Source organism: Nocardia mexicana NBRC 108244 (assembly GCF_001613165.1).
In the GTDB taxonomy this organism is placed as follows: Bacteria; Actinomycetota; Actinomycetes; order Mycobacteriales; family Mycobacteriaceae; genus Nocardia; species Nocardia mexicana.
In genome coordinates this window covers 1-57185 of sequence record NZ_BDBV01000001.1, presented here as the reverse complement: position 1 = coordinate 57185, position 57185 = coordinate 1, and the positions used below count along the sequence as shown (strand labels likewise).

Annotated in this window: 53 protein-coding genes (1 of these 53 running past the window's edge); 24 read left to right on the top strand and 29 right to left on the bottom strand. The window is 69.2% G+C overall.

The window, feature by feature from the left end; translation table 11 throughout:
• The 6 genes from NM1_RS00260 to hpnC all read right to left on the bottom strand — a co-directional run.
• A protein-coding gene (locus tag NM1_RS00260; RefSeq protein WP_147288933.1) for a phosphorylase family protein crosses the window boundary here: on the bottom strand, nt 1-438 show its beginning. The gene continues 723 nt to the left of window position 1, outside the view; the window shows 438 of its 1161 coding nt (coding positions 1-438); the start codon lies at nt 436-438; its stop codon lies off the left edge, out of view.
• A gap of 3 nt (nt 439-441) precedes the next feature.
• Entirely contained in the window at nt 442-2472 is a 2031-nt protein-coding gene (shc, locus tag NM1_RS00255; protein WP_084519010.1) for a squalene--hopene cyclase, read from the bottom strand.
• A gap of 2 nt (nt 2473-2474) precedes the next feature.
• Entirely contained in the window at nt 2475-3491 is a 1017-nt protein-coding gene (locus NM1_RS00250; RefSeq protein WP_281278064.1) for a polyprenyl synthetase family protein, read from the bottom strand.
• 202 nt (nt 3492-3693) lie between these two features.
• Nucleotides 3694-5265, bottom strand: coding sequence for a hydroxysqualene dehydroxylase (locus tag NM1_RS00245; protein WP_068012396.1), 1572 nt, complete (start codon nt 5263-5265; stop codon nt 3694-3696).
• A complete protein-coding gene (gene hpnD, locus NM1_RS00240; RefSeq protein ID WP_068012393.1) occupies nt 5262-6251 on the bottom strand; it encodes a presqualene diphosphate synthase HpnD in 990 nt (329 codons plus the stop codon). The genes NM1_RS00245 and hpnD overlap by 4 nt, the downstream gene beginning before the upstream one ends.
• Nucleotides 6248-7096, bottom strand: coding sequence for a squalene synthase HpnC (gene hpnC, locus NM1_RS00235; protein ID WP_068012390.1), 849 nt, complete (start codon nt 7094-7096; stop codon nt 6248-6250). The genes hpnD and hpnC overlap by 4 nt, the downstream gene beginning before the upstream one ends.
• Nucleotides 7097-7200: 104 nt before the next feature.
• On the opposite strand from hpnC, the gene NM1_RS41785 reads away from it, so the two are divergent.
• From NM1_RS41785 to NM1_RS00220, 3 genes are all read left to right on the top strand, one after another.
• A complete protein-coding gene (locus NM1_RS41785) occupies nt 7201-8415 on the top strand; it encodes a PucR family transcriptional regulator (RefSeq protein WP_068012385.1) in 1215 nt (404 codons plus the stop codon).
• A 236-nt stretch (nt 8416-8651) separates the two neighbouring features.
• On the top strand, nt 8652-9761 hold the full coding sequence (gene ald, locus NM1_RS00225) for an alanine dehydrogenase (RefSeq protein ID WP_068012806.1): 1110 nt from the start codon (nt 8652-8654) through the stop codon (nt 9759-9761).
• A gap of 121 nt (nt 9762-9882) precedes the next feature.
• The gene (locus NM1_RS00220; protein WP_068012384.1) at nt 9883-10200 is read left to right on the top strand and encodes a hypothetical protein; all 318 of its coding nucleotides are present in this window, start codon (nt 9883-9885) and stop codon (nt 10198-10200) included.
• A 68-nt stretch (nt 10201-10268) separates the two neighbouring features.
• Here the strand turns inward: NM1_RS00220 and NM1_RS00215 are convergent, their stop codons facing one another.
• From NM1_RS00215 to NM1_RS00205, 3 genes are all read right to left on the bottom strand, one after another.
• The gene (locus NM1_RS00215; RefSeq protein ID WP_246011064.1) at nt 10269-10751 is read right to left on the bottom strand and encodes an Lrp/AsnC family transcriptional regulator; all 483 of its coding nucleotides are present in this window, start codon (nt 10749-10751) and stop codon (nt 10269-10271) included.
• A gap of 240 nt (nt 10752-10991) precedes the next feature.
• On the bottom strand, nt 10992-11387 hold the full coding sequence (locus NM1_RS00210; RefSeq protein ID WP_068012382.1) for a rhodanese-like domain-containing protein: 396 nt from the start codon (nt 11385-11387) through the stop codon (nt 10992-10994).
• A 15-nt stretch (nt 11388-11402) separates the two neighbouring features.
• The gene (locus NM1_RS00205; protein ID WP_068012803.1) at nt 11403-11927 is read right to left on the bottom strand and encodes a cysteine dioxygenase; all 525 of its coding nucleotides are present in this window, start codon (nt 11925-11927) and stop codon (nt 11403-11405) included.
• Between the two features lie 220 nt (nt 11928-12147).
• Between NM1_RS00205 and NM1_RS00200 the strand changes: the two genes are divergently transcribed.
• Entirely contained in the window at nt 12148-13134 is a 987-nt protein-coding gene (locus NM1_RS00200) for an ABC transporter substrate-binding protein (RefSeq protein ID WP_068012379.1), read from the top strand.
• Between the two features lie 17 nt (nt 13135-13151).
• Nucleotides 13152-14753, top strand: a complete 1602-nt coding sequence (locus NM1_RS00195) for an ABC transporter substrate-binding protein (protein ID WP_068012800.1) — start codon at nt 13152-13154, stop codon at nt 14751-14753.
• Between the two features lie 145 nt (nt 14754-14898).
• Here NM1_RS00195 and NM1_RS00190 read toward each other — a convergent pair whose 3' ends face one another.
• From NM1_RS00190 to NM1_RS00155, 8 genes are all read right to left on the bottom strand, one after another.
• On the bottom strand, nt 14899-15729 hold the full coding sequence (locus NM1_RS00190; RefSeq protein WP_169814173.1) for a nitroreductase family protein: 831 nt from the start codon (nt 15727-15729) through the stop codon (nt 14899-14901).
• A gap of 64 nt (nt 15730-15793) precedes the next feature.
• Nucleotides 15794-16984 (bottom strand): questin oxidase family protein, encoded by a 1191-nt coding sequence (locus NM1_RS00185; RefSeq protein ID WP_068012376.1) that lies wholly within the window; start codon nt 16982-16984, stop codon nt 15794-15796.
• Nucleotides 16981-18417 (bottom strand): MFS transporter, encoded by a 1437-nt coding sequence (locus NM1_RS00180; protein WP_068012368.1) that lies wholly within the window; start codon nt 18415-18417, stop codon nt 16981-16983. Before NM1_RS00180 ends, NM1_RS00185 begins: the two co-directional genes overlap by 4 nt.
• Nucleotides 18417-18647, bottom strand: coding sequence for a tautomerase family protein (locus NM1_RS00175; RefSeq protein ID WP_068012366.1), 231 nt, complete (start codon nt 18645-18647; stop codon nt 18417-18419). Before NM1_RS00175 ends, NM1_RS00180 begins: the two co-directional genes overlap by 1 nt.
• 1 nt (nt 18648) lies before the next feature.
• Nucleotides 18649-22569, bottom strand: a complete 3921-nt coding sequence (locus NM1_RS00170) for an amino acid adenylation domain-containing protein (RefSeq protein WP_068012365.1) — start codon at nt 22567-22569, stop codon at nt 18649-18651.
• Between the two features lie 3 nt (nt 22570-22572).
• The gene (gene upp, locus NM1_RS00165; RefSeq protein ID WP_068012363.1) at nt 22573-23277 is read right to left on the bottom strand and encodes a uracil phosphoribosyltransferase; all 705 of its coding nucleotides are present in this window, start codon (nt 23275-23277) and stop codon (nt 22573-22575) included.
• A gap of 10 nt (nt 23278-23287) precedes the next feature.
• Nucleotides 23288-24013 carry an HAD family hydrolase gene (locus tag NM1_RS00160; protein ID WP_084519006.1) on the bottom strand — a complete coding sequence of 242 codons (726 nt, stop codon included), beginning with the start codon at nt 24011-24013 and terminating at the stop codon, nt 23288-23290.
• Nucleotides 24000-25037 (bottom strand): pseudouridine-5'-phosphate glycosidase, encoded by a 1038-nt coding sequence (locus NM1_RS00155; protein ID WP_068012361.1) that lies wholly within the window; start codon nt 25035-25037, stop codon nt 24000-24002. Before NM1_RS00155 ends, NM1_RS00160 begins: the two co-directional genes overlap by 14 nt.
• A 186-nt stretch (nt 25038-25223) precedes the next feature.
• Between NM1_RS00155 and NM1_RS00150 the strand changes: the two genes are divergently transcribed.
• Nucleotides 25224-26423: an acyl-CoA dehydrogenase family protein gene (locus tag NM1_RS00150; RefSeq protein ID WP_068012359.1), complete on the top strand. Its 1200-nt coding sequence runs from the start codon at nt 25224-25226 to the stop codon at nt 26421-26423.
• Here the strand turns inward: NM1_RS00150 and NM1_RS00145 are convergent, their stop codons facing one another.
• Nucleotides 26424-27329 carry an MBL fold metallo-hydrolase gene (locus tag NM1_RS00145; protein WP_084519005.1) on the bottom strand — a complete coding sequence of 302 codons (906 nt, stop codon included), beginning with the start codon at nt 27327-27329 and terminating at the stop codon, nt 26424-26426.
• A gap of 166 nt (nt 27330-27495) precedes the next feature.
• Between NM1_RS00145 and NM1_RS00140 the strand changes: the two genes are divergently transcribed.
• The gene (locus NM1_RS00140; protein ID WP_084519004.1) at nt 27496-27897 is read left to right on the top strand and encodes a MerR family transcriptional regulator; all 402 of its coding nucleotides are present in this window, start codon (nt 27496-27498) and stop codon (nt 27895-27897) included.
• Here NM1_RS00140 and NM1_RS00135 read toward each other — a convergent pair.
• From NM1_RS00135 to NM1_RS00110, 6 genes are all read right to left on the bottom strand, one after another.
• Nucleotides 27869-28516 (bottom strand): carbohydrate binding domain-containing protein, encoded by a 648-nt coding sequence (locus NM1_RS00135; protein WP_114699489.1) that lies wholly within the window; start codon nt 28514-28516, stop codon nt 27869-27871. The two genes, NM1_RS00140 and NM1_RS00135, sit on opposite strands and share 29 nt — an antisense overlap.
• An 81-nt stretch (nt 28517-28597) precedes the next feature.
• Nucleotides 28598-30499, bottom strand: coding sequence for an alkyl/aryl-sulfatase (locus NM1_RS00130; protein WP_068012352.1), 1902 nt, complete (start codon nt 30497-30499; stop codon nt 28598-28600).
• Nucleotides 30500-30554: 55 nt separating this feature from the next.
• Entirely contained in the window at nt 30555-30863 is a 309-nt protein-coding gene (locus tag NM1_RS00125) for a DUF202 domain-containing protein (RefSeq protein WP_068012350.1), read from the bottom strand.
• Nucleotides 30860-31210 (bottom strand): YidH family protein, encoded by a 351-nt coding sequence (locus tag NM1_RS00120; RefSeq protein ID WP_068012347.1) that lies wholly within the window; start codon nt 31208-31210, stop codon nt 30860-30862. Before NM1_RS00120 ends, NM1_RS00125 begins: the two co-directional genes overlap by 4 nt.
• On the bottom strand, nt 31210-31854 hold the full coding sequence (locus NM1_RS00115; protein WP_169814172.1) for a DUF3159 domain-containing protein: 645 nt from the start codon (nt 31852-31854) through the stop codon (nt 31210-31212). Before NM1_RS00115 ends, NM1_RS00120 begins: the two co-directional genes overlap by 1 nt.
• 479 nt (nt 31855-32333) lie before the next feature.
• A complete protein-coding gene (locus NM1_RS00110) occupies nt 32334-32918 on the bottom strand; it encodes a TetR/AcrR family transcriptional regulator (RefSeq protein ID WP_246010985.1) in 585 nt (194 codons plus the stop codon).
• A 127-nt stretch (nt 32919-33045) separates the two neighbouring features.
• Here NM1_RS00110 and NM1_RS00105 point away from each other — a divergent pair, with 127 nt between their 5' ends.
• Entirely contained in the window at nt 33046-34473 is a 1428-nt protein-coding gene (locus tag NM1_RS00105; protein ID WP_246010987.1) for an MFS transporter, read from the top strand.
• Nucleotides 34474-34492: 19 nt separating this feature from the next.
• Here NM1_RS00105 and NM1_RS00100 read toward each other — a convergent pair whose 3' ends face one another.
• The gene (locus tag NM1_RS00100; protein WP_169814171.1) at nt 34493-35440 is read right to left on the bottom strand and encodes an endonuclease/exonuclease/phosphatase family protein; all 948 of its coding nucleotides are present in this window, start codon (nt 35438-35440) and stop codon (nt 34493-34495) included.
• A 2-nt stretch (nt 35441-35442) separates the two neighbouring features.
• The gene (locus NM1_RS00095; protein WP_246010989.1) at nt 35443-37401 is read right to left on the bottom strand and encodes a glycoside hydrolase; all 1959 of its coding nucleotides are present in this window, start codon (nt 37399-37401) and stop codon (nt 35443-35445) included.
• 96 nt (nt 37402-37497) lie between these two features.
• On the opposite strand from NM1_RS00095, the gene NM1_RS00090 reads away from it, so the two are divergent.
• Genes NM1_RS00090 through NM1_RS00080 form a run of 3 tightly spaced genes read left to right on the top strand, consistent with a single transcriptional unit; the run spans nt 37498 to nt 40167 of the window.
• Nucleotides 37498-38169 carry a response regulator transcription factor gene (locus NM1_RS00090; RefSeq protein WP_068012336.1) on the top strand — a complete coding sequence of 224 codons (672 nt, stop codon included), beginning with the start codon at nt 37498-37500 and terminating at the stop codon, nt 38167-38169.
• Nucleotides 38166-39539 (top strand): HAMP domain-containing sensor histidine kinase, encoded by a 1374-nt coding sequence (locus tag NM1_RS00085; protein ID WP_246010991.1) that lies wholly within the window; start codon nt 38166-38168, stop codon nt 39537-39539. The genes NM1_RS00090 and NM1_RS00085 overlap by 4 nt, the downstream gene beginning before the upstream one ends.
• Before the next feature lie 7 nt (nt 39540-39546).
• Nucleotides 39547-40167 (top strand): hypothetical protein, encoded by a 621-nt coding sequence (locus tag NM1_RS00080; RefSeq protein ID WP_068012334.1) that lies wholly within the window; start codon nt 39547-39549, stop codon nt 40165-40167.
• 22 nt (nt 40168-40189) lie between these two features.
• Here the strand turns inward: NM1_RS00080 and NM1_RS00075 are convergent, their stop codons facing one another.
• Nucleotides 40190-40708, bottom strand: a complete 519-nt coding sequence (locus NM1_RS00075) for a dihydrofolate reductase (protein ID WP_211339362.1) — start codon at nt 40706-40708, stop codon at nt 40190-40192.
• A gap of 128 nt (nt 40709-40836) precedes the next feature.
• On the opposite strand from NM1_RS00075, the gene NM1_RS43435 reads away from it, so the two are divergent.
• The 4 genes from NM1_RS43435 to NM1_RS00060 all read left to right on the top strand — a co-directional run bounded on the left by NM1_RS43435 (nt 40837) and on the right by NM1_RS00060 (nt 44743).
• Nucleotides 40837-41388: a phenylacetate--CoA ligase family protein gene (locus NM1_RS43435; RefSeq protein ID WP_211339363.1), complete on the top strand. Its 552-nt coding sequence runs from the start codon at nt 40837-40839 to the stop codon at nt 41386-41388.
• On the top strand, nt 41385-42230 hold the full coding sequence (locus NM1_RS43430; RefSeq protein WP_211339364.1) for a phenylacetate--CoA ligase family protein: 846 nt from the start codon (nt 41385-41387) through the stop codon (nt 42228-42230). The genes NM1_RS43435 and NM1_RS43430 overlap by 4 nt, the downstream gene beginning before the upstream one ends.
• A 276-nt stretch (nt 42231-42506) precedes the next feature.
• Complete coding sequence (locus NM1_RS00065) at nt 42507-44060, top strand: mannitol dehydrogenase family protein (protein ID WP_084519002.1); 1554 nt, start codon at nt 42507-42509, stop codon at nt 44058-44060.
• Nucleotides 44057-44743 (top strand): HAD family hydrolase, encoded by a 687-nt coding sequence (locus NM1_RS00060; RefSeq protein ID WP_084519001.1) that lies wholly within the window; start codon nt 44057-44059, stop codon nt 44741-44743. The genes NM1_RS00065 and NM1_RS00060 overlap by 4 nt, the downstream gene beginning before the upstream one ends.
• 297 nt (nt 44744-45040) lie before the next feature.
• Here the strand turns inward: NM1_RS00060 and NM1_RS00055 are convergent, their stop codons facing one another.
• Nucleotides 45041-46354: a sensor domain-containing diguanylate cyclase gene (locus NM1_RS00055; RefSeq protein WP_068012332.1), complete on the bottom strand. Its 1314-nt coding sequence runs from the start codon at nt 46352-46354 to the stop codon at nt 45041-45043.
• A 33-nt stretch (nt 46355-46387) separates the two neighbouring features.
• On the bottom strand, nt 46388-47197 hold the full coding sequence (locus tag NM1_RS00050) for an SAM-dependent methyltransferase (RefSeq protein WP_068012329.1): 810 nt from the start codon (nt 47195-47197) through the stop codon (nt 46388-46390).
• Nucleotides 47198-47740: 543 nt separating this feature from the next.
• Here NM1_RS00050 and dpgA point away from each other — a divergent pair.
• The 9 genes from dpgA to NM1_RS00005 all read left to right on the top strand — a co-directional run.
• A complete protein-coding gene (dpgA, locus tag NM1_RS00045) occupies nt 47741-48868 on the top strand; it encodes a 3,5-dihydroxyphenylacetyl-CoA synthase DpgA (protein ID WP_068012327.1) in 1128 nt (375 codons plus the stop codon).
• 37 nt (nt 48869-48905) lie between these two features.
• A complete protein-coding gene (dpgB, locus tag NM1_RS00040; protein ID WP_084519000.1) occupies nt 48906-49643 on the top strand; it encodes an enoyl-CoA-hydratase DpgB in 738 nt (245 codons plus the stop codon).
• A 10-nt stretch (nt 49644-49653) separates the two neighbouring features.
• A complete protein-coding gene (dpgC, locus tag NM1_RS00035) occupies nt 49654-50955 on the top strand; it encodes a (3,5-dihydroxyphenyl)acetyl-CoA 1,2-dioxygenase DpgC (RefSeq protein ID WP_068012325.1) in 1302 nt (433 codons plus the stop codon).
• On the top strand, nt 50952-51758 hold the full coding sequence (dpgD, locus tag NM1_RS00030; RefSeq protein WP_068012324.1) for an enoyl-CoA-hydratase DpgD: 807 nt from the start codon (nt 50952-50954) through the stop codon (nt 51756-51758). Before dpgC ends, dpgD begins: the two co-directional genes overlap by 4 nt.
• A gap of 87 nt (nt 51759-51845) precedes the next feature.
• A complete protein-coding gene (locus tag NM1_RS00025; RefSeq protein ID WP_068012323.1) occupies nt 51846-53657 on the top strand; it encodes a thiamine pyrophosphate-binding protein in 1812 nt (603 codons plus the stop codon).
• 46 nt (nt 53658-53703) lie between these two features.
• Nucleotides 53704-54765, top strand: a complete 1062-nt coding sequence (locus NM1_RS00020) for a catalase family peroxidase (RefSeq protein ID WP_068012319.1) — start codon at nt 53704-53706, stop codon at nt 54763-54765.
• Entirely contained in the window at nt 54762-55337 is a 576-nt protein-coding gene (locus tag NM1_RS00015) for a cytochrome b (protein ID WP_068012317.1), read from the top strand. The genes NM1_RS00020 and NM1_RS00015 overlap by 4 nt, the downstream gene beginning before the upstream one ends.
• Nucleotides 55334-56524, top strand: coding sequence for an MFS transporter (locus tag NM1_RS00010; protein WP_068012315.1), 1191 nt, complete (start codon nt 55334-55336; stop codon nt 56522-56524). The genes NM1_RS00015 and NM1_RS00010 overlap by 4 nt, the downstream gene beginning before the upstream one ends.
• 188 nt (nt 56525-56712) lie before the next feature.
• A partial coding sequence (locus tag NM1_RS00005) for a DUF222 domain-containing protein (RefSeq protein WP_157123821.1) occupies nt 56713-57185 on the top strand: 473 nt, incomplete at its 3' end.

The window sequence follows — 57185 nt, the reverse complement described above, 5'->3', positions numbered from 1 at the left end:
GGTGTCCACTATCGCGCGGAGTACCACCGCGCGGCCCTCGGGGACGGCCCCGGCGAGGAAGGCGGACTCGGTGTCGACGGCCAGCGCACCGGTCGCCGCCAGCCGGTCGCGATGCGGACCGTCGACGATGTACTCGGCGGAGTAGATCGGGCCCAGATGGACGCGCAAGCCGAGGTGTCGCAGGGCCGAATGCAACAGCGGGGCAGCGTAACTGGGCAGCGCCGACCCTCGGCTGCGGATCTCCTGCGCGACGACGAGATCCCCGGGCAGCAGGCCGGGGGCCAGTGCTCCCGCTGCTCCGGCGACGGCGATCGCGCCCGCCGGGCTGTCCAAGCGGTGAGTCGGCCCGCGGCCGGTCCGAACCATCGGTGCGGCGATCGCGCCGCGCAGGGCTGCCCACTCGCTGCGTAGTGGGGCGCATACGGTTCCGGGTTGCATCGCTCAGCCCTCGCTGTTCGTTCGAGCCGACGTCGGTTGCTCGGCAGCGCCCGGCCGCGCGGCAGCGGCGACGCCGTCCGAGCCGATGGCCGCGATGTCCTCGCGTACCTCGTCGGCCGCGCCGCTGCGTGTGTCGGCCGCCCGCGCATACCGGCCCAGTGCCCAGATGGGGAACACGATCCGGTACAGGTGGTAGTTGATGTAGAAGTCGCCGGGGAATCCGGTGCCGGTGAAATGGTCCTCGTCCCAGCCGCCGTCGGCGCGCTGTGTGTCGACCAGCCACCGGACCCCGCGGTCCACGACCGCCGAATTCTCGCCCGCCGCAAGCAGAGCCAGCAGCGCCCACGCGGTTTGGGAGGCGGTGGATTCGCCGTGTCCGATCCAGGCGGGGTCGCGGTAGGAGCGCAGGTCCTCGCCCCAGCCGCCGTCCGGGTTCTGATGCCGGTGCAGCCAGCGCACCGCCGTGCGGATCGGCCGGGATCCCGGGTCCAGGCCCGCGGCGACCAGGGCCGGGACGACGGCGCCCGTGCCGTACACGTGATTGGCGCCCCAGCGCCCGTACCACGAGCCGTCGCGCTCCTGATGCGCGAGCAGCCAGCGCACGCCGCGGCGGCACTCCCGGTCGCCCGCGCGGCCCAGCGCCGCGAGCATCTCCACCACGTGCGCCGTGACATCGGCCGACGGCGGGTCGGTGACGGCGCCGAAATCGCAGAACGGCAGGGCGGCCGGCAGGGCCGAGGTGTTGTCGGCGTCGAACGCACCCCAGCCGCCGTCGGCGGACTGCATTCCGGCGGTCCAGTCGGCCCCGCGCTCGATCGCCCGTCGCAGCCGCGCCGGGTCGGGATGTGAAACCCGTTGCAGTGCAAGGATGATCAGCGCCGAATCGTCGGTATCGGGATAGTGGTCGTTGGCGAATTCGAAGGCCCAGCCGCCGGAGGCCAATCCTGGGCGGCGCACCTGCCAGTCGCCGCCGACCGTGATCTGCTCGGCCAGCAGCCAGTCCGCGGCACGCAGCACCGCCGGATCGTCGGCGGGTGCCCCGGCGTCCTGCAGTGCGGCCACCGCCAGCGCGGTGTCCCACACCGGGGACTGACAGGCCTCCAGGCGGCGCAGTGCCCCGCCCGGGGTCTGCTCGTGGACCACGAAGCCTTCGAGACCCTCCAGGCCCGCCCGCATGGCGGGATGGTCCAGGGAGTATCCCAGAAGATGCAGTGCCAGTAGCGAATACACCCACGGCGGCTGAATGCCGCCCCAGCCGCCGTCGGCCTCCTGGCGGGCCAGGATCCACTCCGCCGCCTGCCGCATCGCCAGTTCGCGCACCCAGCCGAGCGGGCGGCGCGCGTAGCCGTGCAGCACCGTGTCCAGCCGCTGGAACGCCCCGGCAATGCTGAGGAGCGGGTTGTGGTGTGCCGAAGCGGATCCGGTGCGCAGCGCGGCGATGTCGAACGGCAGCGGGCGGCACGGCCGCAGCGTGGCGACCACCGTCAGCGGTACCACGGTCTGCCGCGCCCAGCAGCCCCAGTCGTAGACGTTCAGTGGGAACCAGGACGGCAGGAATATGAGCTCCGGCGGCAGGTTGGGCAGATCGTCCCAGGACCACAAACCGAACAGCGCCAACCAGATTCGCGTGAAGACCCGGCTGTTCTCGACACCGCCTCCGGCGCGGACGAATTCGGAGGCAGCCCGCATGTGCGGAGCCTCGGGGGAGTCGCCCGCCAGCCGCAGCGCCACCCACGCCTCCACGGTGGTGGACAGGTCGCCGGGGCCGCCGTGGAAGGTTGCCCAGGTGCCGTCGTCGCGCTGCTGGGACCGGATCCACCGGGCGGCGGGTTCGGTCACCTCCGGGGTGGAGATGCCCAGGAATTCGCGCAACAGCAGGTCCTCGGCGTCCATCGTCACGTTGGTGGCCAGTTCGCCCTTCCACCAGCCGCCGTCGTCCTGCAGGGACCGCAGGTGCGACACCGCCGCCGCCAGGGCGTCGTGCACCGGCGCCGGATGTTCCGTTGCCGCGCTGCTCTTCTCGGCCAGTGTCATAGTCAGGCACTCCGTTCGACGATGAACTTCGCGAGATCGGTCAGTTCACGGTGGCGGTCCGGATCCATGGGGACCGTGGCCAGCGCCTGCTCGGCCAGCGCGATGCGCCGCCGCGCCTCGGTCCGGGTCCATCGGCGTCCGCCGCCGCGATCGATGAGCTCGGCCGCGGCGCGCAGCTCGCTCTCACCCGGCGTATCCGGCCGCGAAAGCCAGTGCGCCAGTGCATGTCCCGCCGAACCGCGCGACTCCAGGGTCCATACGACCGGCAGCGACTTCTTGCGCGAGCGCAGGTCCGAGAAGACCGGCTTGCCGGTCACGGCCGGTTCGCCCCAGATTCCGAGCAGGTCATCGACCAGTTGGAACGCCATGCCGACCTGGTGGCCGTAGCGCCGCATCGCATCGACCGTGGTCGCCGGTGCACCGGCCAGCACCGCGCCGACCGCCGCGCTGGCCGCCAGCAGCGCGGCCGTCTTACCCGTGACCATCCGGAAGCATTCGGCCAGGGTGACGTCGTCGCGGTGTTCGAAGTCGATATCGGCGGCCTGCCCGCGGATCAGCTCGCGGGTCGCCGTCTCGACCAGCTTGGCGGCCGGAATCGCCTGCGGCGTACCCGAATCCAGCAGTACCTCGTGTGCCAGCGAGAGCATCGCGTCGCCCGCCAGCACCGCGGCCGCATCGCCCCAGACCGCCCACACGGTCGGCCGGTGCCGCCGGGTGGAGTCGCGGTCGATCAGATCGTCGTGGACCAGGGAGAAGTTGTGGACGAGTTCCACGGCGACCGCGCCGGGGACCGCGCAGCGGGCATCGCCACCGACGGCCTGCGCGGCGAGCAGCACCAGACGGGAGCGAACGGACTTGCCGCCGTTGGTCTCCACCGCCCGGCCGTGTTCGTCGCACCAGCCGAAGTGGTAGGCGACCATCGGGCGGAGGATGTCGTCGAGGCGGTCCACGGCGTCGTGTAGTGCGGCTCGCACCGCATCGCTGCTGGTGCTGATCGAGGAGAGTGTCGTGGCTGCCACTGGACTACCTCCGATACGCGTGTTCGGATGACTTTGCGAATGCCGAGGACAGCTGCGTTGCCGACCCCGGCATCTGGTGACGGCGGAACAAAGCGGCGGGAGGGATCCGGGACAAGACACTTTCCGCGACCTCTGCGTTGTGCAGGCCGTGTAAACAGGCCCGATCCGTTATCGAGGTGTGGGCGGGCGCGAGGCGTCACTGTCATCGCACCGCCTGGGGAACGGGTGCGGAGAGGTCTGAATTCATCAGCGCGACAGCAGCTTCACCGCTGCGGACCGCGCCCTCCATGGTGGCGGGCCAGCCGGTGGCGGTCCATGCCCCGGCCAGATACAGGCCGGGGAGGGCGGTGTGCGCGGCAGGTCGCAGCCGAGCGCTGCCGGGGGTGGGCCGGAAGGTGGCGTGGCGCTCTCTGGTGACGAAGAAGTCGCGCACCTCGGCGGAGTAGGTGGCGGGCAGAACCCTGTGCAGCGCAGGCAGAAAGAGCCGCCGCAGCTCGGCCGTGGGCATGTCGACGAATTCGTCGGCGGCCGAGACGGATACGGCCAGGTACTGCTCGGCTCCCCTATCGAGACCGCGTGGGCAGCTGTGTGTTTCGCGCCCCGGGGTGCCCCACGGGTCCGGGGCGCCGGTACTGCTCGGTCCACCCGTGCTCCGTGGGCCGTCCGGCCCGCCCGGACCGAGTCCGGAGGCCGCGGTGCGGTCGAACACCCACTGCGCCACGGTGCCGATTCCGGCGCGGAACGGTTCGGTCATGACTCGCCGGTCGTATACGACATGCACGTTGATGATCGGCGAGCTGCCCAGTGCGGCAGCGAAATTCGGCGGCAGGTCGACGGACCGCGGGGGCAGCAGCGCCTCCGCGACGGCGGGCGGCACGGCGAGCACCACCGCGTCCGCCGCGATCGTGTCGCCCTCGGCCGAAACCGTCCATCCGCCCGATGCCCGCCGTATCGCGGTGACCTTCGCCCGCGTCGTGACGGTGGCTCCGGCGGCCGTGAGCGCGGCCCGCGCCGCCGCGCCGTGCAACTGCCCCAGCGGCACTCGCGACCAGCCGATATCCGCCGCGTCGGCGTGGGTGAGCAGGCCGATCTGAAAGACGGTGGCGGCCAGGGCCAGCGACACGTCGTCCGCCCGCGCGTTCAGGGTGGCGATGCCGACCAGCTCCCACAGGCTCTCGATGGCGGCCCGATCCTGCCCGTGAGCCCGCAGCCAGTCGCCGAAACTCGTTGCGTCGGTGCGGGGATCGTCGACATCGACGGCGCGCAGGGCGAGCGCTGCGCGCACGAAACGGATGCGGGCGGCCGTGGACAACCAGGGATACCGCAGCAGCGCCCAGCTCAAGTGCAGAGGCGCGGGCAGCGGTAGGCGCTGCAACCTGCCTGCGACCGTCGGTGTCTGTGCGAGCGGCCCCTTGTCCCCGGCGATGCGGTCTGCGGCGGCCGCCAAGCCGGTGCGGCCGTCCAGGTCGGTCCGCCGCCTGGGCGTACCGTCCTCCAACAGCAGCCCGCGCACCGGAATATCCAGGCGAGACTGCAGATTCACGTCCCGCTCCACACCCAACCGTGCCAGCAGCGCCCGGTACCGCGTGCAGCACCGCAGAAACACATGCTGCCCGTTGTCGACCCGCAGCCCGCCGCGATCGAACGAATAGGTCAACCCGCCCAGCCAGGGCCGCGACTCCACCAGGTGCACCCGGTGTCCGGCATCCGCACAGCCGAGCGCCGCGGTGATGCCCGCGAGCCCCCCGCCGACCACGACCACCCGCGCACTCATCGCGAACCCCGCGTTGCCGAGTGGCGGTGCCCCTCCGGGGCAGCGCCGTCTGCTGTGCCGAGGTGTTCGCCGGGCCGGTTCCGGTCGGATGCCGTGGCGGGCGCCGTCCGTGTTCCGTTGTGCGCCAGGACCGATGCGCGCAGCAACGCGTTCGAGGCGACTCGCGCTTTCTCCCACACCGCCAGCGACAGCCTCTTGTCGTATACGGCCGTCGGGTTCGCGTGGATGCGCGCGTTGAGCTGCCGGTAGATGCCCGCCATCGCGGCGCAGCAGGCGGCGCTGCGGCTGTCCAGCTCGGGCAGCAGCCGCATGCCCAGGCAGTACCAGTTCTCGGCCCGTTCGGCGGCGCTGCGGATGAGCGCCGCCAGCCTGCCGTCCGGATCGTGCAGCGCCCCGGCGGCATCGAACTCCAGCCGCACCCCGAACCGGTCCAGTTCCTCGTGCGGCAGGTAGCGGCGGCCGTTGCCCAGGTCCTCGCGGATATCGCGCAGAATGTTGGTCTGCTGCAGGGCGATTCCGAGCTGGTCGGCGAACAGCGCGCCCCGCGGATCGGTGCCCGCGCCGAAGATCGACAGGCACAACCGGCCCACCGCACCGGCGACACACCGGCAGTACCCGGTCAATTCGCCGAAGTCTGCGTATTCGACCCCGTCCACATCCATCTGCACGCCATCGATCAGCTCGCCGAAGGCCGACATCGGCACCGGGTAGCGGCGCGCGGTATCGGCGACCGCGCGCAATACCGGATCGTCCGCGGTGTCGGCGACCGCGAGCGACTTACGCAATGCCGCCAGCGATTCGGACTTCGCGGCCGGTGGCAGCTCGCCGTCGCCGATGTCGTCGATCCGCCGCGCCAGGGCGTACAGCGCACACAGCGCGGAGCGCTTGTCCGGCGGCAGCAACCGGATGCCGTAATAGAAGTTCTTCGCCTGGGCGCGGGTGATCTGCTCGCAGACCGCGTAGGAGTCGCCGAGCGCGGTGATCATCGCGACACCACCGCCGCCCGGCCGAGCAGCGACACCATCGAACGCACGGTATCGGCGTGCCGGGGCCGCGCCTGCTGCCCCCAGACATCGCCGCCGGCCGCCCGCAGGGCCCGCACCGTCGCATAGCCGCCCGCCACATACCCGGCCACCGCGATCCGCGCCCATCCCGTGAGGCGGCCGATCAGGATCGCGCCCTCGTCGAGCAGTTCCGCCGCCCGGTCCACCTGGCGCAGCACTGCCGCCCGGCACTGTGGTGTCGCACCGGTGGCGAGTTGTGCCTCCTGCACGCCGAATTCGGCCAGATCCCGCTGCGGCAGATAGATGCGCCCGGCGCGGTAGTCCTCGGCGACGTCCTGGCAGTGCTCGAGCACCTGCAGCGCCGTGCACACCCGATCCGACAGCGCGACCGTCGCCGGTGTGGACTGGCCGAACACCCCGAGCACGATGCGCCCGATCGGGTCGGCGGACAGGCGGCAGTAGCCGAGCAGATCCTCGAAGGTCGCGTACCGGGTGACCCGCTGATCCACCAGATTCGCCTCGATCAGTCGCTGGAACGGCTCCTGCTCCAGCGCGCACGCGGTCACCGCCGGGACCAGTGCCGTGAAGACCGGCTCGGACGGCATGCCGCCGGACCAGACCTGTGCCAGGTCGGCGCGCAGCGCCAGCAGCCGCGCCGTGCGATCACCGGGCGTCCGATCGCCCACGTCGTCGATCGATCGGGCCGCGGCGTATACCGCGTGCAGATAGTCGCGCTGCTCGCGGGGGAGCCAGCGCAGCGCGACCGGGAAGTTCTCCTCCCGCTCGCGACCCCGCAGCCGGCGGGGCCCGACTGTGGGTGCGTCCATCCCTCGATGGTGAGCGCTACCCCGGGCGCAAATCTTCATCGGTCCAAGTGATTTCGGCCGGTCGTTTTTGTCACGGAGCGATAATCGAGCCCGGAGGGATCTGGATGAGCAACTCCGACAGAGAATTTCATGTCGAACCGGACGTGATCGAGCGGCTCGCCACCGAGCTCGATGCTAGAATGCCTCGCCTGCTGGACGAGGTGCGGGACATGCTGGCCGCGGAATGGCCGAACTACGCCGGATTCCTGGACCAGCACCATCCCGACGTCGCCGAGGCGGGCGTGCTGTTCGTGCACAGCCTGCTCGACATGGCTGAGCACGGCCCCGCCCCGGCCCACTCCCGCGACGGCGAATACGCCCGTGCCCAACTGGTTTTCGAGCAGATCGGGCAGCGGCACTACCAGGACGGCCTGGAGCTGTCCTACCTGCTCACCGCGTATCAGGTGGGTGCCCGCGTGGCGTGGCACCACGTCGCGGCGACGGCGCTGGAACTGCGGCTCGAACCGCATGTGCTGGCGGCGCTCGCCGAGGCGGTCTTCGTCTTCGTCGACGAGTTCTCCACCGCCTCGGCGCACGGGTACGTGCTGGAGCAGTCCGCGGCCAGCGCCGCCCGCGAACGCCGCCGGGAGGAACTGGCCGAGCTGCTGCTGTCCGGGCGGTCCGACACCGCCGACGTCCGCGCCGCCGCGGCCCGGGCAGGTTGGCCGCTGCCCACCGACGCCGCGGTGGTCCTCGCGGATCCGGCAGACGGTGACTCCGGTGCCGTCCTGGATCGGCTCGGCCTCAACTCGCTGCCGATCCGGCGGCCCGACGCGATCGGGGCGATCGTGCCCGAGGTGGGCAAAGGCGGTCAGCTGCAGCGGCTTTCGGCGGCATTGCACGGATGTGCGGTGGTGATCGGCGGCCCGCTGAGCCTGGACCTGCTGCCCGTCGGGATGCGGATCGCGCAGACGGCCCTGCGGCTGCGGCGCGGCGGCGTGCTCGGCGACAGTCCGGTGCTGGTCGGCGAGCAACTCGACACCATCATCGCCAATCGCGACGAGTGGCTGCTGTCGGTGCTGCGCGAACAGGTGCTGCGGCCGCTGCGCGACCTGCCCGAGGGCACCCGGGACCGCCTGCACGAAACGTTGCGCAGCTGGCTGTGGCAGATGGGGGACCGCCAGGCCGTCGCGCACGAACTGCACATCCATCCGCAGACCGTGCGCTACCGGCTGGCCCGGCTGCGCGAGCTGTTCGGGGACCGGCTCGATTCGCCGCGGGAGCGAGCGCGGCTGTTCCTGGCGTTGATCTGGGACATGCCGCACGAGCGGGACGGGTAGCCGCGGGGCGGGGACGAGGTCCGAAGATGCTTCGGGCAGGCGGGTCGAGTGGAGCTGCCGATCGACTATATGGATGCTTGATCGGTGTAATGAAGAATTATCTTCATGGAAATGGATTAACTATTGAAGTTTCTTCATACTTTCGACATGGGGTGATCCGCCCGATCGGCATGGATCGCTTCGATCACCAAGGACACGGCATAGATCACAGCAACCCAGCAACCACAGGAGTGCAGGTGAAGATCGGAATTCCCCGCGAGGTCAAGAACCACGAGTACCGGGTGGCGGGCACCCCCGCCGGAGTGCGCGAGCTGGTGTCGCGCGGCCACGAGGTGTTCCTCGAGGCGGGTGCGGGCGCCGGATCGGCGTTCGACGACGACGCGTACCTCCTCGCCGGTGCGCGCGTGCTGGATTCGGCCGACGAGGTCTGGGGCGTCGCGGATCTGGTGCTGAAGGTGAAAGAACCCGTGGCCGAGGAGTATTCGCGCATGCGGGCGGACCAGGTGCTGTTCACCTATCTGCACCTGGCCGCGTCGGCGGAGTGCACCGACGCGCTGCTGCGCTCGGGCATCACCTCCATCGCCTACGAGACCGTCACCGGCCGCGACGGCTCGCTGCCGCTGCTGGCGCCGATGAGCGAGGTCGCGGGCCGGTTGGCGCCGCAGGCCGGGGCGTACCACCTGATGCGCAGCGGCGGCGGCCGCGGCGTGCTGATGGGTGGGGTGCCCGGCACCCGCCCGGCGAAGGTGGTCGTGATCGGTGCGGGGGTGGCGGGCCGCAATGCCGCCGCGATCGCGGTCGGGATGCACGCCGACGTCACGGTGCTGGATCTGAACGTCGCCCCGCTGCGCGAGCTCGACGCGCAGTATCAGGGCCGGGTGCGCACGGTCATCTCCAATGCGCACGAGGTGGAGAACTCGGTGCGCGAGGCCGATCTGGTGGTCGGCGCGGTGCTGGTGCCGGGTGCGAAGGCGCCCAAGCTGATCTCCAACGACCTTGTGGCACAAATGAAGCCGGGTTCGGTGCTGGTCGACATCGCGATCGACCAGGGCGGCTGCTTCGCCGACTCGCGCCCCACCACGCACGCCGACCCCACCTACCGGGTGCACGAGTCGGTGTTCTACTGCGTCGCCAACATGCCCGGCGCGGTGCCCTACACCTCGACCGTCGCCCTCACCAATGCCACACTGCCGTACGTGATTTCGCTGGCCGACCGCGGCTGGCGGGAGGCGGTGGCCGCCGATTCCGGACTGGCACAGGGCCTGAGCACCCACGAGGGCATGCTGCTCAGCGAATCCGTTGCGGCCGCCCACGGCTACACGGCCCACGCCTTGACCGCGGCGTAGTTGCTCCCCGCGGCCAACTTATCTACTGTCTACGTACGTAGATAGTAGGTGGGGAGTCGGGCAGCCCGTGAGGTCCCTGGCTCGGCTCCCCGTGCTTCGGCAGGTTGGAAGGACGTGCACCATGACGAAATCCGAAACTCGGTCGCGGAGGCTCGCGGTACGCACGGTCACGGCGGTCGCGGTGGCGGCCGGTGCGGCCGTTGTCTTTGCCGGGCCGGCGTCCGCGGACGTCGCGCCCGCCGCGCCGGTCGTGCAGTCCGGTTCCGTGACGGTGGAACAGGTGCACGGTAAGGGGCACGGGCGAGATCGCGGCAAGGGCAACGATCGTGGCTGGAATCGGGGCCGTGACTGGGATCGCGGCTGGGACCGGGATCGCGGCTGGGATCGAGGCCCCGGCTGGAACGGATTCCGGCTGCCCGGCACCGGCAGCGCCTTCTGATCACAACATGGCGGCGCGGGCGATCGGGTCGTACCCCGGTCGCTCCGCCCGCCCGGCCCGCGGTGCGCTCAGCGGGGGGTGCGAATGCGGGGCCGCACGTGCTCGAAGATGAGGATGGTTTCGGTGCGGGCGACGGCAGGGTGCGCGCTCAGGTTCTCCAGCACGAACATGCGCAGGCCCTCGGTGTCGGCGGTGGCGACGTGGACGAGGAAGTCGTCGGCGCCGGCGATGAAGTACACGTTGAGCACCTCGCCGAGTGCGGCCAGCTGCTCGCCGAACTCGGCGAGGTGTTTGCGCGCGTTGGCCTGCACCCGCACCGACACCATGGCCTGCAGGCTGCGGCCCAGCGCCGCCGGGTCGATATCGGCGTGAAAGCCGCGGATGACCCCGCGCTCCACCAGCGCCCGCACCCGCCCCAGACACGTCGACGGCGCGATCCCCGCGGCGGCGGCCAGCGCGTTGTTCGTCATCCGGCCGTCGCGAGCCAGTTCATCGAGCAGAATCCGGTCGACCTCATCGAGCGGAACGACCGGTTGCGCCGCCGAACGCACCGGCTGAGCTGACTGACCTGGTTTGTCGGATCTTCGCACAGCACCAACCGTATCGAACAAAATTCGACACTCGCCTGGATTGTCCGCAGTTCCAGTACCTGGCAGCCATCATTCCGGCGCAGGCGATCAACGTCGCTCCGGCACGTCCCCTGTCGTTCCGGCGAGACCCCGTCATTCCGGCACGTCCCCTGCCGTTCCGGCGGACCCCGTCATTCCGGCACGCTTTTCGCCGGAACCGCTCTACGGCACCGCCGGTGAACCACCCGGCGCGACCGGCAGCCCCGACGCCTTCCATGCCCGGAAGCCGCCGACGAGATCGGTCGCGTGCGCCAGACCGAGCCCGTGGGCGTCGGCCGCGGCGAGGCTGGAGGCGTAGCCCTCGTTGCACACGATGATCACCTGGGTTTCCGCCGTGAGGCCGGGCAGCCGGTGCTCGCTCGTGGGATCCAGCCGCCAGTCCAGGTGGATGCGTTCCATCACGACCGAGCCGGGGATCTCGCCCTCGTCGAGCCGGTTGGCGTGTGGGCGGATATCCACGATGACCGCGCCGTCGGCCTGCAGCGCCACGGCGTCCTGCGGGTCGATGCGAATCAGTCTGGACCGGGCCTGCGCCAGCCGTTCATCGATGGAGCTCATGGGCTGTGCATCCTCTCATATGCCCGCGAAGTCGGTGAGGGTCCGGTACTCGCGGACCGGGCGCAGCGGTGGCGAGTAGGCGTGCACCGACGCGGCCGGGCGGCCGCTGCGATTGCGCAGGTAGTGCGCGCGCTGCGGGCCGAACGCGACCGTGTCGCCCGCCGCCCAGTGCGCCTGCCGGACCGGGCCGCCCGCGTGCCGGAACTCCTCGTCCAGCTCGCCGATGGTGACGGTGAACGAGCCCGACGCGCCGCCGTGGTCGTGCGGTTCGGTGCCCTGCCCCGGCCCCCACGACAGCAGCCACAGCTCCACGCCCATGGTCAGCGCCAGCCGAGCCCACCAGCGCTGCCCGGTATCGAACCGGACGAGATCCAGCAGCGGCGTCGCCAGCTCGACGGCGACCGTGCCGGTCAGCTCGTGCAATTCGGCGGGGGACCACAGCGTCCGCTCCGGATGCACGGCCTCGTGCAGTAACGGCACATCGACACCGGCGTGAATGTCCTTGGCATGCTTGAAGTTCACCGGGAGTGACGTGGTCATGATCGGATTGTCCGTCACCGCGGCGTCGGTGCCATCGGACAGGATCAGCGTGAGCGAAACTCATTGTTCGGCGACGGCCCGCTCACCGCAAGCATTGTGCTCAGCCCGATCGAGAGGGCAGACACCGCAATCGATTCCGCCTACGGTCACCACAGCCTCCTGGCTCGTGCGCTCGGAGCGTTCCCGCTCGCGCCTCTCGGTTCGGAAGTAAGGAAATCCAATGTTCTTCGCCCGCAACGGCCGTCGCGGACGTGTCCGCGCGCTGGCCGCCGCGCTGCTCACCGTCACGCTGCTCGCGGGCGCGTGTGGCACCGACGACCCCGAGAACGAGGTGCGCACCGCCGACGGCCAGAGTTTCGATCTGTCGCCCGAGCAGCCCGGCCGGGTGCACGCCGACAAGGTGGACGCCATCGCGGCCAAGGTGCCACAGGCCGTCCGGCACCGCGGCACGCTGATCGTCACGGGATCCGCGACCACGGGGCCGCCGCTGCGGTTCACCGCCTCGGACGACCGGACCTATATCGGCTCCGAGGTCGACTTCGCCGCCCTGATCGCCGAGATACTCGGGCTGCGCCTCGAGCTGCGCTCCGCCGACTGGGCGCAGAATTTCGTCGCCGTCGACTCCGGCGCGGTGGACGCGTTCGTCTCCAATGTCACCGTCACCGAGGAACGCAAGGAGAAGTACGACTTCGCCACCTACCGGCTCGACAATGTCGCGCTGGAGGTGCCCAAGGACAGCAACTGGGAGTACAAGGATCGGAAATCGCTGGCGGGCAAGCGAATCGGCGTCGGCAGCGGGACCAATCAGGAACAGCTGCTGGTGCACTGGAACGAGCTCAACGCCGCCGAGGGGCTGCCGAAGATCGACATCGCCTACTACCAGCAGACCACCGACTACTACCTGGCGCTGTCGTCGCACCGCATCGACGGCTTCCTCGGCCCCAACCCGGTCGCGGTGTACCACTCCGCGACCGCGGGGCAGACGAAGATCCTCACCACCTACTCCGGCGCCGGTGATGCGCTGCAGGCCGAGATCGCGGTGCTGACCCGTAAGGACAACGGCCTGATCGGGCCCGTCCACGAGGCGCTGCAGTACGCCGTCGAGCACGGTGCCTACCAGAAGCTGCTCGCTCGCTGGGGGCTGCAGGGCGAGGCGGTGCGGGCCTCGCAGATCAATCCGCCGGGCCTGCCGAAGAAGCAGCCGTGACCTACCTGGAGAACACGATGAAACGACCAGTGGCCCTGCTCGGTGTCGTCGCGGCGGCCGCGACGCTCGCGGCGTGCGGTTCCGGCACGGGCGCCGAGGGTCCGGCCGGTCCGCCGCGGCCGGGCGGCACGCTGCGCTACGGCCTGTCGCTCGCGCCGACCTGCTCCGATCCGGCGCAGGCGGGAACCAACCAAACCCTGTATGTCACAAGGCAGATCGTCGATTCGCTGACCGATCAGCATCCGGGCACCGGCGAGATCACCCCGTGGCTGGCGCAGAGCTGGGAGGTGAGTCCGGACGCGAAGGCGTTCACCTTCCACCTGCGGCCGGGTGTGACGTTCAGCGACGGCACGCCGGTGACCGCCGCGTCGGTGCAGAAGAATTTCGACGCGATCGTCCGCACGCTCACGGGGGCCAAGGCGCCGCTGGCGGCGAGCTACCTGGCCGGATATACCGGCACGACCGCACCGGATCCGCTGACCGCGCGAGTGGAGTTCGACCGCCCGAACGCGCAGTTCCTGCAGGCCTCCTCGACCCCGCAACTGGGCATCCTCGCCGATGCCACGACGGCGAAATCGGCCGACGAGCGCTGCCTGGGCGACAATATCGGGAGCGGCCCGTTCACCTATGCCGAGTATCGGCAGGGTTCCTCCGCCACGCTGGCGAAGCGAACCGGATACTCGTGGGGCTCGGCGGTTTTCGCGCAGCAAGGGGAGGCCTATCTGGATCGCATCGAATTCCGGGTGGTTCCGGAGTCGGGGGTGCGGTCCGGGAGCCTGTCCTCCGATCAGCTGGACGCGATCAGTGACGCGCTGCCGCAGGATGTCCCGCAGATCGAGGCCACGGGCGGGACGGTGCAGGTCACCTCGAACCCGGGGCTGCCGTTCGGGATTCAGCCCAACGTCACCCGCGGCCCGCTGCGGGATCCGGCCGTGCGGACCGCACTGGAAACGGCGGTCGACCGCAAGGAACTGGTGGATACCGTGCTCGGCCCGCAGTTCCGGGCCGCCGACGGCGCGCTGTCGTCGAAAACCCCGGCACACGTGGATCTCTCGGGTCGACTCGGATACGACGCCGATGCGGCGAAGCGACTTCTCGATCAGGCCGGATGGGTGCCGGGGAGCGACGGCATCCGGGCAAAGGACGGTGTCCGGCTGTCGTTCGGGGTGCTGTTCTCGCGGGCGTTCGCCGGGAATCAGGCGATCCTGGAGCTGATTCAGCAGCAGCTGCGCAAGGTCGGTGTCGACGCACGGCTCGAGGTCGCGGCCGATGCGGAGTACACGGCGCGGCAGAACAGCAAGGACTACGACTCCCTGTACTACAACCTCACCCGCGCCGACGGCGACATCCTGCGCACCCAGTTCGGGCTCGCCGATCGAAATCTCAATGTGCGCGGGCCGATTCCCCCGCTGGACCAGGCGCTCTCGGAGCAGCTGCAGGCGGTCGACCCTGCCGCCCGTGCGCAGCTCATCGGCCACGCTCAGCAGCTGGTGATCGACAACGGGCTGTACATCCCGACCATCGAGCTGTCCCAGGCCATCGGCGTGTCGAATACGGTGCAGGACTTGAAGTTCGAGGCCTCAGGCCGCCTACAGTTCCACGACACCTGGCTGCGATAGGGAGTGCCTACCGGTCGGCAGACAACACGTTCCCGCACCCCGTACTGGTTCCCGCACCCCTTGCAAGCCCTTGCAAGGGGTGCGAGAACCGATATGGGGTGCGGGAATTGGAGCATTGCCGACCGGTAGGTGGGTGTCGGGGGGTCTACCGCAGTTCGAAGCCCTGGTTGTTGAAGGTTCTTCGGATGTGCTGGCGGCCGTGCAGGCTCTCCTTGGTGGAGATTCGGCCCGCCAGGCGGTTTTTCACCCAGTCGGCGGGGAGTTCTTGTTCGCGGTAGTAGGTGTTGATGCGGGCCAGGTAGTCGTCGACGTCCGCGGCGGTGGGCGGGGTGTAGGTGTTGCGGTGCACGACCACGCTCTGGCCGTAGCGGGGTTTGATGTCGGCGGGGTCGGCCGGGTCGGGGATGCCGATGGCCAGCCCGTAGACGGGGAAGGTCCACGCGGGCAGCGCCAGCGCCTCGATGACGGCGTCGATATTGTTGCGCAGCGCGCCGACGAAAGTGATTCCGTAGCCCAGGGATTCGGCGGCGACCGCGGCGTTCTGCGCCGACAGGGTGACGTCCACGATGCCGGAGATCGCGCTGTCGAGATACGAGGTGGCCTCGATGGTGTGGCCGTGTTCGGTGGCGATCGCGACATTGCGCGACCAGTCGGCGATCCAGACCAGGAACACCGCGGCGTCCCGGATCAGCTGCTGCCCACCGGCCAACTCGGACAGGCGATCTCGCAGTACCGGATCATCGACGACGACCACGCTGGTGAACTGGAAATTGGCCGAGGTCGAGGCCGACTGCGCCGCGGCGAGGATCAGCCGCAGCTCGGATTCGCTCACCGTACCCGGCAGATAGTTGCGTACGGTGCGATGCCGCAGCAGCACCTCGAGCGTCGGGTTGTCCGCGCCGTCGGCGGCCGGTGCGGCGGCGCCGTACCGTTTGTACAGCAGCTCCTGCAGTACGTTCGAAATCACTTCGGTCACAAGAAATCCTGTTCTCGGCCGGTTCGGCACATCGGCCCTCCCGCCGGAAATACGGTTGATGGGGCTATTCGGTGGGCGGTTCGGCGAAGCTCGCGGGAAGCTCCGGGGTGCGGGTGAACTGAGCCGCGGCGTGGCGATAGGCCGTCCAGTCGGAGGCGTCCCACCAGGTACGCAGGACGAAAACGAGTTTGGGGTTGTGTTCCTCGTCCTCGAGCCAGGCGCGGCGGGCGGCGACGTCGAATTCGTCCAGGGCGTGGGCGGTCCGGCCGGATTTCCGGTCCGCATACAGCGCGTCGAGTTCGCGGAGTTTCGCGGCGGCCGGGAACTTGCGTTCGGCCGCGGTGATGATGCGCGCCCCGGCCCAGTACAGGTCGTAGACGGCGGCCGTGGCCTCGGGCGTGCCGAGGGCGTCGGCAATGACCTCCAGTGCGAACAGCGACGTAATCAAGTGCAGCACAACGAAATCGCCGGGCTGCGCGAGGTACAGCAGCGTCACGGCGCGCCGCACCCGTTCGCGCCGCTCGGCATCCGGCAGAGCGTGAATCCATGCGGGCGTGTCTGTCAGGTCCGCGATATCCGCGGCCGCGACACTCGCCACTCGGGCCTGCAAACCCGAGCGGTTCAGTTCGGGGTGCAACTCGGTGAAGGTGTTGGTGTCGTCGACAACCGTCTCGACCGCGTCCCGGAAACGAGAGTCGCCGGACCACCGATCGCTGAGCCGAAACAGAGATTCCAGGGGATCGGCGGCAGCGACCTCCGGACCCGCCGTGCGCTCATCCCCGACGCTGCGCACGAACGAGAAGGCCAGGTAGGCAAGGGCCTCCGCGGTGAGCCCGGGGTGCTCGGCCCAGACCGCCCAACCGAGGTGGATGGCGGCGTGCGTGAACGCGCCGATCCATCCGCGCAACAGTTCGGGAGCGTACGTGGCGACCGCTCCCGTGATGCCGCGTTCGTCCACCTCGCGGTCGAAAAAAGTCAGATAGGCGTCGAAATGGACACGCTGACCGAGGAATTCGCGCCAGTTGTCCGAATCGATGACCTGTGTGGACGTCCGGCGGGGCTCGAGTGGGAACCCGTACGGGGTCAGGCGGGCGTACTCGCGGTAGTACTCGCGGATTCGCTGCTCGGAGGCCCCGATCGCGGCCAGCGCCACCACCGCGTGCTTGACATGGTTGGTGAGGTGGCCGTTGAACTCGATGTGGTGGGTGCGATCGTCGAGCAGGTCCGATACGTCCTCGAGGACCTTGGTCGTCATGGGGTGCGCCTCCCGTTGTCGTCTGAGAATTGTTTGTCCGCAGTCGGTTTCGGGTTGCCGCCGAGGGACAGGGCGACCAGCGCCTGCGCTACCGCGGTCGCCAGCAGCACTCCGAGCGGAAGCGCCCAGCCGTCGCCGAGCTGTCGGAACACCCCGATCACGTACGGCCCGATCGCCGCGATGACGTAGCCGACGCCCTGCACCGCGCCCGACAGCTCTACCGCCTGGTCGGCGGCGCCCGCGCGCACGGTGATCACGGTGAGGGCCAGCGAGAACACCGCCAGTCCGGTGCCGAGGATCAGCGACCACAGCAGCGGCGCGGCGGACGGGGCAACCAGGAAGGCGAGCACGCCCAGCACGGTGAACAGGCTGAACCCCGCGAGCCAGCGCTCCGGACGCGCCGAACGGGCCACGAGGGGCGGCACCGTCAGGCTGAGCGGCACACCGAGGAAGGTCAGCAGGCCGAGATACCCACCGGCGGCCGAAGCCCCGACCCCGGCATCCCGCAGCACCGACGGCAGCCACCCCATCACCACGAACGCCACCAACGCCTGCAGCCCGAAAAACACTGCGAGGCCGACGGTGCCGGTGTCCCGCAGGATCGTGATCGGGTTGGCGGCCCGCGAGTTCGAGACATTCACGCCTGTGTCCGCGGTGTCCGTGTTCTTCGTGCTGACGGAGCCCGCCGACCGTCCGTCCGGGGACTGCCCGTGCGGAGTCGTCTTCGGGGAAGTGGCATGCTCGCCCGCACGCGTTGCTTGCTCGCCGCGCGCAGATACCGGGCTGCCCGTGCCCGTTGTGGGGGAGCGCCAGAGCGCGAGAATGCCCAGCGGCGCGAGCACCGCCCACACGGCGAGGGCCCATTGCCATCCGCCGAACAGATCCGACAGCGGTACGACGGTGGCGAATCCGAGGGCGGCACCGGCCTGTAGCGCGGTGGTGAACGTCGTCACCAGCACTCGCGTGTTGCCGCTCGCCCGGACGACCGCGGGCAGCAGCACGGCCAGCAGGCCGACGCCGAGGGAGGCGGTGAACGTGGTGACGGCGAAGAGCCACAGACCGCCCCAGGGCCGGATCGCCAGGCTCACCCCGGTCACCGCGAGTGCCCCGAACAGCCCCGCCCGCACCGAGATTCGGCCGCGCACCAGCGGTACCACCAGGCTCACCACGGCGAAGGCGATCACCGGCAACGCGGTAATGACCCCCGCCGCCCGCGCCCCGGCCCCGAGAGCTGTTGTGATCTCGTCCAATTCGGGCCCGACCGTCGCAATGCCGGGCCGCAGATTCACGGCGACCGCGGCTATGACGGCGACCAGCACCGCCAGCCGCGCTGCGCTGAGCGGCGGCGCAGACGAGGTGGAAGCATCGACCGTCCGAGGTCGCGGGTCGACGCTGCTCGTCCCGGCGGCGTCACCGCCGTCCTGCGCCGCCATCAGTAGCCCGGTGCGCGCAGGAGCGACGTGCCTGCGGGCCGGTCTGTGATCAGCGGGCCGTATACCCGCTGCTGCCAGTGCTCCTGCTCGACGGCCTCGAGTCCGATCGAGATCGCGTCCTCGGCAACGCCGAACGCGCGAGTCACGGCTGCCACCAGATCGGATTCCAGGCGGCGCTTGGCGCTGTCACCCAGCTCCGCGGCGAAGTGCGAGATCTCCACGTGCGGCATATCAGACCAGCTCCCGATTCATGCTCTGCTCCAGGACCGCGGCGGCGATATCGAGCGCACCGGCGGTCACTATCTCGTAGTGGTGGTACGGCAGGTTGCTCACCGGCGTGCTGCGCAGCCGCAGCGGCGCAACGGGTACGTCGGCGAATGCGGGCCCGTCGCCGCGGGCGCGCAGATACAGGCTGCGGTCGAGCAGGTCCTGATCGACCCCGGTCGGCTGGTGCCGGAGGCGGTAGGTGTGTTCGACCACGGCCACGATCCGCTCGACCGTATCCCGGGCGAAACCGGGCTCGTGAGCGGATATCAGCTCCACGAATTCGGAACGGCTGCCGAGAGTGTCGAGCTCGGCCCGGTAGTGCGGGTCCGTCCGGCCGCTGAACACCGAACTCAGCACGCGCTTGAAATAGCGGTTCTCGTAACCGATTTCGCCGGTATCCGGCCCCGCGGCCGCGATCACGGGCGACCCGGGCGCGATCAGCACCAGCTGTTCGACGTCGTGACCGCGGGCGATCAGCCGCTGCGCCACCTCCGCCGCCACCCGGGCCCCGAAGGAGTATCCGACCAGGCGCAGCGGTTCGGCGGGCGCGCGAGCCAGCAGTTCGTCCAGGTCGTCGGTGACCAGGTCGTCGAGGTTGTCGTGTGGCCGTTCCCCGGCGTTGAGGCCGCGCGCCTGCATGCCGTACACCGCCTGGCCGTGCTGGGCGAGCTCCCGGGCCAGTGCGCGCAGGCTCATCGGATAGCCCCCGAGTCCCGGCCACAGCACCGTCGTCGCGGTCGCCGTCGCCCCGGCGAGCCGCAGCAGGCGTGCGGGCTTCGGCGGTGCGGACGAGGCGTCTTCGGCTGTCGCCGCGGCCAATTCGACCAGTGTCGGCGTCTGGAAGATCGCCTGTACGGGAAGCGAGGTACCCAGCTCGGCGTTGAGCGTACGAATCAGGCGCAGCGCGGACATCGAGTTGCCGCCCTGCGCGAAGAAGTCGTCGCCGCGATACACCGGTTCGTAACCCAGTGTCCGCGACCATATTCCGGCCACCCTGGACTCCCGTGCGCCGTTCGGCGGATCGGCGGGCCTGGCCGCGCGCCTGTTCAGCTCACCCGCGAGCCGCGACAGCGCGGTCCTGTCCTGTTTACCGTTCTGCGACAGCGGGATTCGATCCAGCACCTGAATGGTGGACGGCACCATATACGGCGGCAGCACGGCCCGCAGGTCGTCCTTCAGCAGTTCCTCCGGACCCTTCATGTGCACCGCGTCCTCGGCCATACCGGTCGAGGACAGCTGCTCATCGCTGACATGCCCCGCCAGCGCGAAGTAGCTGAGCTGCGGTGTGCCGGTGACGATATCGTTCAGTCGTCGCGCCGAGGGCAGGTCCCGCCCGGTCAGCGACGAGTATCCGGCCGACATGAATCCGACCCGGGCGTCGATTCCGAGCTGCTGCAAGTGTGCCAGCGCCCGGCCGAGCGCCGTGAATCCGTCCCACCCGGCGTCCGCGGGAGTGGTGAGCGCGACGGCGAGTGCGGACCGGTCGTAGGAGCGCTGGTTGACGGCGATCACATGCCGCCGCTCGATCTTGCGCTCGGTCACGAATTCCATTCCGGCAGAAGTGAATCGGTACAGCCCCTGCCGGGCTTCCGAGGCATCGCCGTGCACCTGGACGAATGCCTGCACCGGCGGTTCGTCGCCCACAGGCTGCGCACCGGTACCAATGGCGACAGTGGCGGTCACGACCCCTTCCGTCACACCGTCGACCACGCGGACCGCGGCGGCACGTACCTGCCAGCCGTTGTCCCCGGCCACCTCGTCGAGCACTCCGAGCAGGTGGCCCGCCTCGAAATGCAGTACCTCGCGGACGTTGGTGACGTACACCGACTCGATCACCCGGGGCAGCCCGACCAGGTGCAGATGCAGCCCGGGTCGGGTCGCCGACCCGACCCGGTACAGCGCGTGCCGCAGCGGCTGGAAGTAGTACACCCCCGGCGCGAGCCCTGGCAGGCCGTCGGTCTCGAGATAGATCTGTGTGGCGTTGAGCGCGCCCGGTGAGGCGTAGGAATACTTGGGCAGCAGGCGATCCGGGCTGTGGAACGGGCCGAACCAGCGCAGCAGCGCACCCAGTGATCGCGCGGTGATCTCGAGGGGTTCGGCGGCTCCGCGGCCACGGATCGGCAACTGCCGCAGTAGTTGCTCGATCGTGCTCAGGTCCACGGCGGAGTCGGTGAACGTGCGATAGGTCTTGCGGGCGAACACCCGCCGTTCCTGCTCCGCCGTGGGTTGCGCACCGGCCAGTTCGAGATCGGGTGCGGCGGCGAACTCCCGCACCCCCAGCCCGGCCAGTTGCGCGGCGACTTGGGTGCGGGTCGACTTGGACCGGTGGTGGCGCGCGGCCCGGCCCTGATCCATCAGCGGCGCCTCGTCGGGATCCAGTTCGATGAAGCCCGCCAGCTGCGTGACACCGCGCTCGGAAACCCACGGCAGCACTGCGGCCGACCGAACCCAGTGATGCGCCTCGATCCACACCCGGACCTCGGTGGTCTCGATGCGGTGCCCGTTCACCTTCACCTGTTCGTCGTTGCGGCCGACGAATTCGAGCACGCCGTCGGTGCGCCGACGCACGAGATCGCCGGTGCGGTACCGGAGTTCGTGTGCGCCGCCGATGGTCGATGTCACGAACCGCTCCGCGGTGGCATCGTCACGGTTGCGATAGCCGTCGGCCAATTGGATTCCGGCGATGAGCAATTCGCCGAGCTGTCCGGCCGGGACCTCGCGATCGGACTCGTCGACCACGGTCGTGCGGCAGCCGTCGACGGCCCGGCCGATCGGCACTACCGCCGTACCGGTGAGATCGGCCTCGGTGAAGTCGAACCAGGTGGCGTTGATGGTGGCTTCGGTGGGACCGTACAGATTGATCTTGCGCGGTCCCGGGAGTACCTCCCGCAGCCGCGCGGCCACCGTGGTCGGCAGCGCCTCGCCGCCGCTCACCACGGTCCGGAGGGTGGTGGCCGCGCCGATATCGGGTATCGCGGCCAGTTCCGCCCACACGGTCGGAACGCACTGCAGCACCGTGATCGCCTCGCGGACAACGAGATCCCGGATGTCCTCGGGGCTGGTGTGCGTTCCGGCCGGTGCGACGACGACGGTCGCCCCGCAGGCATTGGCCAGCAGCTCCCACTGCGCGGCATCGAAGCTGACCGGGGTCTTCAGGAGAATCCGCGTCCCCGGCCCGAGAGCGAGTTCGCTACCCAGCCAGGACATCTGGTTGGCGATGGCGCGGTGCGGCAGCAGTACGCCTTTGGGAGAACCCGTCGTTCCGGAGGTGTAGATGGTGTAGGCGAGTTCCGATCCAGTGGGCCCGTCGTCACCGAAACGGGCCCGGGCCGAGCCACCGTCGGATGCGGGGGCGGAGGGTGCGGCCGCAGTGGGTGGCAGAGCCGCAATCGACGGATCCGGCTCGCGTTCACCGTGCTGGTGGTGCCGACCACGCCGGATCGCGTCATGCCGCCCCCGCACACCTTGCGCACGGACAGATGCATCACCGAGCTCCGATACCGGTAGGGCCCGCACCTGCGCGGGCAGCACACGGCGCGCCCGCGCCTCGCCGGCGGTATCCGTCAGCACCACCCGCACTCCGCTGTCGGCCGCCATATAGGCGATGCGTTCGGCCGGATAGTCCACTGCCAGCGGCAGATACGCGGCTCCGGCGTGCAGCACCGCCCAGACCGCGACGACCAGGTCGACCGAGGGCTGCAGATAGATGCCGACCACATCGCCCGGCGCCACACCGGCCGCACGCAGCGCCCGCGCCCAGTCGTGAACCTGCCGCGACAGCTCGTCGTAGCTCAGCGCACGCGAATCATCGACGCACGCAATGGCTTCCGGATGTCGGTGCACGTGCGCTTCGAGTAGGTCGAGGAGGTTCGCGGGTGTTCCCATGCGTCAGACCCCCGCCACCGTGCCGTGGAAGCGATCCCCGAAGTCCCCGATTCCCGGGAGCATGAACGCCTGGTCGGTGAGGCTCTCGTCGATGTGTGAGGTGACGATCCGCAGATCGGGCCGCCGCGTCAGCACCGTCGCCAGTGCCTCGGGGCAGGTGAGCACGTTGACCACCACGATCCGGTGCTCGGCCACCCCGGCGGCGATCAGCTCGTTGACCGCGGTCAGCAGCGTGCCGCCGGTGGCGATGGTGGGGTCGAGCAGGAGCACCTCGCCGTCGGCGATGCCGGACGGCAGCTTGCTGTAGAACAGCGTGGGCTGCTTGGTGGTGGGGTCGCGCTGGATCAGGATCTTGCCGAACCGGGTGTCGGGCCGGATCTCGCGCAGCCCGCCCTCCAGCGCATCGCCCGCGCGCGGAATCGAGACCGCGTACAGCGCGGGCGCCGCGGGTTCGAGCCCCTCGTAGGTGTAGCCGGTGGGTGTGGTGACCGCGCGGGGGCGGTGTTCCAGGTGCGACAGTGCGGTTTCCAGCAGCAATCGGATGATGCGCCCGGCCGCGCGCACGAAACGCTCCTGGCCGGTGTCGGCGCTGCGGGCCTCGGTGTGCAGGGCGATCAGTCCCGGCTGCTTGGGCAGTTCGAAGACGTTGACGCCCAGATAGCGGTCCAGCGGCACGGGTTCGGTGGTCGGGCGGGTCCATGCGGTCATGGGCTGGTGCTCACTTTCCAATCCGGGCGAGAACGATGCGTGTGACGTCGTCGAAGGTGTGGGCCACGGAATCCGGTGCGGCCGCGGTGATCTGGTAGGTCGAGTACACCCCGTAGGTGACGCCGACGGTGAAAGTGCCGATGGCGGAACCCAATCCGATATCCGCGGCGGTATCGCCGACGACGGCGCCGCCGGGGCCCGCTGCCTCGAGTCCGAGGGCCGCCAGTGCCGCGTCGGCGCTGTCGCGATGCGGCTTGGGATGATCCACGTCGTCCTCGCCTACCACCGCCTCGAACAGCTCCCGGATGCCCGCGGCGTCCAGGATCAGCTCGGCGCTGTGGTGCTTCTTGCTGGTGACCACGGCGAGTGCGAAACCGTTGCGGGCCAGTCGCTCCAGGCCCCCGCGTACCCCGGAGAACAGCAGATCGGCCGCCTTCGGAACGATCAGGTCGCGGTACCGCGTCACGTAGTCGGCCGAAATTGCCTGCGCGGTAGGCGAATCCGGGTCGGTGCCGGACAGCGACCCCGCCATTCGCTCCAGCGGCGCCCCGATCAGGGCGCGCGCGGCCTCCACTTCGGGCCGCACGCCGGTAACCGCCTCGACCGCCAGCGACATCTGCTCGGCGATCGCCCGCGGCGTATCCAGCAGCGTGCCGTCCAGATCGAACAGCAGCGCCGAACGCTGTGTTGCTGTACTTCCGTGATTGATCGGTGCGGCGGTCTTATCGCTCGACATGCGTGAGTCCTCCCTGCGGGGCGGTGCGGATCGGATCCCGGCGCGCGGTGTCGCTGCTGGGAACGGCTCGGTCCCCGGACCGTGCTCCCTGCTCCAAAGCCGCACGGGCAGTTTCGATTTCGGCTGCGGCCTCGGCCGTGCTAATCAGCACCGCGCGGTTGGCGGCGGCCGCGGCGCCACCGGTGGCGGCGTCGACGGCCCGCAGTACGAACGTGGTGACCGCCGGACCGGTGATGTGCTCGGTGTCCGCGCGGGCCAGCGCCTGCTGGATCGCCGCCTCGATCGCCTCGCCGTCCAGTGCGTCCGCGGCCGGGATCGGGTGGGTGATCAGCAGCGAGCCTGCACCCGGCAGCTGCCGATGCAACCGCGCGATCTCGGCTATCTCGCGCGGGTCGTCGATTCGCGTCTGAGTGCTGAAACCGCTGTCCCGGCAATAGAAAGCGGGGAACTCCCGATGCTTGTACCCGATCACCGGCGTGCCCTGCGTCTCCAGGAACTCCAGCGTCAGTCCGGCGTCGAGAATCTTCTTCACGCCCGCGCACACCACGATGAGGCGGGTGCGCGCGAGCTCGGTGAGGTCGGCGGAGATGTCCATCGTCGTCTCCGCGCCGCGATGTACCCCGCCCAGTCCGGCGGAGGCGACCGTCGCGATGCCCACCCGGTCCGCGATCGCCATGGTGGCCGCGATCGAGGTCGCCCCCAGTCCGCCGCGCGCCAGCGCCACCGCGATGTCACGGGTGGTCACCTTGGCGACATCGGTTGCGGTACCTAATCTTTCGATATCCCGGTCATCGGTCCCGACCACGATCCGGCCGTCCACGAGGGCGATCGTGGCGGGTACCGCGCCGCCGGCGCGCACCGCCCGCTCGACCTCGCCTGCGACCGCGACATTGTCGGGGCGCCGGAAGCCGTGCGCCACCACATTGGATTCGAGCGCGACGACCGGCCGCCCCCGGGCGAGCGCATCACGCACCTCGTCGGAGAGGCGAAACAGCGAGGCGACCGGTGCAACGACATCAGACATTCGAACGACGTCCGTTCGTAGAGGAGAAAATGGCGAAAGACCCCCGTGGTCCGCAGGTCATGGTGCGGGAGAGCGGCTGGGCTGTAAACAATTTCGACCAGCGTGAGCGGATACCTGTTGTGCCGCGGGTACGGCGGTTTCGAATACAGCGGTTCGAGTTCAACGCAGCCGAGGAACGGAGTGCCGATGGTCGCAGTGGAGGATTCGCGTGCGGATATCCGTTCCCGCCTGGAGGCCATCGCCGCGGTCGCGACCGGTCTCGGTGCCGGGGCGGCCGACCGCGAGGCCGAGCACAAGCTCCCCACCGAGCAGCTGTCGCAGCTGCTGGGCGCCGGGACCGGCGCGCTGCGGGTGCCGGTCGAGTACGGCGGTTCCGGCGCGTCGGTGCGCACCCTGGCCGAGGCGCTCATCGGCATCGCGGCCGGTGATTCCAATCTGGCGCAGATATTTCGCGGCCACCTCGGACTCACCGAGATCCTGCGCTTCGCGGCACCGGGCACCGCGCGCGACGCCCTGCTGCGGTCGGCGGCGGACGGGGCGTTCTTCGGCCCGGCCGGCGCCGAACTGACCGGCCCGGACCTGACGACCCTGGCGACTTCGCTCGAGCGCGACGGCGACCACTATCTGCTGACCGGGCGCAAGTACTACACCACCGGCAGCCTCTACGCCGATTGGCTCAACGTGCTGGTATCCGTGGACGGCGAACCCGTCTCGGCGATCGTTCCCCGGCGCAGCGAGGGCGTGACGGTCATCGATGATTGGGACGGCTTCGGGCAGCGGCTGACCGCCAGCGGCACCGCGATCTTCGAATCCGTCCGTGTCGATCCGGATTACCTACTGCACCACCGTAATTCGCTCACCAACGACTACATGGAGGCCTTCTATCAGTTCGTGCACTCGGCCACGCAGGCCGGGATCGCCCGCGCCGTCGCCGACGACCTCGCCGAGCTGGTCCGGGGACGTACGCGCTCCTATCCGCTGGCGCCCACCCCCGAGCCGACCGCGGACCCCCAGGTGCTGCAGATCGTGGGGGAGGTGCGGAGCAAGGCGTATTCGGCGCGGGCGAACGTGCTGCTGCTCGCCGACGCCCTCGACGCGTTCCACGCCGAGCCCACCCCGTCGCGCGTGCAACGGGCGCTCTTGGACTCGGCCGCAACACAAGTGGTGAACACCGAACTCGTCGGAGCGGCGGCGTGGAAGTTCTTCGACGCGGGCAGCGCCAGCGCATTGAAGACGCGCCTGGGCCTGGATCGCCACTGGCGCAACGCCCGCGCTGTCTCTTCGCACAATCCGGCTGCGTACAAAGCGGCGGTACTGGGCGACCACGCAGTGAACGGCGCTGTGCCACAGGCGTTTCTCAATAGGCTCCGAGCATCTCGGGAGTGATCAGGGCCCCGGCTGTTCTGCGGTCTCAGTGTCCGACAGTTGGCCATGGGTCACAGCCAACCGGCTGCTCGCGTCGTGGTCGTGTGTGGGGACGATCCGCACCGTGTGCCGGGCCAGGTGCAGTCGATGCAGGGTCCGGAAGGTCGCCTCGCGATCGGCGTCGGCGAAATTGCCCGGGTAGCTTGCTTTTTGGCGGACAGCGTCGATCTGCCGATGGTGCCAGGCGGCGTCACCGGCCAGCAGGACCCAGCCCTGCCGAGTGTGCAACAGCAACCCGACACTGCCGGGGGTGTGCCCGGCCAGGTCCACCAGCACCACCGTGCCGTCGCCGAACAGGTCGTGGCTGCGGGTGAAGGTGAGCACCGGCGGCCCGTCCAATTCGTATTCGACGGTCGGGCGGTCCCGCAGCGAGTCCCGGACCCCGCCCACGGGCGCGATCGGTCCCGCGGTCACCCACTGGCGCTCGGTGCGATGTAGGTGCACCGGCAGGCCGGGCATGTCCAGCAGGCCGCACACGTGGTCCCAGTGCGCGTGTGTGGGCAGCGCGAAGTCCGGGCTCGGCAGTTCCGGCGCCGCGCGCAGCGCCTCGACCGTCGCGAGGGTGGCCTCGGGCGGGCGCACGGCGGCCCGCAGCACCGCGGGCAACTGCGCGATCGCGCGGCGTTCGACGTCGGCGCACACGCCCGGGTCGACGAGGAACGTCGCCTCCGGATGTTCGACCACGAACGACGTCATCGCATTGGTGACCCGCCGGGGCGCGAAGGTGCCCTCCACGATCGCCGGGGTCGGAACCGGCCGCGGGACCTGCGGCAGCGCGGTCACGGTCACCGTGCGGCGCGGCGTCGGCAGGCCCGCATCCGTGATCGATCGCAGCAGCCGCTCGTCACGCCGCCGCGGCCGGGCCATGCCATAGACGAAACCCGCTGCCGCGGAGCAACATTCGAATACACTCGGTGCCTTCACCGGATCTGACACGTCGTTCTCCGTTCCCGATTCGCCCGGCGGCTCGGCGCGCCGCTAGCATCGGTGGCACCGTAAAACTTCATGTCGACGTGAAGTAAAGGGGAAATTCGTGACGACCACGGAAGGCTCGAGGATCGGCGACGCCGCCGCCACCCTCGGCATCGCCGCGCACGTGCTGCGGCATTGGGAATCGGTGGGCCTGCTCGCGCCGCCCCGTAGCCCCTCGGGCCACCGCACCTACGACGAGCAGACCCTGGACCAGGCGCGACTGATCCGGACCCTGCAGCACACCGGGCTGTCGCTGAGCCAGATCCGTCACCTCGCGCTGAGCAGCCGCGAGGACCGGGTCACGCTGATCGCCCGCAAACGCGCCGAGATCCGTGAGCACATAGACCTGCTGCAAGCCACCGACCACTTCCTCGCCCACGTTCTCACCTGCACCCACCCGATAATCGCCGAGTGCCCGGAGTGCGCGGACTTCGTCACCCGGCAGAGCCGAAGGGACGCGTGAGGGCCGGGTTGACCTCGGACGCTGCGCAGGCCGAGCCGGCACTCGCCGACCCTGTGGCCGCCGATCCCGTGCACGCGGTGCTCGCGCCCGGCGTGGGGACGATGCTGAAGTTGGTGCACCGGCCGCCCGGGCCGCCCGTCGCCTGGCAGGCGATGTAGGCGGTGTCCCCGGCGGCGGTGAAGGTTCCGGTGACGGTCTGCGGCGCCGTCGAGGTCACCGTCTGGTTGACGTAGTTGACGCCGGACCCCGAATCCAGCGCCAGCACGAGCACCGACCCCTGGTCGGCGGCGCTGGCCTGCGCGGAGAAGGCATAGGTGGCGCCCTTGCTGACCCTGACGTCCTGGCCGATGTACCCGCTGTCGTGCACCGCCGCACCCGCCGGATCGACCGTCGCGTTGTAGACGTGCCCGTCCCAGCCACTGAGGCCGTCGGCGAATCCCGCGTTGACGACGAGGTTGTCCGAGGCGCTGAGCTGCAGGCCGGGCGTGGCGTGTGCGATGCCCGCCGTGCCGAGGTACCCCGCGGCCACGAGCGCGGCGGCACACCGAGCGGGCCGGTAGGCGGCGGCCACGACCCGCGTTGAGATGTGAACAGCCTTGGGGGAGAGAGTATCTCGCATGACGGTCGAACCTCCTACTTCCGGGCCGATTACCGGCAAAAGCAGTGCGTTTCGTGCGGGTCGCGGCGCGCCGCACCGTGATCAGGGCGTGACGATGGCGAAGTCCGGGTCCGGCTCGTCGAACAGGTCCACCAGGCGCACGAAGCTCTGCGCGTCGCCGTCGATGGTGATCGCCCCGGACCGCAGCGCGGCCTGCAGGTCCTGGCCCGCCAGCAGCACCGCGATGAGCGTGGACCGGGTCAGGGTGAAGGTGACCTCGGCCGGGGCCAGGCGGTCGCCGTCGAGACGGTCGTAGTGCACCAGCAGTCCGTTGCGCAGTTCGAGCCGGTGCGTCCGGTTCTCGTCGGTGAAAACCCAATCGCTGATGGCCTTTTCGTGCCATGCCTTGGGCCCGTCCAGGCGCAGCGCGAGCGCGTCGAAGACCTGCTCCACGGTGAGGGCGGCGAGCATGGTCGGCGAGGTCGTCTTCGTCGGGGTGCCGACGTTGCCGTTGCGCAGTTCGTAGGCGCCCATCAGGAAGAAGTTGCGCCACGGGGCGTTCTCGGCGCCGTACCCGAGCTGGTCGTAGCAGGAGGCCAGCAGCGTCTTCGCCGCCTCGTTGCCGGGGTCGGCGAAGACGACGTAGTTGACCACCTGCGCCACCCAGCGGTAGTCGCCGTTGTCGTAGGAGATCCGCGCCTTGCGCAGCACCTCGTCGGCGCCGCCCATGAAATCCACGTGGCGCCTGGCGGATTCGACCGGCGGATGCTCCCACAGGTGTGCCGGATTACCGTCGAACCAGCCCATGTACCGCTGGTAGACGGCCTTCACATTGTGGCTGACCGACCCGTAGTAACCGTGTGTGTGCCAAGCGTTCTCGATCGCGGGCGGCAATTGGAACGCCTCCGCGATCTCGCCGCCGACGTAGCCCTGATTGAGCCGCCGCAGCGTTTGGTCGTTCAGGTAGCCGTACAGATCTCGTTGCAGCTGAAGGTATTCCACCGCCCGCTCGGTGCCCCACGTCGGCCAGTGGTGCGAGGCGAAGACGACGTCGGAGTCGCGGGCGAACAGGTTGATCGCCTCGGTCAGGTACTTCGCCCACACGTGCGGGTCGCGCACCAGCGCACCGCGCAGCGTGAGCAGGTTGTGCAGGGTATGCGTCGAGTTCTCGGCCATGCACAGCGCGCGGTGATCGGGGAAGTAGAAGTTCATCTCGGCCGGGGCTTCGGTACCGGGCGTGATCTGGAAGACGATGCGCACCCCGTCGACGGTCTCCTCCTGGCCGGTGTGGGTGATGTCGAGCGTGGGCGCGATCAGGGTGATGGTGCCCACCGAATTCGTCTGTCCCAGACCGGCTCCCACCTGACCGTGCGGTCCGCGCGGCAGCACGGCGCCGTACATGTACGCCGCGCGGCGCGCCATGGCCGTACCGGCGTAGACGTTCTCCGCCACCGCGTGCTCGAGGAAACCCGCCGGTGCCAGTACCGGGCACCGCCCGGCGTCGACATCGTCGGTGGTGGTCACGCCCATCGCGCCGCCGAAGTGGTCCACGTGGGAATGCGTGTAGATCAATCCCGTCACCGGCCGGTCACCGCGGTGCGCGCGGTACAGCGCCAGGCCCGCCGCCGCCGTCTCCTGCGAGATCAGCGGATCGATCACGATCACGCCGGTCCGGCCCTCGATCAGCGTCATATTCGACAGATCCAGCCCGCGGATCTGATAGATCCCCTCGGCGACCTCGTACAGGCCCTGCTTGACCACCAGCCCCGACTGCCGCCACAGGCTGGGATTCACCGTCGCCGGGCAGCTGCCCTGCAGGAACGAGTAGGAATCGCTGTCCCACACCACGTTTCCGTCGGCATCGGTCACCACACCCGGCTCCAGTGCCGCGATGAATCCGCGGTCCGCATCGGCCTGATCGGTGGTGTCGGAGAACGGCAGCTCCGCGGTCACCCGCTGCTGCTGTTCGACGATGTAGCTGCTGGGATCTGTCGTCGTACCCACTTACTACCTCCTACCTGGGGCGGCGTACCGCGTGTCGGAAACTCGGAATTGCTTGTCAGATAATGGGATCGGTGCTCGCGATCGCCGTGGCCACCAGCGTGACCGCGACTACGGCCGCCGTCGTGATCGTGACCACCCGGCCGCCGTGGCCCCAATGCCCGTGTTGCAGTGAACGATTGCGCAGGAAACTCACACCCGCGACCACGAGCAGCGTGACCGCCGCGGCCATCGGCGCCACCGCCCCGGCACGCCAGCCGTTCTCGATGGCCGCGTGGATGAAAAGGGCCGCCGTGCCCATCGCTCCGACGGCGGTGCGGCGCCACGACAGTGCCGTGCGCTCCGCGGCGAGCGTGGGCGCGGTCATCGGTACAGCACCGCCACCGCGGCCAGCACCGATACGGCCGCGATGCCCACGGCGAGCAGCGGCACCATCACGGTGTTGGCGAGGGGCTCGCCCCGCTGCATCCGCCGCTGGACGTCGCGCCAGTGGGTGTAGGCGCCGACCGACAGCACCACCGCGAGCACGATGCAGCTCAACGCCAGGGCCCGCCGCAGTCCGGTGTGATGGAACGGCTGGACCAGCGTGTGCACCGCGACACCGCCCGCGAGCAGGCCCAGCGCGGTCCGGATCCAGGCCAGGAACGTCCGCTCGTTGGCCAGGGTGAAGCGGTAGTCGATGTCGGTGTTCTCGTCGTCGGTATCGGAGGTCATCACGCGACCGTAGGTTGGGCCGGTTGCTGCCGCAGCGATCGGCGCACCCACAGGAAGGTGGCCGCGATCATCACCACCAGCGCCGGTTTGCCGAGAATCAGGGCCACCGAGCCGAGCACCACCACCTTGTCCGCGACATACAGCGGCACCATCACCACCAGGTGCACCGCCCAGAACAGGAACCAGGCCAGCGTGACCCGGCGGTGCAATCGCACGCGGGCGGCGGGATCGGCCGCGTCGGCGGGCTCGAGCCCGATGCGCCGGCAGACCCAGTGCGTCAGCGGGCGGCCGGTGAGCAGGGTGATCCCGAATGCCGCCGCGCAGACCGCGCAGATCAGCAGGTCCGGCAGGTAGAACCCGCGGCCCTCGCCGGTGATCCCGACGAACAGCGAGAAGACCACCACCACCGCCACCGAGATCGCGACGACCTTGACCGAGTCGCCCTTCAGCAGCCGGAACGCGCCGATCGCGACGGCTACCAGCAGTGCGATCAGAACGCCGATCTTGGCGTTGGCGGTCGCGTATCCGATGAGGAATCCGACGGCGGGGGCCGCGCCGTCGATCAGGTGCCCCACTCCGCCCATCGCGCGGAACTTGCCCCACATCTCGGCGGCGCCCGAGCGCGGCTGGTCGATCGGCTCCACTGTCACCATCCTGTGCGAGTTGCTCGGCGGGTTGGAAGGGTTAACGATCAGCAACTCGATACTGCCATGAAAGCTGCTGAGTGCACATGCTTGTCGAGCGGATGCGGGCCGTCGCTCAGAGCAGGCCCCATGCCTGCAGCAGGTACGTCACGTTGGCCGCGATCGAGGTCGTGACGTCGGCGAGGTTGATGGCGGCGGATCCGAGATCGATGATCGGGGTGGTCATGAGGTGTGTACTCCTGTCGATGAGGTCTTATTGCAGTGTCACTGTAATAAGATTGGCTATCGACTGGCAACACCTGTTCGCGGGCGCGTAAGGTCTCGGTTTGATCTCAGCGTGAAATAATCTGTGCCGCAACATAATTCAAGCCATGCTCAGCTGCCGTTGCGGTGTCGTGTTGTCGACATCACTGTTGCGGGGGTGAGGTCGGCCGCCGCGCGGCGGTCTCTCTTGATCGGCGTGGTGGCCGCGCGCCCTCTCAGGCGGGTGCGGCGCGCAGTCCCGCCAGGGTGACCGCGATCAGCCGCGGTGCGGCATCCGGCGCCTTCTCGCACGCGACCCCGATGCCGTGCCCGAGGCGCAGCAGGTCCCGCGGTTCGATATCGGCGCCGACCAGTCCCGCGCCCCGCGCTGTCTCCAGCACCGCCCCCGCCGCATCGGTGATCAGCGTCGAGCAGAGCAGGAAGGTCTCCGAGCCCCGGTCGATCGCGGCCTTCAGGGTGGCCGCGAGGCTGCGCTTGTCCATGACGAACTCGACCTGCATGCGGAACCACTGCTCCAAAGCCTCTGCGGGGGGCAGGGTTTCGATGAACTCGTGGGCGCGTGCGGCCAGGGTCTCGATGCTGGAGCGATAGACGGCCTCGATGAGCGCGTCGCGATTGGGGAAGTGGCGGTAGAGGGTGCCGGGCCCGACTCCGGCGCGGCGGGCGATGTCGTCCAGCGGGGCCTCGGGGCCGTGCTCGGCGAAGGCCTCGCGCGCGCAGTCGATGATGCGCTCGTAGTTGCGGCGTGCGTCGGCGCGCATCGGCCGTCCCGTCGGCGTCGCTGTCGGCGGTGCGTCCACGAATCCTCCACTGGAAAACGGATGGATTCTCCGCTTAGGCTTGCGTAAGCGGAGGTGTTCTCCATATGCTATCCCCATCCGAAACGGAGACTATCTCCGTTTAGTTCCCGCCTTCGATGGAGCCTCCTTGACCACGCCCACCTTGTCCTCGGCTGCCCAGGTCCGTGCCGATACGCCGCGGCTGCGCTCCGGGATCGTGCTCGCGACCCTGCTGACCTGCCAATTGATGATCATTCTCGATGTCACCGTGATGAACGTGGCGCTGCCGCGCATCCGATCCGACCTGCACTTCAGCGCCACCGGTCTGTCCTGGGTGATGAACGCGTACACCCTGGTGTTCGGCGGGCTGCTGCTGCTCGGCGGCCGGGCCGGTGACCTGTTCGGCCGACGGCGGCTGTTCGTCGCCGGGGCCGCGCTGTTCACCCTCGCGTCGCTGGTCGGCGGCCTGGCCCCGACGGCCGGATGGCTGCTGGCCGCCCGGGTGGTGCAGGGGGTCGGCGGGGCCATGGCCGGTCCCAGCACGCTGGCCCTGCTGACCACCACCTTCAGCGAGCCCAAGGCGCGGATTCGGGCCTTGGCACTGTTTTCCGGGATGTCCAGCGCCGGGGTCGCGATCGGCCTCGTCGTCGGCGGGCTGCTCACCGAATGGCTGGGCTGGCGGTCGGTGCTGTTCATCAACGTGCCGTTCGGGCTGTTGGTCGTCGTGCTGGCGCTGCGCTACCTGCCGCAGCCGCAGCGCCGGCCCGCCCGGCTGGATCTGCCGGGAGCGGTGACCGCGACCGCCGGTATCGCCGCGCTGGTCTACGGCTTCATCAACGCCGCCGCGCACGGCTGGGGTGCGGCCGCCACCGGGATCTCGCTGGCCGCCGGGGCGGTTCTGCTCGCCGCCTTCCTCGCCGTCGAGCTGCGGGCCCCGCAGCCGCTGCTGCCGCTGCACCTGTTCACCGACCGCAACCGCGCCGCGGCCTACGCCAATATGTTCCTCGGGCCGATGGCGGGCATGTCGATGTTCTTCTTCCTCACCCAGTATCTGCAGGAGGTGCGCGGAATGAGCGCGCTGACAACGGGTTTCGCCTTCCTGCCGACGGCCGCGCTGATGTTCACGATGATCCGCCTGATTCCCCGGCTGCTGCCGCGCTTCGGTCCCAGGCCGGTGACGGTCACGGGCACGGTGTCGATGGCCGCGGGCCTGGTGCTGCTGACCCAGTTGTCCACCGGCACCGCGTATTTCCCGCTGCTGCTCGCCGCGATGATCCTCATGGGAGTCGGAATCGGCCTGGCCTTCTCGCCGCTGAACGTGATCATCATGTCGAATGTGGCGCCGAGCGACGCCGGTGCGGCGGGCGGAGCGCTGCAGACGGTGCAGCAGGTCGGCGGCACCCTCGGCCTGGCCGTGCTGGTGACGGTGTTCGGCACGGCATCGCGGAACGCCGCGGGATCACCCCACGAGGTCCTGGTCGCGGGGATGACCGCGGCCTTCGCCGCCGCGGTGGTCATCGCGGTGCTGACCGTCCTGGTGGCGCTGACATTCCGGCGGACCCGAGAGCCCGGCTGAGCCCGAGTTTCGGGCGCATCTACTCCGTCCGAGCGAGGTCGACGGCGATGCCGCGGTGGTCGGCGCCGGGGGTCCGCAACACGTGCGCTGTCGTCCTGTCGAAACCCCGGGTCAGAACGTGGTCGGGCCGGGCGACGGGAAAGGCTGCGGGCCAGGTGAACCCGGGCCCGCCACCCGTGCGGACGTCGGTGTAGCCGGGCGCGAAATTTCGCCAGTGCCGGTCGGTCTCGGCGGTGTTGAAGTCGCCCGCCACGACGATCCGCTCGGCGGTGTCGGAGGTCAGCTGCCGGGACAGTGTCCGCAGACCCCGGTCACGGATCGCAGTGTCACCCACTCGGATCGACGGCAGATGTACGACATAGACAACGATGTCGCCCGCGGGCATGGCGACATGGGTGCGCAATCCGCGGTGCCACCCCGCGCCGACATCGGCAACGGTGGTGTCCGACAGGGGATACCGGCTCCAGAGCGCGACCGTTCCCTCGGTGACGCGGTAGGGATGGCTGTCGGAGAGGGCATCGACGACATCCTCCCGATTTCCTGCCGAGAACTCCTGTAGGGCAACGAGATCTGCCGCTGTCGAACCGAGCGCTCGAGCCGCGGCATCCGGCGTCGCGTTGCCTGCGTAGAGGTTCTGTGTCACGAGAGTGAGGTGCGGGCTGCCCGGCGGGGCGGGATTTCCACCGGCCCACCAGGATCCGAAGACAGCAGCCCACACCAGCAGCGGAATCACAGCAGCCGCCACACCGATTCGCGACCGGCACGCCAGCGCCCCGAGCACGAGGACCGGCACGCCGACACCCAGCCACGGCGCCGCGCTGTCGAGCACGACGCCGGAGCCCAGTGCATCGGGAACCCAGGTGTGGCCGAACAGCAGCGCCGCGAGAAGACCGGCCCCGAAAAGGAATACGACGTCCCGGGCGATCGGCCGATGACGTTTCCGGGAAGATCTCGCTGTGCCTCGCACGGTCACCGCCCCGGGCACAGTCGCCGCGGCGCCGCATCTCCGGCCAGCCGCGCGTCCACGCATCCGCCCGGCAGATCGCCGTACCCTTGCTGTCCGAAGTTGGCGGTGACGGTCAGCGTGCCGTCGCCGAAAACGGTGCGCTGCACCAGATGATCGTCGGTGAGCCACCGGAAGCCGGTCATCGGGAGGGTGCCCGCGGCTTGGTGCAGGGGCGCGAAGAACTGCTGCAGGCGGGCGATCTCGGGGCCGTGCTCGCGAATCGTGGCGCGGTCGAGAACGAGATTCAGCGGGGTGTTGTTCAGCACCGCTGTCAATGCGCGCATCGTCTGCTGCTGCGGCAGCTTGTAATACGACAGCTCCCAGCGGTCGACGTCGACGATCGAATCGTGTAGCGCCGTTTCCAGCAGCGGAATGCGGTAGGCGGGATCGAACATGGCCTCGGCCAGGTCGGCAGGCAGGTCGACGGGTTGGAAGAAGGTGCGCGGCGCGCGTTCGGGAGCCCATCCGCCCCAGAGGGCCTTGTCGCGCATGAACGGCCACAGGCGCTCACTCACCGGAGTCTGCGAGCCGTGGCTGAAATCCAAGACCGGGGCGGTCCAGGCGCCCGCGGACTCCGAGCCGAGCACCTGCTGACGGTCCTCGGCGAGCCATCGCATGCGGTCGAGCCGATTGCGGCGATCCTGCGCGGGGGTCATCGGATGCTGCGGGCTGTAGTCGTCGAAGAACTCGCCCGCGGCATCGACATCGAGGAAATAGCTGTCGGCCCCGTTGGCGGTCATCGCGTCGTACCGATCCCGGTACAGCTGCGGGTTCTGCTGCAGCGCTTGCGAACTCAGGTAGCAGCCGCGGTCGTGGAACCCGGGTTCGGCCGAGCCGTCGGCCCTCCGGACGCAGCCGTCCGGCCAGACGCCGCCGGGCCAGCGGGACGAGGGATTGTCCGCCGTGGCCGGATCCTGTGCGTTGGCGTACGAATCATAGGGTCCCGCAAGGTATCCGGCCTGCTTCGCCGCGTCGATCGCCGCCGCCGACATCGGATCCGCGCCGGAGTCGTAGCCGACCCACATCCGGCTGACGCCGAGGTCGTGCAGCTGCCGCACGGCCTCCGGCGACTTCCCGTCCCCGAACACGTAGGCGTGAAAGGCGCCGAGCAGCAGCGAGTTCGACGGATTGGTGCGGATCTTGTCCGCCAGTGACCGAAACTGCCCGTGTTCCATGAGCCAACCGCGGTAGTCCAGCGCGGCGGCCACCGGGGACGAGTCGGTGAGCGCGAAGGTCACGGTGTAATCGCCGGTTCGCGGACCGAAGTCGTGCCGGGCGCGCGCATGCAGCCGCCCGTCCTCCGAGGTGACCTCGAGCTCACTGCCGATATCGGTGGGAACCAGGTAGCTGACGCCTCGATCGCCGAGCGTGTAGCTCCACAGCGGCATGGTCAACCCGGAGGTCAGCGGCAAGGCTGTGTTGATCAGAGCCGCCTCGGCGGAATTCCAGAACGGATCCCGCATCGGCAGCGACAGGCCCTCGCCGCGCGGCAGCTGCAGTGTTCGTGCGGCCGGATCGCCGCCGGTGACCGGCCACACCAGGCTGCCGTCGCGATCACTGCGCACATCGACCCGCAGCCGCCCGCGGTCGGCCGCGGCCGAGACGGTCAGCCCCCGGTCGGGATAGTTCCAGGTCGCTGCGCCGTCTTGGACGTGGATTGCGCTGACCGGGCCCAACACAGCCGCCTGTGCGGGCCCGGCCGCCGGTGCCGAGCGCTCCTGCGCGGTTGTCGCTGTCGGCACCGCGGCCCCCGCCGAGAGTTCGATCCCGGCCGCGGTGACCGCCAAGGTGGCCGTGTCTATTTCCGCCGCCCCACCCGCGATCGGGATCACCACGTGCTTGCCGTCCACCCGCGGCGCGGCCGATCGGCCGCGCTCGGTCCGGCTCATCACCATCGTCAGACCGGCAACAACGGTAGTCACCAGGCATATGGCAAGAATCAACAGCAGCTTTCTGCGCATACGCCACAGGTTTGCGGTGCCGGATGAGAATTCCGTGAAAACGTATGATCGGCGAACATGCGTGTTCTGGTGGTCGAGGACGAGGCGGCGGTGCGCGACGCGCTGGTGCGCGCCATGGACAGCGAGGGCTACGACACCCGCGCCGCCGGTGACGGCGCCACCGGGCTCGCCGAGATGCAGCGCTGGCAGCCCGAGGTCGTCGTGCTGGACGTGCTGATGCCGTTCCTGGACGGGCTCACCATGTGCCGACGGCTGCGTGCCCGCGGCGATCGCACCCCGATCCTGATGCTCACCGCGCGCGACGCCGTCGCCGATCGGGTCGACGGACTCGACGCCGGTGCGGACGACTACCTGGTGAAGCCGTTCGACCTGGACGAACTGCTGGCCCGGGTGCGCGCCCTGGTCCGGCGCACCTATCCCGACGACGGTGCCGTGCTGTCCAGTGCCGATCTCGTCGTGGATACGGCCGCGCGCCGGGTGTGGCGCGCGGATCGCGAGATCGAGCTCACCCGAACCGAATTCGCGTTGCTCGAGGTGCTGGTGCGCAATGCGGGCCAGGCGCTGCCGCGCGAACTGCTGATCGAACGGGTGTGGGGCCGCGAGCTCGGCCCGTCGTCGAACTCGCTCGAGGTATACGTCCGATATCTGCGGCGCAAGCTGGAATCCGAAGCGACGCAACGGCTCATCCACACCGTGCGCGGCGTCGGCTACCGGCTCGGTCCGTCGTGAGGCCGCGCTCGCTGCGGGCCAGGCTCGCGGGGTATTTCGTGCTCGCGATGGTCGTGGCCCTCGCCGGGATGGGCCTGGCCGCTTACGTCGTGGTCGCGCACGAATTCCGCAGTGCCCTCGACACCGGGCTGCGGCGCGAGGCGACACGCATCGGCCGCCAGTTCGCCGCGGAACCCGATGTCGCGACGTTCTCGGGGTCGTGCCGCTATCTGGCCGCGCCGAGCTGCGTGCAGGTGGTCGCCGCCGACGGCCGCATCGAATCCGCCCGCGACCCGGAGGACACGCCGCTCCCGATCGATGACGAAACACGCACGGCCGCAACAGGAACCGAGCCCGCCTACTTCAGCGACAGCATCGTGGACGGATATCCCATGCGGGTGTACACCACCCAGCTGCGGCCGGGCACGGCCCTGCAGGTGGCGCAGCGCAGCGATCCCGTCGACAAGGCCCTGCGCCGTGTGGGATTGGCGTTGCTCGCGGCGGCCGCGGCGGGGACCGTGCTGGCGATCGCGGTCGGCGTGGTCGTGGCGCGCCGTGCCCTGGCGCCGGTGACGGCGTTGACGCGCGCGGCGCAGCGGGTCGCCACCACCCGCGACCCGCGCCGCCACATCACCGTCGCCGGATCCGACGAACTGGCGGTGCTGGCCCGCAGCTTCAACATCATGCTCGACGAGCTCGATCAGGCGCTGACGGCGGAGCGCGATTCCCGTGCGGCACAACGACGCCTGGTCGCCGACGCCTCGCACGAGCTGCGCACACCGCTGACCGTGCTGCGCACCAATATCGACCTGCTGCGCCGCGCCGACCGGCTCACCCCGCAGCAGCTGGCCGCGACCGCCGACGCGCTGCGACTCCCGGCCGCGGAACTGTCCGGACTCGTCACCGACCTGATCGACCTCGCTCGCGCGGAAGATCCCGAGGCCGCCACCGAGCCGTTCGAGGACCTGCGCCTGGACGCGCTGGTCACCGCCTGCGTGCAAACGGCCGAAAGCCACTGGCCCGCAGTAATATTCGAAACCGACGCCGAGCCGACCACGATTCGCGGCGCACCCGCCCGCCTGACCCGCGCGATCACGAACCTGCTCGACAATGCCGCCAAGTTCAGCCCGCCCGGCGCGGCGGTACACGTGGAACTGCGCGACAACCGCCTCACGGTCCGCGACCGGGGCCCAGGCATCGACCCGGAGGACCTACCGCACGTCTTCGACCGCTTCTACCGCTCCCGCACCGCCCGCCGCACCCCCGGCCACGGCCTGGGCCTGGCGATCGTGATGCAGGTGGCAGCGCTGCACGGCGCCCGGGTACAGGCCGCGAACCCATCCGACGGCGGAGCGCTGTTCTCTATCGAATTCGGCAGTGCGCCAATATGATCGAAGGGTGGAAGATCAGCAGGAAAGTCACGGCACGACCGGCAGACGTTCGATCGCCATCGGCACCGTGGCGGCCGTAGCGGGTGTCGGGGCCGGAATCGCCGCGGCGCAGATCGGCAAGGCAGACGACGGGGAATCGACCGCGGAGGGCTCCTTCAAGGTGATCGACCGCCGCGGTAGACAGCGTTTTCTCCTCGAGACGAGCAAACCCCCGATCATTCTCGGCGGCAAGACCTATCCGGCGGCGGAACGGAACGGTCCGGACGGTTCCTATCTGCTGTTCAACGATCAGAACGGCGATGAGAAGGGCGGCATCATTGCCGCTGCCGACGGGGCCGCGATCACGCTGGACTATCCCAACGGCGACGCCATCCATCTGCAGGCCGAATGGCGGGACAAGACGGGTGGAGCGTCGCTGTTCATGCGGCACATGGGCGATCCGGCGACACCGGTGGAAGAGGCGAAACACCCCATGGGGCTGCGGCTTTTCGCCGATACGGAGAACGGCACCGGCCTGACGCTGTGTGATCCGCAGGGTCGGCCGCGCATACAGCTGCGGGTGGCGATGGACGGCACCCCCTCGATCGCGATTCTCGACGAACAGGGTGCCGTCGTGAAACAGCTCTGAGGCGGCGCTCCGCGTGGGCCCGCTACTTGCGGGCGTAGCTGCGGAATACGTAGTAGTCCTTGCCGTTGGAGGACTTTTCGAGGCCGGTGGTGAAGGCCATGATGAAATCGCCGGAGATCTCGGGGGCGTAGACATCGCCCTTGACGTCGGTGCTCACCTCGGTCACCGAGATCACCGTCGCGTAGGGCAGTGCCTCGCGGAAGGTCTCGCCGCCGCCGATCACCCACACCTCGTCGGGGTCGGACAGGCTCAGTGCCTCGTCCATCGATCCGGCGCGCTCGGCGCCCTCGGCGAACCACTGCGGATCGTGGGTGAGGACGATCGTGCGCCGGTCCGGGTGGGTCCGGGCCTGTTCGGGCAGCGCATCCCACGTCCGGCGTCCCATGATGACGGTGTGGCCGGTGATGATGTCCTGGAAGTGCTGCAGATCCTCCGGAATGTTCCAGGGCACCGTGCCGTTCGCCCCGATGACGCGATCGCGAGTCTGCGCCCAGATCAGCCCGATGGTTCGCTTGCCGGTGGGTGTCGTCGCTGAGCTCACGATTCCCAGGATAGCCAGATCTTTAGACAAGGCAGTTATTCGTGAGCAATCAGACTCGGCCGTGTCTGGAGAATTCTCGGTCGACGCGACGGATGGTGCGCGCCCCGGGTGCGCCGTAGGGTCACGTCATGAGTCGGAGTCCGGAACAGGCCGTGCTGGATCTGTTCGCTCGAACCGCCGCGACCGTACCCGCCTACCGGGACTTTCTCGCCGAGCACGGCATCGACCCGGCGGCCGTGACCACGCCCGCCGACTTCGCCCGAGTGCCGCTCGTCGACAAGCCCGGCTACCTGCGGCGTCACCCGCTCCCGCGGCTGTGCCGGGACGGGCGTATCGGCGATCTGATCGCGGTGTCGTCCGGGTCGACGGGGGAGCCGACGCCGTGGCCGCGCGACCTCGCCGACGAGCGCGTCGTCGCCGACCGGTTCGAGCAGGTGTTCCGCGACGGATTCCGGGCCGGGGAGCGCCGCACCCTGGCCGTGGTCTGCTTCACGCTGGGCACCTGGGTGGGCGGGTTGTATACGCTCGGCTGCGTGCGCGAACTGGCGGCGCGCGGCTACCCCGTGACGGCGGTGGCGCCCGGTAACGACAAACGCGAAATCCTGCGCGTGCTACCGGGTCTGGCGCCACTGTTCGATCAGGTTGTGCTGCTGGGCTATCCGCCGTTCTCAAGGACGTGATCGATACCGGCCGCGCCGAGGGGGTGCCGTGGGCCGACTATCGGATCAAGCTGGTGACGGCGGGGGAGGTGTTCAGCGAGGCGTGGCGCACGCTGGTGGCGCGGCGGGCCGGCGATATCGACCCGGGCACCGACATCGTCTCCCTGTACGGCACCGCCGATGCCGGGGTGCTGGGTAACGAGACCCCGCTGTCGGTGGAGATCCGGCGGCTGCTGGCGGAGCGCCCGGCCGTGGCGCGCGACCTGTTCGGTGCCTCCCGGTTGCCGACACTGGTGCAGTACGACCCGCACCGGCGCTATTTCGAGGCCGTCGACGGCACGCTGGTGGTTTCCGGGGACGGAGGAATTCCGTTGCTGCGCTATCACATTGCCGACGAAGGCGGGATTCTCGAGCACCGGCGGCTGCTGGATTTCCTGGCGCGCAACGATATCCGCCCCACCACGCCGGGACCCGACCTGCCGTTCGTCTACGTGTTCGGCCGCAGCCATTTCACGGTGTCCTTCTACGGCGCCAACATCTATCCGGAGAACATCACCGTCGGCCTGGAGCAACCCGGCATCTGCGAGGAGGTGACCGGAAAGTTCGTGCTGCGGGCCGTGGAGACCGGCGATCGGGACAGGGAACTGCGGGTCGAGGTCGAGCTGGCGCCTCGGGTGGCGCCGTCGCCGGAGCTTGCCGACCGGATTGCCGCCGCCGTGCACGCCGAACTGCACCGCCGCAACAGCGAATTCGCGCACTATGTGCCGGACGAGCGGCAGCGACCGGTCATCGACCTGTTCGACCATGCGGATCCGGAGCATTTCCCGGCCGGGGTCAAACACCGTTACACCCGGCCGTCGTAAAGCTCTTCGTCGGCACTCGGTGTGGGCAAGCTCACGGGCAACTCCGCCGCGACCGTATTGTCGGCATCGGCGGCGGGCCGATCCGCACGCTGAAATGCGAATTTACGGGATATTTGCGGAGCACGTCATATGTGTTCGGAATGTAAAACGCAGCGGTGAAGTTTGCTGCGCCCTCGAAAAGCCGCGAGGTTCCGTCTAGCGTTTGAAATGCGACCGATTCAGTGACGATTCGACGCTTCACGTAAACCCTTTTTCGGACATCATGGAGGCCCGCGCATGCGTGTGCCACTGAATACTGCGCTCGCCGAACCGAACATCGACTATTCCGCGCCCGACATTGTTCCCCGGTTGTCCGCGGAAAATCTCCCCCAACTGCCACCCGGGGTGGTGCGCCCGAAGTTTGCCCTCGGCAGCCTCGCCACCGGCATCGTGCATCTGGGTTGCGGCTCGTTCCACCGCGCCCATCAGGCGCTGGCAACTCAGCACGCGATCGCCGCCACCGGCGACCCGCGCTGGGGGATCGCGTCCGTCGCCATGTCGCGCCCGGATGTCGTCACGGCGCTGCGCGCGCAGGACAACCTGTACACGACGCTGCTCAACGACGGCGGCCGGGTGCGCGCCGAGGTGGTCGGCACGATCACCGAGGCGGTGCACGCGCCCAGCGACCCGATCGGCGTCGCCCGGCGCATCGCCGATCCCCGCGTGCGCGTCGTGACGCTCACCGTGACCACCGACGGATACTGCGTCTCCCCGGTCACCGGCCGTCTGGACACCGGCTGCGATCGAGTCGTGCGAGACCTGCGCCGCCGCGCGCGGCCGCAGACGCCGATCGGCATGGTGGTCGCCGGGCTGGCCGAGGTCAGGCGCCGCGGCGGCATCCCGCCCGTGCTGATCAGCTGCGACAACCTGTCCGCCAACGGACACCAATTGCGTAGTGCGGTCATCGATTTCGCCGCACTGACGGATGATCGGCTGGCCGACTGGATCGCCCGCAACGTGCGGTTCCCGTGCAGCGTGGTCGACCGGATCGTGCAGCCCGGCACCGCCGCCGACGCCGCCGTGGCGCGAAATTGGCTGGGCGGCATCGACGATCGCACGCCGGTCTCGGCCGAGCCGTTCCTCACCTGGACCATCGAGGATTTCGACGGCGAGCGCCCGCACTGGGAGGCCGCCGGAGCCCAGTTCGTCGGCGACGTCACCGATCACGAGCTGGCAAAGCTGCGGCTGCTCAACGGAACTCACATGCTGCTGGCCTATCTCGGTGCGCTGGCGGGATATCCGACGATCGCGCAGGCGGCCGCCGATCCGGCGCTGGCCGCGCTGGCGCGGCAGTTCATGCTGTGCGAGCAGGCGCCGACCCTGGCCCTGTCGGGTGCCGAACTGCGTAGTACCGTCGACGAATTGGTGCGCCGGTTCCGCAATCCGGCCATCCGCCACGATATGACGCGGGTGGGCCGCAACGGTTCGGACAAGCTGCTGCCGCGCGTGGTCGCCGCCATGAGCGACAATGTCGCCGCGCGGCGGCCGACCCCGGCGGCTGTCCTGCTGATCGCGGCCTGGATACGCTGGTTCGACGTCGCCCGCACCGACGACGCGGTCATGCGGCTGATCGATACCCGCGCCGATGCGCTGGCCGGACCGGCCGCCGAGGCCGACCCGCATCGGCGGGCGGAGCTGTTCCTGGCGCGCACGGATATCTTCGGTGCGGTGCCGGACCTGGAGCGGGTGCAGCGGGAGGTGGGCGACGCATTGGCGGAACTCGGCCGCGACAGCGTGCCGGAGGTGGTGCGGCGGCGACTGCTGCCGGAATTCGAAGGGAGAACGAGGTGAGCGCCGAAAGACCGGTTCGCGCGGTGGTTTTCGATATGGACGGGCTGCTGCTGGACTCCGAGCGACTGGCGATCGAATCGCTGATCAGCTCCGGTGAGCAGCTCGGCTACGACCTGCCGCTGGAATTCTGCCGCGGCATGATCGGGCAGCCGGCCGACCGCTGCCGCGAGCTCGCCGTCGCCGCCTACGGTCCCGGATTCCCCGTCGACGATTTCTTCACCACGCACGAGGCCACGCTCGGCCGGTTCGTCGACGACGGCCGCCTGACCGTCAAGCCGGGCGTGACCGAGATGCTGGACGCGCTGGACTCCCAGGCGATTCCGCGGGCGATCGCGACGTCCTCGGGCCGGGAGCGCACCGATCACCACCTGCGGGTGGCCGGGATCGCGGGCCGCTTCGACGCCGTGGTGACCCGCCAGGACGTGACCCGGGGCAAGCCGTACCCCGACCCGTACCTGACCGCGATCGCCGCCCTGGGCGCCGACCCGGAACACGTACTGGCCCTGGAGGATTCGCCGAACGGCCTGCGCGCGGCCCACGCCGCGGGCCTGCGCTGCCTGCTGATCCCGGACCTCGTCGCCCCCACCGCCGAAACCCGAAAACTGGCCCACCGCGTATACCCGGACCTACACCAGGCAGTGGCTTATATTTCCGCGGCCAACGCGCCCGCTCCCGCCACGTAGCGCGGCTGCGGTTGTTGCCGCGGGCGGTGTGTCCGGTCCCGCGACGTAGTGCGGCTGTGGTTGTTGGCGTGGGCGGTGTGTCCGGTCCCGCGACGTAGTGCGGCTGTGGTTGTTACCGCGGCCGGTGTGTCCGGTCCCGCCGTGTAGGGGCGGTTGCGTTGTTGGCGCGGCTGGCGTGCCCGCTCTCGCCGTGTAGGGCGGCTGTGATTGTTGGCGTGGCCGGTCACGTGGCGTGGGGCGATTTTGGTTGTTTGGCCTGGCCGGTGTTTCCGGCTCGGTCGTGTAGCGCGGCTGCGGTTACTTCCGCGGTCGGTTGCCTGATCTGGTTGTGTGCTGCGACCCAGGCCGCTGCCGGACCGCCTTGTTGCGGTACATGGCCGTGTCGACGGTGTGCATCAGGTCGTCGATGGCCTCGGGCCGCTCGGTGACCAGGGCCGTGCCCACCGAGGCGCCGACGGAGATCGTGTGGTCGCCGACGGCGATCGGTTCGGTGAGCGCGGCGAGCAGGCGGCCGGACAGGGAGACCAGCTGGTCGGCATCGGTGCAGCGCTCAGTGAGCACGATGAACTCGTCACCGCCCAGCCGCGCGGCGAGGCCGTCGGGCGCCGCGGCGATGCGCAGGCGCTCGGCCACGGCACGCAACACGCGGTCGCCGACGGTGTGCCCGTGCTCGTCGTTGACCTCCTTGAAGCCGTCCAGGTCCAGGTAGCACAGGCCGATCGGCGGGGTGGCGTGGGCGAGCCGGTCGAAGAACAGCACCCGATTGGCGAGACCGGTGAGATTGTCGTGGTGCGCGTCGTGCCACAGCCGATCGGCGAGCGCCTTTCGCTCTGTGATGTCGACACAGACGCCGATGAGGAACCGCACCTGCCCGGCGGCGTCCCGCACGGCCGACATGGACAGGTCGATGATGGTGTGGCTGCCGTCGGGCCGGGAGTGGTCGGTCTCGATCCGGAACCGATCGATATTGCCGGTCAGCAGCTGCTCGAACTGGGCATAGGCCTGACCTATGTTCTCCGTGCCCAGTATCTCGGCAACCGACCGCCCCGGCATGAGTTCGGCTGGGACGCCGAGCATTTCGGCCATCGCCGCATTGACGTCCACCACCGTTCCGGTGGTGACGTCGATGGTGCCGATGCCGACCGAGGCCCCGGCGAAGATGGCCGCGAACCGCGCCTCCGACAGCTGTCGCTGCGCCTGCGCCCGCTCGACGGCCGCCAGCGCGGCCGTGAGCGTGGACTCCTGCTCCGACAGTGCCGTAATACGCAGCGCCGCAGTGAATCCGGCCGCGAACTCGGCGGCCACGGTGATCGCGTACTCGCGCACCCGCTCGCGGTCCGGCCCGCCGGGTTCCGGGCTCACCTCCTCGACCATGTCGCGGCAGATGATCGGCACGGTCCGCGCGACCGCGGCGTCGTCGCGGTAGTTGGCCGCGACCAGCGCCGCCGCCGCGGAGCGCGCCGCCGCGAGATCTTCCGTTCCGCGCAGCACCGCCAGCAGCTGTTCACACAGGCCGGTCAGCAGGTCCTCGATCTGGGTTCGCGTCAGCGTGGGGGCAACGACGCCGTCGAGTGCGTCGGCCCACCGCAGCCCCACCTTGTTCGAACCCATCAGCAGCCCCCTGCCTCTCGAGATACCCCCTGATCAGACTCTGTACCCCACACCCGCCAGGCCGAGCGAGCGGCCGGGCGACTCGTGCAGGTCGCGCTCGGATTCCGGGCGCCACTGCGGAAGTTCCACCACGCCCGGGTCGACCAGCTCCCAGCCGGTGAACAGGGCGGTGATCGAGTCGCGGTCCCGGAAGCGGATGCCGACGTGGCTCTGGTTGGCGGAATGGTCACCGAGGCGGGCGGCGTCCTCGGGGCGCTGGGCCGAGGTCAGGTGGGAGATGGCCACGTAGCTGCCCGGGAGCACCGCCTCCCGCAGCGCCGCCACCGTCTCCACCGGCCGCTCGTCGTCCTGCAGCAGGTGCAGGACCGCCACCAGCAGCAGGCCCACCGGCTCGGTGAAGTCGATCAGCCCGGTATCGGCGGCCTTGGCCAGCAGTTCGTCCGGTTTGCGCAGATCCGCCTGGATCGCGTCGGCGTGCTCGTTGTCCACCAGGATCGTGCGCGCGTGGGTGACCGCCACCGGGTCGATATCGACGTAGAGGACGCGGATGCGCGGGTCGATCGACTGCGCCACCTCGTGCACGTTACCGGCGGTCGGGATCCCCGATCCGACGTCGAGGAACTGCCGAATCCCCTGGTCGGCGAGGTATCGCACGGCCCGGCGCAGGAATGCCCGATTGCTCAGGGCCAGTCGCGGCAGGTCCGGGACCAGCTTCTTGCCCGCCTCGGCGGCGAACCGGTCGACCTCGAAATTGTGCGAGCCGCCCAGCAGGGCGTCGTACATGCGTGCCGGGCTCGCCTGCGTCATATCCACGCCCTCGGGCGCCCATGCCGGCCTGTCCACTCGAAAACCCCTCTTGCGCTTGCGATCCGGGCCGCCTCCGAGCGGGCGGTCCGGGGCACCCCGCGGATGATTTGTGAACGCTCACTCGCAGGGGCGTACTGCGCATGGTAGCCCGCCTTGCTGTGAAGCGGATCGAGGGTGAATGCCGCGCGACCTCGGCGCGAGGTGTGGCGAAGGTCTCATTTCGTGTTCGCGGTACGGAGCGCTCGCCGCGGGTGTCGATGTGCAACGCGTTCAGTGCCCGGAACCTGCCCCTAGTTGTCGGGTCGCCGGACGTGGTACCAGCGACGATTCGGGCATTGATATGTCATGTGGCTCAACGCGTTTCAGATTCCGGATGCGTCGATGACCAAAATTTTCACGGTTGCCGAGGATATCCGCCATTGCTAGCCTGAGCCTGTCAGAAAATTGCTCGGGGGTGTGGTCGGCGGTCTCGACGACGAGTCGTCGACGTAAACATCAGCAATTTCGAGAAGGCATCATGTCGATACCCACCAGGGGTCGTCGTGTCGTTCCATCGGCGCTATGGAACGGATTTCGGCAATGACGACCATCGTGCAGCCGTACACTACCGAAACCGATTCGACCCCGGCGGATGCCGGAGGTACCTCGGCGTTGCCCCGATTGCTCGGGGTGGCGACCGCGAATCCACCTACCGGATACCGCCAACGGGAACTCATCGATCTCCTCGGGATCACCGACCCCAAAATCAGGGGCGTATTTCTCAACGGTGGTATCGAGCACCGATACCTGACATTGCCGCCGCGTGACGAGGACGGAAATTTCCGGGTCGAGACACAGGCGGAACTGCTCGACAAACACCGCCGCTACGGCGTGCAGACCGGTGCGGACGCCATCCGTGCCTGCCTGCGGGGTCTCGGACGGGACGCGGCGGAGATCAAATACCTGGTCGCTGTGACGACCACCGGATTCCTGACGCCGGGCTTCAGCGCGCTGCTGATCGACGAGCTCGGCCTGTCACCGCATACGGCACGGCTGGACGTGGTCGGCATGGGCTGCAACGCCGGGCTCAACGGCCTGACCGCCGCGGCGAGCTGGTCGGCGGCGCATCCGGGCGAGCTGGCGATCCTGGCCTGCTCGGAGGCGTGCTCGGCCGCCTACGTCTTCGACGGGACGATGCGGACGGCGGTGGTCAACAGCCTGTTCGGGGACGGCGCGGCGGCGCTCGCGCTGTGTGCCGATACGGCGGGGGCGCCGGGGAACACCGCCGCACCGGCGCTGCTGGCCCAGCGCAGCTACATGATCCGCCACGCCATCGGCGCGATGCGCTACGACTGGGACTCCGACGCCGGAAAATTCAGCTTCTACCTCGATCGCGAGGTTCCCTACGAGGTCGGTGCGCACGTGGAGATCGTGGTGGACCGGCTGCTGTCGGAAAACGGCCTGCGGCGCAAGGACATCGCGCAGTGGATCGTGCATTCCGGCGGCAAGAAGGTGATCGATGCGGTCAAGATCAATCTCGGGCTGACCGCGCACGATTTGCGGCACACCGTCGGTGTGATGCGCGATTACGGAAATCTGTCCAGCGGATCGTTCCTGTTTTCCTACGAGCGCCTGATCGCCGAAGGGGTCACGCGGCCCGGCGAATACGGCGTGTTCATGACGATGGGGCCGGGCTCACAAATCGAGACCGCCCTGGTGAGATTCTGATCCTTTCCTGAATATTCATTTGTACGGGGGTAATTCGATGAGTACAGCTTCTACCGTTCACCGGAACGGCGCCGGGGAGGACGGTGCGGACGTCCATATCATCGCCGCCGTGATTTCCGCGGCCGCACCGCTGTCGGCCGAACTGGTCGAGTCGGTCACCGCGCTCGCGCGCCGGGCCGAGGACGCCGCGGCGGGAGTGCGGCACTGCGTGGTGCTCTATATCAGCGGAGCGCCGTCCCGCGAGTATTTCGCGTGGCCGGGCGAGGTGGCCGTGGGTGATGTCGGCAAATGGGAGGCCGCATTGCGACGACTGGAGCAGGTGCCGATGCCGATCATCGCGACCGTCGACGGCCAGGCCTACGGGCCCGCGGCGGAGCTGCTGCTGGTGGCCGACTACCGAATCCTGCGGGCGGACAGCGAGTTTCGTTTCGCGGCGTCGGCCGCCGGTATCTGGCCCGCGATGGGCATCTACCGGCTGGCGGCGCAGATCGGCGCCGGCCGGGCCCGCGATCTCGTGATCCAGGGCCGCGGCCTCACCGCCGCGGCGGCTGTCGAACGCGGGCTGGTCGACGTGGTGGCGACCGACGCCGAGGCCGAGACCGGCGCGATCCGGGCCGGGCTGGCGCTGTTCGAATCCGCGGTCGGCTCCGAGGTGGCGATCCGGCGGCGGCTCCTGCTGGACGCGATGACGACCCGGTTCGAGGACGCCCTCGGCGCCCACCTGGCGGCCTCGGACCGCACCCTCCGCCGCTCGCGGGCCGGGGCTGTGTCGTGAGCGGGCTGGCATGAGCACCGCGATCCTGCCCGGTGCGATCGGCGATCTGTCCAGGGATGGCGCCGAACTACGCAGGGCGGCAGCCGAACACGCTGAGCTGCTGCTGGAGTTGGGGGCGGTCGACGATCGGGACAGCGCGGCCGCCGAGCGTGCGGCGGCCGCGCATCGGTCGCTGCGAGAGTTGCGGCGGCGATTCCTGCAGCGGCACGTAGCCGCCGTCTACGGTGCCGCGACCGCGGACTATCGCGATCCGCTCCGACTGGCCGAACTGGCAAGCGCCGCAACGGATCTGTTTCCCGGTTTACTGCCGTCCGCGGAGCAGCTCGCGCTCGATGCGGGGCAGCCGCAGTCGGCGAAGGAGGGCTGGGAGATCGATCAGGGCCTCTTCTTCGCGGCCGTGTTCGCGGATCCGGTGGCGGGCAACCATCTCCTGGACGCCATGCGCGCACCGACTCGGCGCGCGCTGGAGCTGGCCGACGAGTTCGCGGCCACGGGGACCGTCGTGCTGCGGGCGGCGACGGTCACTCGCGTGGACACCACCGCGACGGTCACCATCACCAATACGCACTGCCTCAACGCCGAGGACAACCAGCACGTCGCCGACCTGGAGACGGCGGTGGATCTGGTACTGCTGGACCCGCATTCGCGGGTCGGCGTGCTGCGCGGCGGAGTGATGGACCATCCGCGCTACCGCGGTCGTCGCGTGTTCAGCGCGGGTATCAACCTGGCGCATCTGCACGAGGGCAGAATCTCGTTCGTAGATTTCATCCTCGGCCGCGAAACCGGGTACATCGCGAAGATTCTGCGTGGATTGGCGACCGGAGAGGTCATGCCCGTCACCAAACCCTGGGTGGCGGCAGTGGATTCGTTCGCCATCGGCGGCGGCGCGCAGCTGCTGCTGGTGTTCGACCGTGTGATCGCCGCTGCGGACGCCTATTTCAGCCTTCCGGCAGCGCAGGAGGGCATCGTCCCGGGCGCGGCGAACCTGCGGCTGGGGCGGGCGACCGACCACCGGCTCTCCCGCGATGTGATCCTGTGGGGCCGCCGGATCCACGCGACCGAACCCGACGCCCGCCTGGTGTTCGACACCGTCGTCGAGACCCAGGAGATGGACGGCGAAATAGACCGGGCCGCCCGTCAACTCGCCGCCGAGGCGGTGGTGGCCAACAAGCACATGCTGGTCGCCGCGGAGGAACCGCAAGACGTATTCCGGTGCTACATGGCGGAATTCGCGCGGCAGCAGGCGTTGCGGTTCTACGGCTCCGACGTTCTGGCGAAGGTGAGCCGCTTCAGCAGCGGGGTGGGCCGATGACGGTCACCGACCTGTCCACAGTCGAATACCGCAAGAGCGGCCACGTCGCCACCGTGGAGCTGGCCCGGCCCGAGGTCCTCAACGCGATGAACCTGTGCATGCATGCGGAACTGGCGCGGGTGTGGGACGACATCGAGGCCGATGACGACATCTGGGTCGTGGTGCTGAGCGGGCAAGGGGAGCAGGCCTTTTCGGTCGGCCAGGATCTGAAGGAACTCGTCCGGCGGATCGACTCCGGTACTGCCCGCTCGTCGTTCGGCAGCGCCGGCAAGCCCGGATTTCCGCGGATCACCGAGCGATTCGGATTCGCCAAACCCATCATCGCCAAGGTGCGTGGCTACGCTCTCGGCGGCGGGTTCGAGCTGGCGCTCGCGAGCGATATCGTAATCGCCTCGGCGGACGCTCAATTCGGCCTCACCGAGGCGAAACTCGGCCTGATACCCGGTGCGGGCGGGGTGTTCCGGCTGCCCCGGCAGGCGCCGTACCGGATCGCCATGGGGCACCTGCTCACCGGGCGCCGGATGTCCGCCATGCGGGCCGCCGAACTCGGCCTGGTCAACGAGGTGGTCGAGCCGGGGGAGCTGGATGCCTGCACGGACCGGTGGGTCGCCGATGTGCTGGCATGCGCACCGCTATCGGTCCGAGCGATCAAACAGGCTGCGGCCGAGGCTGTTACCCAACCACTGGCGACGGCATTCGAGAGCGAATACCACTGGGAAACCGTTCGTTCGCGCTCCGCCGACGCTGAGGAGGGCCCGCGAGCATTCATGGAGAAGCGTGCGCCGCGCTGGAGGGGGGAGTGATGCAGGACCGGCCACCGAGGCTGCGCCCGGCGTTGGCGTTGCGCCGTTGATCAACGCCGCACCACCGAATCCGATACAGGAAGTTCCATGCACACATCCGACAAGAAGCTCGGCCGCGACATCATCTTCGACTATCTGCGCGCGGCCGGAATCGAGTACGCCTTCGGTGTGCCCGGCACACACGAGATTCCGCTGATCGACGGCACCACCATTCCGGAGAACGAGGTCTCCTACGTTCCGTGCCTGCACGAGAACATCGCCGTCGGCGCCGCGATGGGGTACGCCCGCATGTCCGGTCGGCCCGGCGCGGCCATCGTGCACGTCACGCCCGGCACGGCCAACATCATCGACAACCTGTACAACGCCTACCGTTCCAATATCCCGGTGCTGGTGCTGTGCGGGCAGCAGCACAGCGACCTGCTGATCCAGGAACCGATCCTGGCCTCGGACCTGGTGCGCACGGCCGGGCAGTATGCGAAGTGGGCGCACGAGGTCCGCGATATCGACGAGCTGCCGCTGGTGCTGCAGCGCGCGTTCAAGGAGCTGACGGTGCCCCCGCTGCGGCCCGTATTCCTTTCCATCCCTTGGAATCTCCTGCTGGAGAGCCCGACCGCGCCCGATGCCGGGAGGTTCACCCGCATCGCGCACTCGGTCATCGGCGACCCGAACGGAGTCGCCGCCGCGGCGGAAACGCTGGCGCGCGCGAAGCGTCCGGTGCTCCTGGTCGGCGACGGCGTCGGCGAGGCGAACGCCTGGCCCGAGATCGAACGGCTGTCGTATCTGCTGGGGGCGGCGGTCTATTCGGAGAACCAGGCCAGCCGGATGAACTACCCGAACAATCTGCCGCACTGGCAGGGCGAGCTGATGCCGTCCCAGGAGGGCGTGCACAAGCAGCTCGAGGACTTCGACACGCTCTTCCAGATCGGGGTGAACTCACAGGCGCAGATCCTGGTGTTCCGCTGGGAGAACGGTCCGATCCTGCCCGCTCATCTCACCCAGGTGATCCTGCACAACGATTCGTGGGAGATCGGCAAGAACCACTACGCCCAGGTCGGCGTGCTCGGCGACATCAAGGCCACCCTGCCGTCGATCATCGAGGCCGTCGCCGAACATGCCGCCTACGACCAGGGTGCGGCGGCGGCGCGGAACAAGGCCATCCTCGACATGGACTCCCGTCGCGACGCGGCGTTCGCGGCCTCGGCGGCCGAATTTCCCGGCCCCGCAGGCAAACCCATCCCCGATCACCAGGTGCCGATGATCGTCGCGCAGGTGCAGCAGACCCTCGCCAAGCCGATCACGGTCATCAACGAGGACTTCTCGGTCCTGCCCGCGATCCAGAAGGCCATCCAGTACGACCATCCCGACGCCTACTTCTGCACTTCCGGTGGTGCCCTGGGCTTTTCGCTGCCCGCCTCCATCGGCATCGCATTGGCGCTGGGCCGCGAGCGGCTGGTGGTCGACATCGTCGGCGACGGATCGGCGCTTTTCCACACCAATTCCTGGTGGACCACCAGGAAATTCGAGCTGCCGGTGTTGTACCTCGTGTTGAACAACCACGAGTACAAGACCCTCATGACCGGGCTGAAGAACATCGAGAAGCTCTACGACTGGCAGCCCTCCCACGATGCGTGGTACCTGCGGCTCGGCCAGCCCAGCCAGGATTTCGCCCGGATCGCGGAGACATTCGATATCGACGGTGAGGTGGTCACCGACGGGCGCAAGCTGCGCGAGGCCGTCGAGCGCGGATTCAAGATCATCGAAGGGGGTCGCCCCTACGTCATCGACATCCGCATCGAATCGGGGACCGTCCCGGCGCCGCCGACGGACATGATGCTGGTCGAGAAGCCGGACGTGGATATCGAATGGGCACAGCAGCTCTGGTCCATGGGGCCGCCGTGACGGCCGTGCAACAGCACCGGTCGAACGATCGAGGAGGGGAGACACAATGACCGACGGCCGAGGTCCGTCGCTGAATCGCCGCACGCTGCTGGGTGCCGCCGCCATCGCGGGCGTCGGCATTGCCGGGATCGGCGGGTTCCTGTTCAGCGAAGATATCGTGGGGCCGTGGCGGCTGACCGCCCGGCGCATGGTCGACAGGTTGGAAGCGACGGCCGGGGGACGGTTCCCCGGGTATCGCCGCAATCACGCCAAAGGCGTTGCCGTGGCGGGCTATTTCGAGAGCAACGGTGCGGGTGCGGAGGTGTGTGAGGCCTCGGCCTTCCGGGAGGGTCGCTACCGACTCGCGGGCCGGTTCTCCCTCGGCGGCGGCAACCCGCAGATGCCCGACGATATGGAGGCGCCGCGCGGACTGGGTCTGCAGATGTTTCTGCCCGGGAGCGAGCAGTGGCGGCTCGCGATGATCAACATCCCGGTCTTCCTGGACGCGACCCCGGAGGACTTCTACACGCGCACACTGGCTTTCGCGCCCGACCCGGCGACCGGGAAACCCGATCCGGCGCGGATGAAGGAGCACATCGCCTCGCATCCGGCGACCGCCGCGGCGCTCGAGATCATCGGCAGCAAGCCGCCGGCGCCGACGTTCGCGGGCTCGACGTTCTACGGCCTCAACGCCTTCGAATGCACCGACCACAACGGCCGGACCGTGCCGGTGCGCTGGCATCTGGAGCCCGAGGACCGCATGCCGTCGAATCCGTCCGGCGCCCTGTTCGATCCGCTGGTCTCCGAGATCAAGAACGGGCCCGTGCGGTGGACCATGGTGCTGGTCGTCGGCGAACCCGGGGTCGACCCGACCGATGATGCGACCAAGCCGTGGCCGCCCGAGCGGCGCCGAATTCCGGTGGGCACCGTCGTGCTCGATCAGGTGCGCACCGAAGCGTCGGAGAATGTGCGAGAGGTGAACTTCGATCCGCTGGTGCTGCCGAAGGGCATCGCTCCCTCGGATGATCCACTGCTGCAGGCACGTTCGGCCGCCTATGCGGAGTCCTTCCGGCGGCGCGCGGGCGAGGACGGCGGCGTCGGCGCGGTGAATGCGGAGGCGGCCCGATGACTCTGCGCGAAGCGGCGACCGACACCACCCGATTCGGAATGGCGGCGCGAATCCTGCACTGGCTCATGGCCGTATCGATCGTGGCGATGATCTTCATCGGCGGATCGATGGTCGGGTCGCTGGGCAACTACGGGCGGCTGCTGAGCATCCACAAGACCCTCGGCCTGGTGATCCTGGTGCTGGCGATCATCCGGATCGCCAACCGGGTCCGGCAACGGCCGCCGCGGCAGGACCCGGATCCGCTGAGCCGGCCGGAGCGGCTGGTGGCCACCGCGTCCGAGATCCTCATGTACGTCCTGTTCCTGGCGCAGCCGATCGTCGGCTGGTGCCTGGTATCGGCCTCGGGCATCCCGATCCGAATCCTCGGCGGTCTGTACCTCCCCGCGATCGTGCCGACCGATGCGGGCCTGTACGCCGGGTTGCGGACACTGCACAGCGTTCTCGCCTATGCGCTGTTGGCGGCCTTCACCGCGCACATCTGCGCGGTGCTGTTCCACGCACTGATCCTGCGCGACACCGTGCTTCGGCGGATGACGTTCGGTGGTTCGCGTGGTGGTTCGCCGAGCCGATGACCGTCTCGGTGGCCGGCCGCGGTCGCGACACCACCGCCGTTGTCGTGATCGCGGTAGTCCTCGTGGGCGTGAACCTACGGGCCGCGCTCACGGGCGTGGGGCCGCTGCTGCCGAATATCGTTGCCGATACCGGGATGTCGGCGGCGTGGGGCGGATTGCTCACCGCACTGCCCCTGGTGGCGTTCGCGGTGCTGTCGCCGCTGGCGGCGCGGATGGCGCAGCAGGGGGCCCGGCGCCTGGTGGCCCCCGCGTTGGCGGTGCTGCTGATCGGGCTGCTCGTGCGCTCGATCCCCGGCCTGTCGGCGCTGTTTCTGGGAACGGTAATACTCTCTGCCGCAATCGCCTTCGCGAACGTCCTGCTGCCCTCGATAGTGCGCGGCAGTGTCCCGGAGGCTCGGATCACCACGGTCACCGCGGGCTATGCCACGGCGATGACCGCCGCCGCCGCGACGGCGTCGGGAATAGCGGTGCCGCTCGCCGACCACCTCCCTGGAGGCTGGCGAACAGCCTTGGCCGCGTGGGCTTTACCCGCAGCCGTGGCCTTGGTGGCGTGGCGACTGCCGGGGGCGTCGGTGCGGCGGCGCTCACAGCAAGACACTGTTACCGAGGGTCATGCCCGTATCCCTTGGCGTTCGGGGGTGGCGTGGCAGGTGAGTCTGTTCTTCGGCCTGCAGTCGCTCGGTTTCTACGCCACCATCGCGTGGCTTCCGAGCATCCTGCGCGACAACGGAATCACCGCGCGCGAGGCCGGTTTCTACCTGTTCGGGTTCCAGCTCATCGGTCTGCTCGCCCTCAACGCGGTCCCGCTGCTGCCGCGAGCCCTGCGCGTCCCACGTGTACTCGCGGCGGCGGCCTCGCTGTTGAATGTCGCGAGCGTGCTGCTTCTCGCGTTCGTGCCCCGCCTCGCCCCGCTGGCCGTCGTGGGCACAGGTATCGGCGCGGGTATCTGCCTGGTACTCGCGATGTCGTTCCAGAGCGAACGCGCGGCCGACGCCGCCGGAGCCGCGGCCCTGGCGGGTATGGCACAAAGCGTCGGATACCTCGTCGCCGCGGTGGGGCCCCTGCTGCTCGGCCTGCTGCACGCCGCGACCGGCGGCTGGGCACCGGCGCTGATAACTCTCGCGCTTCTAACGGCGGTTCAGGCGGTCGTGGGCTACGGCGCGGGGCGGGCACGAACAGTCACCTGAAGGGTTCTGCCCGAACCATGCGACCTTCGACGTTTCTTCGCCGAGCTGCCTTTGAATACGGTCGTCCTGTCTCGGACTCGAAATATACTGCGGGACAGTTGATATGGGTCAGGTGTCCAGTGTGAAGATGTGTGGATCAGATCTCGTTTCTCCTGTTCGGGAATGTCGCCGTGGGGTAGAATTCGAACATGCATTCGAGTGGGGGAGAAGTTGGTGAACGGGCCGCGGGCCCGTTGCGGACGGCGGTGGCCGATCTGCTGGACCTGCCGCTTACCCCGCTGTCCGATGACGAGGTCGTCGGGGTGATGCGGGAGGTGGAGCGGTCGGTGCGGGTGTTGACGGCTGTGCGGCATCGGTTGCTGGTGGAGTCGAGTGAGCGGTCGTTGCCTGCTCGGTTCGGGTCGAAGTCGTTGAAGAAGTTTTTGATGGAGACGCTGCGGCTGGCGAGTGCGGATGCCGGGTCGCGGGTGCATCAGGCGCTGTGGGTGGGCACGTTCCACGATATGGGCGGCGATGCGTTGGAGCCGCAGTTGCCGCGGACGGCGAAAGTCTTGGCGGCGGGCGAGGTTTCGGCGGATCATGTGCGGGCGGTGGCGGCGGTGATGAACCGGGTGCCGCGTGGGGTGTCGGCGGAAGATCGGGCAGCGGCGGAGCAGATTCT

Excerpts from the sequence above, each read along its gene's own strand:
- shc (WP_084519010.1), bottom strand. The coding sequence starts at position 2,472 with ATGACACTGGCCGAGAAGAGCAGCGCGGCAACGGAACATCCGGCGCCG.
- NM1_RS00245 (WP_068012396.1), bottom strand. The coding sequence starts at position 5,265 with ATGAGTGCGCGGGTGGTCGTGGTCGGCGGGGGGCTCGCGGGCATCACC.
- hpnD (WP_068012393.1), bottom strand. The coding sequence starts at position 6,251 with ATGATCACCGCGCTCGGCGACTCCTACGCGGTCTGCGAGCAGATCACC.
- hpnC (WP_068012390.1), bottom strand. The coding sequence starts at position 7,096 with ATGGACGCACCCACAGTCGGGCCCCGCCGGCTGCGGGGTCGCGAGCGG.
- NM1_RS41785 (WP_068012385.1), top strand. The coding sequence starts at position 7,201 with ATGAGCAACTCCGACAGAGAATTTCATGTCGAACCGGACGTGATCGAG.
- NM1_RS00220 (WP_068012384.1), top strand. The coding sequence starts at position 9,883 with ATGACGAAATCCGAAACTCGGTCGCGGAGGCTCGCGGTACGCACGGTC.
- NM1_RS00210 (WP_068012382.1), bottom strand. The coding sequence starts at position 11,387 with ATGAGCTCCATCGATGAACGGCTGGCGCAGGCCCGGTCCAGACTGATT.
- NM1_RS00205 (WP_068012803.1), bottom strand. The coding sequence starts at position 11,927 with ATGACCACGTCACTCCCGGTGAACTTCAAGCATGCCAAGGACATTCAC.
- NM1_RS00200 (WP_068012379.1), top strand. The coding sequence starts at position 12,148 with ATGTTCTTCGCCCGCAACGGCCGTCGCGGACGTGTCCGCGCGCTGGCC.
- NM1_RS00195 (WP_068012800.1), top strand. The coding sequence starts at position 13,152 with ATGAAACGACCAGTGGCCCTGCTCGGTGTCGTCGCGGCGGCCGCGACG.
- NM1_RS00185 (WP_068012376.1), bottom strand. The coding sequence starts at position 16,984 with ATGACGACCAAGGTCCTCGAGGACGTATCGGACCTGCTCGACGATCGC.
- NM1_RS00180 (WP_068012368.1), bottom strand. The coding sequence starts at position 18,417 with ATGGCGGCGCAGGACGGCGGTGACGCCGCCGGGACGAGCAGCGTCGAC.
- NM1_RS00175 (WP_068012366.1), bottom strand. The coding sequence starts at position 18,647 with ATGCCGCACGTGGAGATCTCGCACTTCGCCGCGGAGCTGGGTGACAGC.
- NM1_RS00170 (WP_068012365.1), bottom strand. The coding sequence starts at position 22,569 with ATGGGAACACCCGCGAACCTCCTCGACCTACTCGAAGCGCACGTGCAC.
- upp (WP_068012363.1), bottom strand. The coding sequence starts at position 23,277 with ATGACCGCATGGACCCGCCCGACCACCGAACCCGTGCCGCTGGACCGC.
- NM1_RS00160 (WP_084519006.1), bottom strand. The coding sequence starts at position 24,013 with ATGTCGAGCGATAAGACCGCCGCACCGATCAATCACGGAAGTACAGCA.
- NM1_RS00155 (WP_068012361.1), bottom strand. The coding sequence starts at position 25,037 with ATGTCTGATGTCGTTGCACCGGTCGCCTCGCTGTTTCGCCTCTCCGAC.
- NM1_RS00150 (WP_068012359.1), top strand. The coding sequence starts at position 25,224 with ATGGTCGCAGTGGAGGATTCGCGTGCGGATATCCGTTCCCGCCTGGAG.
- NM1_RS00145 (WP_084519005.1), bottom strand. The coding sequence starts at position 27,329 with ATGGCCCGGCCGCGGCGGCGTGACGAGCGGCTGCTGCGATCGATCACG.
- NM1_RS00135 (WP_114699489.1), bottom strand. The coding sequence starts at position 28,516 with ATGCGAGATACTCTCTCCCCCAAGGCTGTTCACATCTCAACGCGGGTC.
- NM1_RS00125 (WP_068012350.1), bottom strand. The coding sequence starts at position 30,863 with ATGACCGCGCCCACGCTCGCCGCGGAGCGCACGGCACTGTCGTGGCGC.
- NM1_RS00120 (WP_068012347.1), bottom strand. The coding sequence starts at position 31,210 with ATGACCTCCGATACCGACGACGAGAACACCGACATCGACTACCGCTTC.
- NM1_RS00090 (WP_068012336.1), top strand. The coding sequence starts at position 37,498 with ATGCGTGTTCTGGTGGTCGAGGACGAGGCGGCGGTGCGCGACGCGCTG.
- NM1_RS43435 (WP_211339363.1), top strand. The coding sequence starts at position 40,837 with ATGAGTCGGAGTCCGGAACAGGCCGTGCTGGATCTGTTCGCTCGAACC.
- NM1_RS00065 (WP_084519002.1), top strand. The coding sequence starts at position 42,507 with ATGCGTGTGCCACTGAATACTGCGCTCGCCGAACCGAACATCGACTAT.
- NM1_RS00055 (WP_068012332.1), bottom strand. The coding sequence starts at position 46,354 with ATGGGTTCGAACAAGGTGGGGCTGCGGTGGGCCGACGCACTCGACGGC.
- dpgA (WP_068012327.1), top strand. The coding sequence starts at position 47,741 with ATGACGACCATCGTGCAGCCGTACACTACCGAAACCGATTCGACCCCG.
- dpgB (WP_084519000.1), top strand. The coding sequence starts at position 48,906 with ATGAGTACAGCTTCTACCGTTCACCGGAACGGCGCCGGGGAGGACGGT.
- dpgC (WP_068012325.1), top strand. The coding sequence starts at position 49,654 with ATGAGCACCGCGATCCTGCCCGGTGCGATCGGCGATCTGTCCAGGGAT.
- dpgD (WP_068012324.1), top strand. The coding sequence starts at position 50,952 with ATGACGGTCACCGACCTGTCCACAGTCGAATACCGCAAGAGCGGCCAC.
- NM1_RS00025 (WP_068012323.1), top strand. The coding sequence starts at position 51,846 with ATGCACACATCCGACAAGAAGCTCGGCCGCGACATCATCTTCGACTAT.
- NM1_RS00020 (WP_068012319.1), top strand. The coding sequence starts at position 53,704 with ATGACCGACGGCCGAGGTCCGTCGCTGAATCGCCGCACGCTGCTGGGT.
- NM1_RS00015 (WP_068012317.1), top strand. The coding sequence starts at position 54,762 with ATGACTCTGCGCGAAGCGGCGACCGACACCACCCGATTCGGAATGGCG.
- NM1_RS00010 (WP_068012315.1), top strand. The coding sequence starts at position 55,334 with ATGACCGTCTCGGTGGCCGGCCGCGGTCGCGACACCACCGCCGTTGTC.